At 70.9% G+C, this 57671-nt stretch carries 42 protein-coding genes, 1 tRNA gene and 2 pseudogenes (2 of these 45 cut by a window edge); 27 read left to right on the top strand and 18 right to left on the bottom strand.

Annotation, left to right across the window (positions count from 1 at the left end; translation table 11 throughout):
* Positions 1 to 735, top strand: partial view of a helix-turn-helix domain-containing protein gene (locus tag ACIGJO_RS19510; RefSeq protein WP_399959548.1) — the 3' portion only. 507 nt of this gene lie to the left of the window's left edge; only the last 735 of its 1242 coding nucleotides appear in the window; its start codon lies beyond the left edge, outside the window; its stop codon occupies positions 733 to 735.
* Between the two features lie 32 nt (positions 736 to 767).
* Here ACIGJO_RS19510 and ACIGJO_RS19505 read toward each other — a convergent pair whose 3' ends face one another.
* The gene (locus ACIGJO_RS19505; RefSeq protein WP_399959546.1) at positions 768 to 965 is read right to left on the bottom strand and encodes a DUF397 domain-containing protein; all 198 of its coding nucleotides are present in this window, start codon (positions 963 to 965) and stop codon (positions 768 to 770) included.
* Positions 965 to 1810: a helix-turn-helix domain-containing protein gene (locus ACIGJO_RS19500; protein ID WP_399959544.1), complete on the bottom strand. Its 846-nt coding sequence runs from the start codon at positions 1808 to 1810 to the stop codon at positions 965 to 967. The genes ACIGJO_RS19505 and ACIGJO_RS19500 overlap by 1 nt, the downstream gene beginning before the upstream one ends.
* Before the next feature lie 203 nt (positions 1811 to 2013).
* Between ACIGJO_RS19500 and ACIGJO_RS19495 the strand changes: the two genes are divergently transcribed.
* Complete coding sequence (locus ACIGJO_RS19495; protein WP_399959542.1) at positions 2014 to 2670, top strand: ATP-binding protein; 657 nt, start codon at positions 2014 to 2016, stop codon at positions 2668 to 2670.
* An 8-nt stretch (positions 2671 to 2678) separates the two neighbouring features.
* Here the strand turns inward: ACIGJO_RS19495 and drmB are convergent, their stop codons facing one another.
* The 5 genes from drmB to ACIGJO_RS19470 all read right to left on the bottom strand — a co-directional run bounded on the left by drmB (position 2679) and on the right by ACIGJO_RS19470 (position 14887).
* A complete protein-coding gene (drmB, locus tag ACIGJO_RS19490; RefSeq protein WP_399959540.1) occupies positions 2679 to 4523 on the bottom strand; it encodes a DrmB family protein in 1845 nt (614 codons plus the stop codon).
* The gene (locus ACIGJO_RS19485) at positions 4520 to 7744 is read right to left on the bottom strand and encodes a helicase-related protein (RefSeq protein WP_399959538.1); all 3225 of its coding nucleotides are present in this window, start codon (positions 7742 to 7744) and stop codon (positions 4520 to 4522) included. The genes drmB and ACIGJO_RS19485 overlap by 4 nt, the downstream gene beginning before the upstream one ends.
* On the bottom strand, positions 7741 to 9654 hold the full coding sequence (locus tag ACIGJO_RS19480) for a UvrD-helicase domain-containing protein (RefSeq protein WP_399959536.1): 1914 nt from the start codon (positions 9652 to 9654) through the stop codon (positions 7741 to 7743). The genes ACIGJO_RS19485 and ACIGJO_RS19480 overlap by 4 nt, the downstream gene beginning before the upstream one ends.
* Positions 9651 to 14420 (bottom strand): DEAD/DEAH box helicase, encoded by a 4770-nt coding sequence (locus ACIGJO_RS19475; protein ID WP_399959534.1) that lies wholly within the window; start codon positions 14418 to 14420, stop codon positions 9651 to 9653. Before ACIGJO_RS19475 ends, ACIGJO_RS19480 begins: the two co-directional genes overlap by 4 nt.
* A gap of 122 nt (positions 14421 to 14542) precedes the next feature.
* Positions 14543 to 14887 (bottom strand): hypothetical protein, encoded by a 345-nt coding sequence (locus ACIGJO_RS19470; RefSeq protein ID WP_399959532.1) that lies wholly within the window; start codon positions 14885 to 14887, stop codon positions 14543 to 14545.
* A gap of 619 nt (positions 14888 to 15506) precedes the next feature.
* Between ACIGJO_RS19470 and ACIGJO_RS19465 the strand changes: the two genes are divergently transcribed.
* Genes ACIGJO_RS19465 through ACIGJO_RS19455 form a run of 3 tightly spaced genes read left to right on the top strand, consistent with a single transcriptional unit; the run spans position 15507 to position 19491 of the window.
* Positions 15507 to 17618: a helix-turn-helix domain-containing protein gene (locus ACIGJO_RS19465; protein ID WP_399959752.1), complete on the top strand. Its 2112-nt coding sequence runs from the start codon at positions 15507 to 15509 to the stop codon at positions 17616 to 17618.
* Positions 17615 to 18607 carry a hypothetical protein gene (locus tag ACIGJO_RS19460; RefSeq protein ID WP_351868988.1) on the top strand — a complete coding sequence of 331 codons (993 nt, stop codon included), beginning with the start codon at positions 17615 to 17617 and terminating at the stop codon, positions 18605 to 18607. The genes ACIGJO_RS19465 and ACIGJO_RS19460 overlap by 4 nt, the downstream gene beginning before the upstream one ends.
* Positions 18604 to 19491, top strand: a complete 888-nt coding sequence (locus ACIGJO_RS19455; RefSeq protein WP_399959529.1) for a DUF6339 family protein — start codon at positions 18604 to 18606, stop codon at positions 19489 to 19491. The genes ACIGJO_RS19460 and ACIGJO_RS19455 overlap by 4 nt, the downstream gene beginning before the upstream one ends.
* 15 nt (positions 19492 to 19506) lie before the next feature.
* On the opposite strand, the gene ACIGJO_RS19450 is transcribed toward ACIGJO_RS19455, so the two are convergent.
* From ACIGJO_RS19450 to ACIGJO_RS19430, 5 genes are all read right to left on the bottom strand, one after another.
* Positions 19507 to 20748, bottom strand: coding sequence for a DNA cytosine methyltransferase (locus ACIGJO_RS19450; protein ID WP_399959527.1), 1242 nt, complete (start codon positions 20746 to 20748; stop codon positions 19507 to 19509).
* Positions 20749 to 20818: 70 nt separating this feature from the next.
* On the bottom strand, positions 20819 to 21772 hold the full coding sequence (locus ACIGJO_RS19445; protein WP_399959525.1) for a DNA cytosine methyltransferase: 954 nt from the start codon (positions 21770 to 21772) through the stop codon (positions 20819 to 20821).
* A complete protein-coding gene (locus tag ACIGJO_RS19440; protein ID WP_399959523.1) occupies positions 21769 to 22221 on the bottom strand; it encodes a very short patch repair endonuclease in 453 nt (150 codons plus the stop codon). The genes ACIGJO_RS19445 and ACIGJO_RS19440 overlap by 4 nt, the downstream gene beginning before the upstream one ends.
* 13 nt (positions 22222 to 22234) lie before the next feature.
* A complete protein-coding gene (locus ACIGJO_RS19435) occupies positions 22235 to 25177 on the bottom strand; it encodes a Z1 domain-containing protein (RefSeq protein ID WP_399959521.1) in 2943 nt (980 codons plus the stop codon).
* Between the two features lie 45 nt (positions 25178 to 25222).
* Complete coding sequence (locus ACIGJO_RS19430; protein WP_399959519.1) at positions 25223 to 26752, bottom strand: ATP-binding protein; 1530 nt, start codon at positions 26750 to 26752, stop codon at positions 25223 to 25225.
* Positions 26753 to 27035: 283 nt separating this feature from the next.
* Here ACIGJO_RS19430 and ACIGJO_RS19425 point away from each other — a divergent pair, with 283 nt between their 5' ends.
* The 3 genes from ACIGJO_RS19425 to ACIGJO_RS19415 are packed head-to-tail and all read left to right on the top strand — an operon-like array spanning position 27036 to position 31845.
* On the top strand, positions 27036 to 27542 hold the full coding sequence (locus tag ACIGJO_RS19425) for a hypothetical protein (RefSeq protein WP_399959516.1): 507 nt from the start codon (positions 27036 to 27038) through the stop codon (positions 27540 to 27542).
* Between the two features lie 5 nt (positions 27543 to 27547).
* The gene (locus ACIGJO_RS19420) at positions 27548 to 30385 is read left to right on the top strand and encodes a substrate-binding domain-containing protein (protein ID WP_399959514.1); all 2838 of its coding nucleotides are present in this window, start codon (positions 27548 to 27550) and stop codon (positions 30383 to 30385) included.
* Positions 30382 to 31845 carry an extracellular solute-binding protein gene (locus ACIGJO_RS19415; RefSeq protein WP_399959512.1) on the top strand — a complete coding sequence of 488 codons (1464 nt, stop codon included), beginning with the start codon at positions 30382 to 30384 and terminating at the stop codon, positions 31843 to 31845. The genes ACIGJO_RS19420 and ACIGJO_RS19415 overlap by 4 nt, the downstream gene beginning before the upstream one ends.
* Positions 31846 to 31948: 103 nt before the next feature.
* On the opposite strand, the gene ACIGJO_RS19410 is transcribed toward ACIGJO_RS19415, so the two are convergent.
* Positions 31949 to 32956 (bottom strand): SEC-C metal-binding domain-containing protein, encoded by a 1008-nt coding sequence (locus ACIGJO_RS19410; RefSeq protein ID WP_399959509.1) that lies wholly within the window; start codon positions 32954 to 32956, stop codon positions 31949 to 31951.
* Between the two features lie 288 nt (positions 32957 to 33244).
* On the opposite strand from ACIGJO_RS19410, the gene ACIGJO_RS19405 reads away from it, so the two are divergent.
* The 6 genes from ACIGJO_RS19405 (at position 33245) to ACIGJO_RS19380 (ending at position 38138) form a co-directional block, all read left to right on the top strand.
* Positions 33245 to 34006: a class E sortase gene (locus tag ACIGJO_RS19405; RefSeq protein WP_399959507.1), complete on the top strand. Its 762-nt coding sequence runs from the start codon at positions 33245 to 33247 to the stop codon at positions 34004 to 34006.
* 48 nt (positions 34007 to 34054) lie between these two features.
* On the top strand, positions 34055 to 34213 hold the full coding sequence (locus ACIGJO_RS19400) for a DUF3311 domain-containing protein (protein ID WP_399959750.1): 159 nt from the start codon (positions 34055 to 34057) through the stop codon (positions 34211 to 34213).
* Entirely contained in the window at positions 34210 to 35712 is a 1503-nt protein-coding gene (locus ACIGJO_RS19395) for a sodium:solute symporter (RefSeq protein WP_399959748.1), read from the top strand. Before ACIGJO_RS19400 ends, ACIGJO_RS19395 begins: the two co-directional genes overlap by 4 nt.
* A gap of 202 nt (positions 35713 to 35914) precedes the next feature.
* Positions 35915 to 36247, top strand: a complete 333-nt coding sequence (locus ACIGJO_RS19390) for a DUF6412 domain-containing protein (protein WP_399959505.1) — start codon at positions 35915 to 35917, stop codon at positions 36245 to 36247.
* 99 nt (positions 36248 to 36346) lie between these two features.
* Positions 36347 to 37117, top strand: a complete 771-nt coding sequence (locus ACIGJO_RS19385; RefSeq protein WP_399959503.1) for a YidC/Oxa1 family membrane protein insertase — start codon at positions 36347 to 36349, stop codon at positions 37115 to 37117.
* A gap of 160 nt (positions 37118 to 37277) precedes the next feature.
* The gene (locus ACIGJO_RS19380; protein ID WP_399959501.1) at positions 37278 to 38138 is read left to right on the top strand and encodes a fumarylacetoacetate hydrolase family protein; all 861 of its coding nucleotides are present in this window, start codon (positions 37278 to 37280) and stop codon (positions 38136 to 38138) included.
* A 78-nt stretch (positions 38139 to 38216) separates the two neighbouring features.
* Here ACIGJO_RS19380 and ACIGJO_RS19375 read toward each other — a convergent pair whose 3' ends face one another.
* Complete coding sequence (locus ACIGJO_RS19375) at positions 38217 to 38696, bottom strand: heme-degrading domain-containing protein (RefSeq protein ID WP_399959499.1); 480 nt, start codon at positions 38694 to 38696, stop codon at positions 38217 to 38219.
* The gene (locus ACIGJO_RS19370) at positions 38693 to 39817 is read right to left on the bottom strand and encodes a Gfo/Idh/MocA family oxidoreductase (RefSeq protein ID WP_399959497.1); all 1125 of its coding nucleotides are present in this window, start codon (positions 39815 to 39817) and stop codon (positions 38693 to 38695) included. The genes ACIGJO_RS19375 and ACIGJO_RS19370 overlap by 4 nt, the downstream gene beginning before the upstream one ends.
* Positions 39818 to 39873: 56 nt before the next feature.
* Between ACIGJO_RS19370 and ACIGJO_RS19365 the strand changes: the two are divergent.
* The 9 genes and pseudogenes from ACIGJO_RS19365 to ACIGJO_RS19325 form a co-directional block, all read left to right on the top strand.
* A pseudogene (locus ACIGJO_RS19365) lies at positions 39874 to 40995 on the top strand (ROK family protein); the annotation flags it as partial.
* A gap of 197 nt (positions 40996 to 41192) precedes the next feature.
* A complete protein-coding gene (locus tag ACIGJO_RS19360; RefSeq protein ID WP_399959495.1) occupies positions 41193 to 41633 on the top strand; it encodes a hypothetical protein in 441 nt (146 codons plus the stop codon).
* 235 nt (positions 41634 to 41868) lie between these two features.
* Positions 41869 to 42903: a hypothetical protein gene (locus tag ACIGJO_RS19355; protein ID WP_399959493.1), complete on the top strand. Its 1035-nt coding sequence runs from the start codon at positions 41869 to 41871 to the stop codon at positions 42901 to 42903.
* Between the two features lie 44 nt (positions 42904 to 42947).
* On the top strand, positions 42948 to 43712 hold the full coding sequence (locus ACIGJO_RS19350; protein WP_399959491.1) for a GntR family transcriptional regulator: 765 nt from the start codon (positions 42948 to 42950) through the stop codon (positions 43710 to 43712).
* Between the two features lie 156 nt (positions 43713 to 43868).
* Positions 43869 to 44213, top strand: a pseudogene (locus ACIGJO_RS19345) (FAD-dependent oxidoreductase); the annotation flags it as partial.
* A gap of 291 nt (positions 44214 to 44504) precedes the next feature.
* A complete protein-coding gene (locus tag ACIGJO_RS19340; RefSeq protein WP_399959489.1) occupies positions 44505 to 45293 on the top strand; it encodes an HAD-IIA family hydrolase in 789 nt (262 codons plus the stop codon).
* A gap of 82 nt (positions 45294 to 45375) precedes the next feature.
* A complete protein-coding gene (locus ACIGJO_RS19335; protein WP_399959487.1) occupies positions 45376 to 45927 on the top strand; it encodes a hypothetical protein in 552 nt (183 codons plus the stop codon).
* A gap of 1 nt (position 45928) precedes the next feature.
* Positions 45929 to 46648, top strand: a complete 720-nt coding sequence (locus tag ACIGJO_RS19330) for a class F sortase (RefSeq protein WP_399959485.1) — start codon at positions 45929 to 45931, stop codon at positions 46646 to 46648.
* A gap of 126 nt (positions 46649 to 46774) precedes the next feature.
* Positions 46775 to 47824: a glycoside hydrolase family 6 protein gene (locus ACIGJO_RS19325; protein WP_399959483.1), complete on the top strand. Its 1050-nt coding sequence runs from the start codon at positions 46775 to 46777 to the stop codon at positions 47822 to 47824.
* Between the two features lie 36 nt (positions 47825 to 47860).
* Here ACIGJO_RS19325 and ACIGJO_RS19320 read toward each other — a convergent pair whose 3' ends face one another.
* The 3 genes from ACIGJO_RS19320 to ACIGJO_RS19310 all read right to left on the bottom strand — a co-directional run bounded on the left by ACIGJO_RS19320 (position 47861) and on the right by ACIGJO_RS19310 (position 52367).
* A complete protein-coding gene (locus ACIGJO_RS19320; RefSeq protein WP_399959481.1) occupies positions 47861 to 49795 on the bottom strand; it encodes a galactose oxidase-like domain-containing protein in 1935 nt (644 codons plus the stop codon).
* Complete coding sequence (locus ACIGJO_RS19315) at positions 49792 to 51735, bottom strand: glycosyltransferase (protein ID WP_399959478.1); 1944 nt, start codon at positions 51733 to 51735, stop codon at positions 49792 to 49794. Before ACIGJO_RS19315 ends, ACIGJO_RS19320 begins: the two co-directional genes overlap by 4 nt.
* A gap of 558 nt (positions 51736 to 52293) precedes the next feature.
* Positions 52294 to 52367, bottom strand: a tRNA-Lys gene (locus ACIGJO_RS19310).
* Between the two features lie 185 nt (positions 52368 to 52552).
* Between ACIGJO_RS19310 and ACIGJO_RS19305 the strand changes: the two genes are divergently transcribed.
* The 4 genes from ACIGJO_RS19305 to ACIGJO_RS19290 form a co-directional block, all read left to right on the top strand.
* Positions 52553 to 53845 (top strand): peptidoglycan-binding protein, encoded by a 1293-nt coding sequence (locus ACIGJO_RS19305; RefSeq protein ID WP_399959476.1) that lies wholly within the window; start codon positions 52553 to 52555, stop codon positions 53843 to 53845.
* 25 nt (positions 53846 to 53870) lie between these two features.
* Entirely contained in the window at positions 53871 to 55643 is a 1773-nt protein-coding gene (locus ACIGJO_RS19300) for an SPFH domain-containing protein (RefSeq protein WP_399959474.1), read from the top strand.
* A 167-nt stretch (positions 55644 to 55810) separates the two neighbouring features.
* The gene (locus tag ACIGJO_RS19295) at positions 55811 to 56401 is read left to right on the top strand and encodes a lytic polysaccharide monooxygenase (RefSeq protein WP_399959472.1); all 591 of its coding nucleotides are present in this window, start codon (positions 55811 to 55813) and stop codon (positions 56399 to 56401) included.
* A 26-nt stretch (positions 56402 to 56427) separates the two neighbouring features.
* Positions 56428 to 57671: the 5' portion of an AMP-binding protein gene (locus ACIGJO_RS19290; protein WP_399959470.1), read on the top strand. It continues 418 nt past the right edge of the window; only the first 1244 of its 1662 coding nucleotides appear in the window; the start codon lies at positions 56428 to 56430; its stop codon lies beyond the right edge, outside the window.

Genomic DNA, 57671 nt, shown 5'->3' with positions numbered 1-57671 from the left:
CGCTACCTGACGCAGATCCGCCGGTACGACCTTGCGCACGCTGCCATTCGGGAGGCCATCTCGGACGCGCGGAGGGCCGAGGCGCCGTTGACGGCCGCGTCGGGCGTCGGCGGTATGTGCTGGATGCTCATGCGTACCGAGCGTTACGACGAGGCCGAGGAGATCGCTGTCACGACGATGGATGTTGTCGAGCCGAAGATCAAAGGTGCCTCACCCGACGAGTACGCGACGTGGGGAGGCCTGGCGATGGAAGGCGCGGCCGCTGCGGCTCGTAACAACCGTCCCGAAGAGGCGAAGGCGCTGCGCCGTGCTGCCGGTACCGCTGCCAGGGCTGTGGGCGCGACGCACCGGAACCTTCTTCGCCACTGGTCGATGTTCGGTCCCGTGACCGCGTCCATGAAAGAGCTTGAGGACTTCATGATCGTCGGCGACGCGCGATCGGTGGTCCGTAAATCGGGCGAGGAGGAGAGCCTTCAGCCCAAGAGCTGGAAGCGGCTCGGGAAACCGAGCAGCAATGACGGGAACCGGTACTACCTCGACCTCGCGCGGGCCCAGGTGCGCACGGGTGACCCCACGGGCGCCATGGAGGAGTTGACCCGGCTCGACCATCTGGCACCCGAATGGTTCCGCCACCAGTCGTCGGCCGCGATCACCTTCGAGGAGATCACCAGGAAGCGCCGCACGCTCACGACGGAGATGCGGGAGGTGGGCTCCCACCTGGGTGTCCACGCGTAGCCACACCGTTGCCGGACGCAGGGCCGGCCTGCTCAGGCGGTGAGTCTCCGGAGTCCCAGGGCGGCGACGAAGCAGGACCAGGTGTGGTGCCGCACTGTCAGGTGTGGTCCCCGCGTCTGCTTCGAGTCGCGTACGCCCACGGCGTTGCGCAGGTCGGCGACCTCGACGCACTCGGTGCCGCTTCCGCCGCTGTACGAGGACTTGAACCAGTGCGCGTGCTCTTGATCCATCAAAGCTCCCTGCGGGCCCGATCCAGGAGCGCGGCAGACATGTCGATGTCCAGTGCCTGTGCGCGCAGATACTCGAACGCCATTTTATAGCGCGCCAGTTCTTGCGGCTTCTCCATGAACAGGCCACCACCGATGATGTCGACGTACACGACGTCGAGTTCGGGCGCCGGCCCGCCAAGGACGACGAAGCTGCCGACCGCGGCTGCGTGGGCACCGGCCTCGAACGGAAGTATCTGGACGGTGATGTGGGGTCGTTCGGTCAGTTCGAGCAGGTGCTTCAACTGCTCGCGCATGACGGAGCGGCCGCCCACGACACGACGGATGACCGCTTCGTCGATCACTGCCCAGATGTGTGGGGGCTCGTCCCGCGCCAGAAGTTCCTGACGTCTCATGCGGATGTCCACCATGTGGTGGATCTCCTGTTCGGTGCTCCGCATCTCCGAGGCCCGGTGCACAGCCTCCGCGTACGCGCGTGTCTGGAGGAGGCCGGGCACGTACATGCAGGCGTAGTGGTCCTCGCTGACCACCTCGTCCTCAAGTGTCAGCATGAGATTCATGGACTCGGGGATCGGATCGGCGAGCGAACGCCACCAACCTTGAATCCGGGCGCCCTTGGCCAGCGCGACGAGCGACGCCCGCTCATCGTCCGATGTGTCGTACTCGCGGCAGAGAGCGTCGACCGCCGGCCACTTGACCGTGCCTTCCTTTCTCTCGTAGCGACTCAAGGTCGCCTTGGAGATGCCGACCAGGGCCCCTGCTTCCTCCAGGGTGAGGCCCTTGCGTTCACGAAGACGGCGCAGGTCCGCGCCGAGTTGACGTCTGCGGGTGGTGGGCCCGACTGGCATGGCTGTCGCCCTTCACATAGATCCCTCAGAGGGTGCACGGTGCGGTGTTCGGTGGGCAAGGCAGCGTGCGCCGGGGGCGTGCACCGCTCCGAGTGCTCCCGTTGATGCAGCTTGAGAGTTCCAAAATGAGAGTTCCACTGTCACTCTTCTTGTGTGGGCAGACACGTTGGGTGACTGTCGATGTCGCGGGAGTGGTGATCTGAATGGATGGCTGTCGCTTCGGTGTGATTCGGAAAGCGTGGGATCTCCCCTTCCTGGCGGAGCCCGTGGAGTTGGCGGGCTTGCGCCGCGCGATCGGTCTGCACCTGGCTCTCTGGGGCCTCGGTGGCGTGGTGCATGACGCGCAGCTCTGCGTCTCCGAGTTGGCGGCGAACGTGATCAAGCACGTGGGGCCGGGTACCCCGGCCCGCCTGGCCGTTTCGATGAGCGGGAGTCGCCTTCGTATCGAAGTGAGCGACCCGGACACGCGCACGCTTCCCGTCCTCCGTTCGGCCGCGGACGGATCGGAGGACGGGCGGGGGCTTGCCCTGGTGGACGGAGTCGCCGAGCGCTGGGGTGTGGACGTGCGCGGCGATTCCAAGGTCACCTGGTGCGAACTGCTCACCGGCCTGCGCTCGTCGGTCGACCATGCCGATGGGCCGCAGGTCGCCAAGGCCGAAGCGTTACTGGGCCTGATGGGGTCGGTGGTCGAGCAGGAGAACGCCTCGTACGGGCGGCTCGGGGTGGCGAGGGCGGAGGAGTCCGCGATCAACCTCATCGCGGACCTCCTCCACTGGCTACGGGCCCACGGCTGCGACCCGGACGGGGCGCTGGACCGTGCGCAGACGCACTTCGAGGCCGAGCTGGGCGAAGTCGTGTGAGCGGGCGATCAGGACCGCAGCGCCTCGCTGAAGAACCCGATGGAAGGATCCTCCGGGGTGCCGATCAGCAGCGCCCGGTCGAGCAGACCGTTGTTGTACTCGCAGCTGGTCTCGGGCAGGAGGACGCAGGCGTGGCAGGCCGCCAGATTGATGCCTCCCACGCCGCTCGCCTCGGACTCCACGCAGAGCGGGTCGGCCGAACACCACTGGGCCCGGACGAGTGCCGACCGCAGGGAAAGGGCCAGGTGGTCCGGTTCGCCCTGGGCGACCAGGCCGCCGAGGCTCCCCGCGGAGTCGCTCGTCGCCGTGGCGACGAGGATTCCCGCCATGGCGTCGTCCGCGTACAGACGCTCGCGCAGGGACGCGGCGGGGTAACCACCGTCCAGACTCCACTCGTTGATCAGCGCGTGCGCCAACGTGTGCAGGAGGACCATGCGCGGGGTGGCCGGCGAGTCGGGGACATCCGCCGGGGCCTGGGCGCGTTCCCGCATCATGCGCCGGTGGTTGGCGCGCAAGCGGTCCACTCTGGCCGCGATCGCGACGCTCCGTGCCCAGGAGTCCAGCCGCTGCTCGTCGAGCCGCAGGAAGACGCCTTCGCCCTGGACCTCCATGGCGGGCAGCCAGTCCATGTCGACGAGGGACAGCGCGGCCTCCTGGACGTCCGTGCGTGTCTCGGGTGTGTCGACCCGCGAGAACGCCTTGAGCGCACGGACCTCCCGCAGACGCTTCACCAGCATCGGACCTTCCAGCCCGTAGGGGACCAGGACGGCCGCGGACGACCGGGGAGGCTCGCAGACGAACTGGTCCTCGTGGTCGGTCTCGCTCTCGGCGCGGCCCGCGATCAGCCGTTCGTACTCCTGCTTCCGAAGCGCCGTGCAGGCGTCGTCCGTGACCTGCTCCTGGCCGGGCGCCACATCCTCGTGGTTCTCCCCTTCGAGAAGGGCGATGACCCTGTCGGCCGAGAAGTCGTACTTCTTGGTGAGGGCGACGGCCTTGAGGAAGACCTTGATCCCATGGGTGTCCCCGTCCGCGTACATCGTGCGGAGCTCGTCCATGTGCGGGGCGAGCCGGGTGAAGTGTCCGTCGCTCCACGGCGGGATCGACAGCGCCGTCCGCACGATGGGCTGCCAGGCCACGGACGAACCGCGCTGGAGCGTGCGCGGACGCTCCGAGCAGGGCTCGGCGGGAGCGTCCTTCAACCAGGGGCGCTTGCCACCGCAGAACACCTTCAGGTCGGACATCGCGGTGCCGCGGAAGGCGCCCTCCATGGATACCTCGGGGATTCCGCAGGTGCAGGAGATCAGGATCGAGCGGAGCGAAGCGGTCCTGCCGCTGGTCCGCAGTCGCATCCGACCGCCGCAGAGACCGGATTCGCCCTCCTGACGATTCCTGCGGTGCGCCCACTTCCAGTACGGGAAGTCGTCGATGTGTCCCTTGGCGCAGGCCATGACGAAGCGCGAGGGAACGAGATCCTCCCCGCAGTCGCCGCACTCGTTCTTCCCGGGCGGGGAATTGAAGAGCCGAACGTGCTGGAGGGACTGGCAGGTCGGGCACGAGTGCCACAGCGGGAACCGGCGGACGTGCACACCGTCCTTGCTCGTGTCGTCCGAAGCGGGCGGCAGACGGAACGACTTCACGCCGAGCACCCGGGCCAGGCGGTGCTCATGGATCGTCGGTGCCTCACTGATGTTCCACGAGTCGATGCCGGTCACTATGAAGGACTCGTTGTCGACGGCGACGAGCGAACCGACACCGTACGTCGTGATCATCTGCGCCCGGCGTACGGAGCCCCGACGGGGATAGCTGCGCTCGGGCGCACCGGCCCGGCGGCGCCGGGAGGGGGGAGGGGTCATCGGGTTGCCTCCATGAAGAGAGCGGACTCGGCGTCGACATCGCGCAGGCTCCACAGGGTGGGCCACGCACTCTCGTTGTCGTCGTCGAACGCGCACAGCAGGGACGGTGTCCGCCGGCCCCGCTTGGGTTCGTAGGTGAGCCCGCCGTGGAGCTCGGCCTCCTCGGACCACCACTCGACGAACTCGTCGAACGCGTCGGCCGTCGCCGCGTACTCGTCCGGATCGACCGCCTGGACCCGTGCCAGGAGCGCCGTCCTGACGATCCGGTCCAGTTCGTCGCGGAACTCGTCGATCCGTCCGGCACCGTCGTCGGGTCGGGCCGCGGGGATCAGGATCCGGGCGAGCGCGACCACCACCGCGTGCAGCCCGCGTTCGCGGGAGCGGGAGGAGAAGGGCGTCACGCTGGTCGACTCGACCTCGCGGTACAGCGCCGAGTGGAAGTGCTGGAAGCTCTCGTAGTGCGAACGGTCGCGCGAGCGGTTCGAGTTGAGCATGACGGCCACCAGTCCCGGGTGGCGACGGCCGACCCGGCTGGTCGCCTGGATGTACTCGGCCGTGGTCTGGGGCTGGCCCATGACCGCCATCAGACCGAGGCGGTCCACGTCGACACCGACCGAGATCATGTTGGTGGCCAGGAGGACATCCACGACATCGGGATGGGGCAACCGTTGCTCGACCTGCTTGAGCCGCTTGGGCACCTCGCTGGAGTTCGCCCGACTGGTCAACTCGGTCTGCTCCACGATCCTTCGCCGCTCGCAGCCCTCACGTTCGGCCAGGTGGCCGAGGTAGGCGTCGACGTCGTCGTGGACCTGCAGCTCGGCGGCGGCCAACAGCCGAAGGCTGTTGAAGTAGCCGACGAGCGTCCAGTAGGCGTCGCGCACCTCATCGGTGGCACCGGCCCGTGCCGCCCGGTGGAGGAGGTTGGCGTAGGTGCGGATGAGAAGCGTGGACTGGCTCGTGCTCGGAGTGAGCAGACCGACGTACTGGCGGCTCGCCTTGCGGTCCTTGGGCGTCTCCACGGCGAACCAGGAGTCGCGGGCGTCGATGCCCGCCGGCGGGAACTGGGCGACCTCGCGGGCGAACAGCTTCCTGCCCTGGTCCGAGGCCCGGCGGATCGTCGCGGTCGAGGCGATCACCTTCGGCTCGTCGGCCAGCAGGTCCACGGCCGTCTCGTACAGACCGGTGAGCGTGCCGAGGGGACCCGAGATGAGGTGCAGTTCGTCCTGGACGATCAGCTCCGGAGGCGGGGTTCCGTCGGAGCGGTCGCGGTTGAACAGCGCGGCCGTCTGCTCCCGCCACGGCATGGCGGCGAACTTGTCGACGGTGGCGATCACCAGCGTGGGGCGCGCGTCGTAGACCGCCTCGTCGATCAGATGGACCGGGAGCCCGTGGTGGAAGTCGCACCAGGTGTCCGGGCACCGGACGTGCATGCGCTTCGCCGGCTCGTCGACCTCGTACTGATGCGCGTCCATGCGGGTGCCGCACCACGGGCACGCGTGCAGCTGGACCGGATTCCTCTCCTGGAGCTCCTTCTCCTTCCGCAGCTGGGTCAGGCTCTCCTCGGCCACCGAGAGCTTGTTGGGAGTGGCCGACTGGCCGACCCACATGCCGATGGAGATGGGCTCCGTGCCCAACGTCCGTTCGTCGCCCAGACGGATCCGTTCCATCGCACAGATCAGCGCCGCGGCCCGTTCGAACTGTTGCAGGGTGAGCAGCCGCAGTGTGTACCGCATGAGGACCGTGACACCCCCACCGCGCTCCTTGAGCCGCATGCGCCGCAGGAAGGTGGTGAAGGCGATCAGGCCGAGGTACGCCTCGGTCTTGCCACCACCGGTGGGGAACCAGAGCAGGTCGGCGATCGAACGGTCCTCGTGACCGGGGTCCACGATCCCTTCGAGGCACAGGAGCATGAAGGAGACCTGGAACGGACGCCACCGCCCGACGGATTCGTCCGGAGACCCTTCCCGCCCCTTCTTCACCCACTCGCTGCGGGAGCGCTGCTGGGCCATCGCCCGATTGGCCAGCCGGAACGCCCGCATCGCGTCGCTGTCGGTGCCGAGGACCCGGATGCCGCGACGCATCCGGGCGAGCGCCGCGCGACAGTGCTCGATCTGTGTGCGGGCCGGCGCTTCGTGTGGGGTGCCGCGAAACGCGCTCGACTCCGCCTCCTTGCGATCGATCCACTCGGCGTACGCGGCCATCAGATCGTTGAGCGCGGCCAGGATCTCGTTCTCGGGCCGGGTCGCCAGGCCCTGCATGGTGAGGGCCGAATCGTCGATGTCGGGGTTGGAATCGGTCAGCAGCACATCGTGTGCCGGGACGAACTCGGTCCGTACGGTGTCGATGGCGGCGCGTTCCGTGATGGGCACGCCGATGGGCGGGGGCGTCCAGTCCCATGCGGCCGAGCAACCGTGTCCCACGGCGAAGGTCGGGGCGTGCCGGTGCAGCAGTCTGCTCGTCGCCACCTCCGCGTCGATCACCCGCCGCTCGGAGGGGCGCTCGACGAAGCCCGGGGCGCCGGACTCCGTCGTGACGGTGAGGCGTGGCTGGTACAGACAGAAGGCGTCCTGCAGCGCCCGCTTTCCCACCAGGTGCGAGTTGATCAACGTCACCGTCACCGTGACGGTCCCGCCGGCGGGAGCCACCGGACGGACCACGACGTCGATGGCGACACCGGGGTGCAGATCGTCGACCCGATAGCGCCGGGGCACGGACACGTCGATGGTCTCCGGGCGCAGGGTCAGCGGGCGCCTGCGCCAGTGCTCCTTCTGCTCGGCGACGGTGCGGGCCCGGGCGCGCTCGGCGGCGACAGGACGTCCGTCGGCATCGACCGGATCGTAGACGGCGGCCTCCGTGCGCACGACGAGGCGTCGCGAGACGGTGGGGTCGACAGCGAACGTCAGACCCATGGACGAGGGGCGCCGGTCGCCGACGTGGGCGACTCCGAGGTCCGGGGCGGACTCCTCGATGTCCCTGCCCCTCCTCGCGAGCGGCACGTCGTCCAGGCCCTCGTTCTCGGCCGCGTCCTCGCCGAGGGCCCGCTCGGCGTCGTCGTCCGAGGCGCGCGGGAACAGCACCCCGATCGGATAGGTGGTGATCGGCGGGTCCTGTGTGAGGACCTCGTCGGGTGATCCGGGACCGAGCAGGTCCCTGCGGAGCTGTTCGACCAGGCCGTCCCGCAGCTCGTAGTGCGCGGAGTGCGGGTTCGTTTCGTCGGTCATGCGTCGTTGCCTTCCTGCGCGGTCTTCCCGGCTCGCCTGTACCGACCGAGTCCTGTCATACGGGGCACCGTCCAGATGCCGTGATCCCCCAGTCCGGCGCGGGCGCCGGAGGCGACGCTTCCGGCGACACTCTCCAGACAGTCCACCCGGAATCCCCTGATCTCCACCGGCCAGCTGACGTCCCAGGTCCTGCTGATCTTCAGAGAGGCGTGGAGGTCCCTGCGGAACCGCTCCGAGACGACCGCGATCGGTCGGTCCCGGTGAAGGACGGTGTACGGGGGACTCTGGTCGGCGGCCACGGGCAGCTCGTGCTGGGCCCGCAGAACCAGCGAGTCACCGGGGGACACCGACGACGCCATGTAGTCCTGCACGCCCGCCGCGTCGTCGGAGAATCCGTCCGTGCCGGGCGGGTGCTCCCGGCACACGTCTCGTCCCGAGGCGGCGATGCCGTCACGGACGTACGACTTCCAACCGACCAGGTACCAACGGTCGGTCGACCTGTCACGACGGATCAGCGCCGTGTCCGGCGCCGCGATACGGAACAGGTCGTCCCGCGGGCGGGTCATCGCGACGTAGAGCGAACGCGCCTCGGCCGCCGGGTCGACATGGGTGTGCTGTTTGCGCAACTCCGCCATCGGGGCCGGGTCGAGCACGATCACCCGATCGAATTCCAGACCCTTGGAACGGTGCACGGTCGACACGATCAGACCGGCGGGTTCGACGGCCGCCAAGTCGTCGGGGAACCGCCCCTCGGCGACCAGCCGTCGTACGGCCGACACATCCATCAACCCCCTGGGGGCACGGGCGGTGCCCCGCAGGGAACGCCAGATCCTCGTACGGTCCCCGACCGGCGCCACCGGGCTCGCGGAGAGCAGCGCCAGGAAGCGTTCCTCGGACAACGTGGTGGTGCCCGTTCCGCGCAGAACGGAGGCGACCCAGGCAGGAACTGGCCGATCCTGCAGGGCACGCTGCACCCGGTGGTGGACCCCGAGCGAGTACAGCTTGTCGGACAGCACGAGCGCCTGCCGATTGTCCCTGCACAGGATCGCGCAGGTTCCCGGGTACGACCGCAGCGACTCGATGGTGAACGGGTCCTCCGGATCACCGAAATCGGGGCACGAACGGAGCAGATCGGTCAGCTTCCGGTGATAGTCCTCTCCGGCGGCATCGGACTCCGCCGACTCCGAGGGCAGCCGCCGGAGCGCGCCGCCGAGGGGCAGCGCGGTGCGGGCCTCGTCCGTACGGGCACGGAAGTTGGTGGAGAGATGCAGCTCCACCAGGTCGTCCGGATAGGAGGCGCGCAACCAGTCGAAGAAGTAGTTCGTCTCGGCCGCACGGGCATCCTCGTCCGACACCTGGAAGCCGAAGATCGCCTGCGCCCCGTCGCCCACCACGGTGAAGCCGCAGCTCTCCTGGAAGCGGTCCAGCAGGGTCTCCACCATGTCCCGCCGATCACCGACGAGGTCCTGGACCTCGTCGATCACCACATGGGCGGGTGCGCCCTGTTCGCCCGCCTCGACCGCTCCTCGGAGAATGGCCTCGGTGGTCTCCCTGATCCGTTCGTCGAAACGGAGACCGCCCCAGTCACGGTCCGGCTGCTCGCTCCGCAGCACGCCGTACGCCCATGAGTCGAAGGTCTGGACCCTGACCCGACGGGCCTCGTGGGCGTGTGCGGAGATCCGCTCGCGCAACTCCCGGACCGCCGCTCGGGAGAAGCTGAGGACCAGGATCTCACCGGCCTCCAGAGCCTCGTCCTCGTCGCTCATCAGGGCGTCGAGACGGCGGACCAGGGTGTGTGTCTTGCCGGCGCCGGCACCCGCCGTCACCAACAACCTGGTGTCCCAGGGGTGGTCGACCACCGCCTGTTGCTCCTCGGTGAGGGGCGGGCTGTCGAGGTAGGCATCGGTCACTTGGCCCTCCACAGGTGCTCGAACTGCGTGAAGGCGAGCGCCTTGTCATAGTTCGTGATGTTGTCCCGGACGTTCAGGATGAGGCAGGTCTCCTTGCCTCCGTTGCCGGGACCTCGCAGACCACGACCGATCATCTGCTGGTACACGTTCGGGCTGTAGGTGGGGCGGGTGATGACGACGGCACGCGTGGCCGGCGCGTCGAACCCCTGCGTCAGAACACCGTAGTTGGTGAGCACGCGCACGCGGCCCCGGCGGAAGTCGTCGATACTCTTCCTGCGTTCGCCCGTCGGCGTGGCGGAGTCCACCGAGGCGGCGGTGATGCCCCGGTCCTTGAGCTTCGCGGCCAGGAACTTGGCGTGCGCGACGGACGTGGCGAAGACCAGTACCGGCCAGTCGGCGGGCATGGCCTCGATCTCTTCGAGAATGCGCCTGTTGCGGTCGTGGTCGTCGGCGAGACGCTGCTCGGCGGCCTTCGACAGCAGGCTCATCTGCTCGGCCCGCTCCTTCTCGTCGTTGGTCAACACGATGGTCCCGCCGGCGAGTTCGCGGTGATCCACCTTCGCCAGCATGCGGAGCTTCTGAAGCTCCGCGTACGGGTCGTCCGAGTCGAAGACCCCGTCGTCGAGCCGCTGCGCGCCGAATCGATGGACCAGTCGCCGGGTCTCCTCGTCGTTGGTGTTGCGGAACGGGGTGGCGGTGAGCCCGAGCAGGTGACGACGTGTCTCGCGCGAGGTGAGGCCGAGATGCGCGAGGATCTCCGTGTACTGCGGAGAGATCGCCACATGTGCCTCGTCGACGATCACGAGGCACGCCTGCCGGAGCCAGGCGTACGCGTCCTCGCCCAGACAGACGCGGAGCTTCGCGTCCGTCGCGACCACGAGATGGGGCCGGTCGACGATCGGGCCGGCCTCGTTGGTCGTCCACAGCCTGCTGATCGTCAGCGGGGACTCGGCCCCCACCTTCGACCAGACGAAACTCCAGCTCTGGACGGCCTGTTCGCAGAGTTCCTCGGTCTGGGCGATCCAAAGAATGGGGCCTTCCAGCTCGCCCATCTGCTTGACCCAGCGAATGACCGCTTCCGCCGCCACTCGGGTCTTGCCCGCACCGGTGGGCAGCGACAGCATCCCGCGCTGCGGGGTGAACCGGTCCAGCATCGCGAAGACCTTCGTGGCCAGGCGTTCCTGGTAGTCGTGCAGACGGGGGAACTCCGTGGGACCCGGAACCTCGACCCTCGGGGGCAACGAGGGAGTTCTGGTGCCGGCGAAGGAATCGGGGAAGCCGAACTCCGAGACGAACCTCACCGCGGACGAGGAGCCGGTGAAACCCGACGGGGCATGACTCGGATAGGCGGACAGGAGATCGCGGGTGTGCATGTGTAGGACGCTGTCGCCGTGCGCGTTGTACGCCATCCGCGCGATGCGACGGGCCGACGGCTCGACGTCGCCGAGTTCGGCGCGCTCGCTCTCCATCAGGCCCGGCGGCAGACCCGCGCGCAACGCCTCCGCCCCGATGAGCAGTTCCAGCTTCTCCTCGACGCTCTCCGCCTCCCGGACCCGACGGAGGGAGGCCTGGAGCTGCTGGTCGGCCTCCTGTCGTTCCTGCGCGTCGAGAACCGCCCGGCACCCCACTTCCTTCAGCCCCCAGCGCAGTTCACGGTCCACCGCCACCAGTGCGGCCAGTCGGTTCTCGGGTTCGAGGACGAGCACGGTGGTGCCCTGGAGCGCGCTGCTCAGGGGGGTGGCCCGGGTGCCTTGCGGCGTACGGATCAGCTCCTCCAACTCGGAGCACGGCAGCAGCCGGTAGTTGTTCACCGAGTTGCCCATGCGCTGCCGGAGCGTGGGGAACTCGTCGTGCAGGAGGGTGGGCTCGCCGATACCCACATGACGGGTCTCCTTGCTGATCACGTCGGCGTAGCGCAGCATGCCCCACGTCTTGACCAGGAGCGCGGCGTCCTCCGGGCTTCCGGCGAAGAGGGCGGGCAGCTGCTCCGCGCGCAGCGCGCGGTACTCCGTGTCGGTGGCCGCGACCGCGATCTCGTGGTCCTCGCGTGCGGACCACTCCGTTCCGACTCGGCAACGAGTGAGTTCCCCCTCGGGAAAGTCGACTTCGAGGCGGGTCAGCATCACGTACGTGCGGCCGACGAAGGTGTCGTCGTCGCTGGTGCCGAGCTGTTCGCGCAGACGGGTCCACTGCTTCGCGGGGACGTCCTCCACCACGGTCGGAAGGTGCAGCTTCCGGGCCTTCTCCGCACTGATGTCCGCGACGGGAAGGACATCCGCGTACGCGCGGAGCTGCGGGCCCACCGCGCCGGCGAGCGGCACGACACCCTGTGAGGTGGGGACTCGACCGTGTCGGGCGAGCATCCATCGCAGGGGGGAGTAGACGGTCTTGCGTGTGGAGACCTGGACGCCGAACTGCATGTTCCAGGTATCGATGACACCCGTGTCGGGCAGCGCCTTGACGAAAGCACCCCTGCCTTCCTCCGACAGCCGCTCCAGGAGATGCAGCGGCCCCCCGATGGGGGAGCCCTCCAACTTGAGCCTGCTGAAGGACGGGCGGCCGGCGCTGCTGCTCAACGTCCGGCAGTAGCTCTCGTACATGGCTGTGCGGTACTCCTCGTACCACTGCTCGTCCGCCGGACGGTGTCCGGTCGTCGGCAGCGCGCGCAGGCCGAACTCGTGGAAGACACTCCTGTCGTCGGAATGGAACTCCAGGTCCACGGCGACCGAGCCGTCCCGGCTGCCGTCCCCGGGTACTACGTCCCCGGGGAGCAGGCAGTCCCGCATGGGATGGAAGCGCCCGTCGACGGTCCGTACGTACAGGGTCGCCAGCGGGTCGGCGACGCGGGCGGTGACCTCTCCGCTGACCTGACTGCCACCGGCGCTGTGGAACAGCTCCCAGAATCGTGACCAGTCCTGCGGACCGTAATGGGCGAAGCCCTGTTCGAGGACGCCGATGAAGCGACCTCGGGAGTCCGCCTCGCGGATGCCGATCTCGTTGAGATCACTGATCAGGGACTGGTCCTCGGACAGCTTCTGATCGACGTACGTCGTTCCGTCCCGAAGCCCGTCCTGAACGGCCCTCCGGAATACCTTGCCCACGACGGCGGGAACCATCCCGCTCTCCTCGGTGAGCACGATGCGCGCGGCGCGGGCCTCGGCCGCGAACGGGGACGCCTCACGGATCATCGCGGCCAGGATGCGGATCGCGACGGCGGAGGCCTCGGCCGTGCCGTCGGCGACCAGAGCCTCCAGCCACTCCCGGACGGTCGCCCGGCCCTGGCGGGTCTCGTCGAGGACGTGCCCCACCTTTCCGGCGCGGAACTCGGCGGCCTCCACCGAGGGGTGGATCCAGTGCGTGGGGCGCCCGGGATAGGCGTTCCACATGCGGAGCCAGTCGAGCTTGAGCGCGACCTTCCCCACCGGGGCCGGGTGGATGCGCAGATCCCGGGGGACCCGCAGGACGCCGTCCTGATCGGGGAGCGAGGGCAGCTGGGCCGTCAACTTCCAGATCTGTTCGGTCAGATACTTGTCCGCCCAGTTCAGGGTCTCCGAATCCCGGGACCGGCCGGGCAGGAAGGGCAGATAGGCTCCCGGATCCTCGGCGGGGGCCAACCGCGGAAGCGATTCGACCACCAGCCGCGCCGCGACCTGGATGATCTCCTGGTTGAAGGGGCTGGAGTCCAGAAGGTTCTGTCTGTCCTCATTTGTCTTCCAGGCGCCGTTGAGAATTCCGCCCAGGGTCATGGGGTACTTGGTCGGGAAGAACGACCAGAACTCGCCACGCCCCTTGGGGGCGGTCAGCACGGTGTCACCGGTGTACTCGGGAACGGCCCAGGCGATGTCGATCGTCCCCCGGTCGTGCATCTCGCCCGCGCTGGCCCTGGCCACCTCGGTGGGACGGTGGGCGTGCGAGAAGACCTTCCAGGTGGACCGCGCATCCGGCTTGCCGGTCCGTGCCTCGTGGACGGTGTGGACGAAGCCCTCGTGCTCGACCGTGATCTCACGGCGGACCTGCGGCATCGACCGACGGTCCTCCAGCACCACGGTCCCCACGTGGTGGGAGAAGAGCTGGAACCGCGCGGGGAACTCCCGCTGGATGTCGGACTTGCCGGCGGACGTGTGGATGTCGTGGCCGAGCCGTTCTGCGGCGCCCGGCAGCAGGGGAAGTCGCACCACGGTGGTGGCCCAGTCCAACAGGTCGGCCAGCACGGGATCCGCCGCGCGCTCCTTCGAGGCGTCCAGCGGACGGGCCATCCGCAGGACCGGTGCCTCGAACTCCTCGTCGGCCGCGCCCCCGCGCGCCTTCCTGATCTCCTCGTACGACCATCCCCGGTCGAATCCGAACGAGCCGGACGTGCTGAAGAATTGAGGAGTGTCGGTGACGGCCAGGATCGACTTCACACCGACCCCGAATCGGCCGATCTGGCCCCCGCGCTTCTTCGACACACCCATCCTGAGAATGGTCTCCGCGCCCTGAGCCGTGACCGCTGTTCCCTCGTTCGCGCAGTAGAGGTGTGTGTTCGTGAGAACGACATGCACCTTCCCGCCGGGGGAGTCGGCGATCTCGTCGGCCGCATTCTGGACGAGCTCGAACAACTGCCGGTCCCCGTAGCCGCCCTGGGTGATCCGCCGCTCACCGTTGGCGTGTTCCAGGATCAGGCCCGGATCGACCTTGTAGGTCTCCAGGACACGCGTCGACTGCTCGATGATCGTCTGGATGACGGACGGGTCGCCCGAACCGCCCGTCACGTTGGGGTAATTCACAGTGAATCCATTTCATGGCCGTGAGCTGGATGAAACGTGGGAGGAGCCGGCGGACGGCCGCTGCGGGGGTGCGGCCGTCCGCCGGATGAACGATAGACGCGGGTATTGGGCCGGGGGGCCGGTCAGTCCAGTTCGATGACAATCACGAGGACGACGCGCCGCCGACAACGCGGGGGCATGCGCCGGGTGCCGCCCCGGTTCGGCGGGTGGTTGACGGTCACCCGGGAGCGGCGGGGTGCGCGGCGACAGCGAGGACGGGGCTCCCGCCGGTGCTTGTACGTCGAAGACTCGTTCGACTCCGACTCCTCGGCGGCCTTCGCCGCATTGCGGGCGGCCTGGGCGTCGCGGAGGCGCCGAAGATACTCGATATGGGCACGCGTCGTGCCGATGGTATCGAGAAACTCGGACTTGAGGTGCGGGTCCTCGAATGCGTCGTACTGGTCGAGGATGCGGAATTCGTTGGGCATGGCTGTTGTACCTCTGCTCTCGTGTTCTGTGTACGTGATCGAATCGGGCGGTATCGAAGATGGCGCACGTGCAGAGAGGCTGAATACACACGAGAGGAGAGAGGCGTGAATTCTGCGGAACGATGGAATCGGGGTCGTGGAACTGGCCGGATGTTTGAAGGGTGTTGCCGCCGGAGCGGCGACCGTTGCGTGGATCAAACTCCGTTCCACCGAATTGAGCAAGGGGTTCTGAAGAATCGGCCGAAATTGCGTATCGGGCATGATTTTGGTGTCCGGGTACGCAAAGGAAGGCCCCCGAATTCGGGTGCCGATCGGGGCCGACAAGGCCTCGCCCGCTTCGACTTTACAGGGCTATTCCCGTACTCAGCAAGGGTGTTCGTCGCACGGTTGTCGCAGACCGGGTTCAGTGCATTTCGGGCAATAGATGCAAAACGGCATGCGGGGGCATTCCTCGCATTATTCGATCCCGTGACGCATTGGGGCATTTGAACGATGTGACGGTGAGAACCTTCCTCGGGCCCGCAGGGGATGTCAATCAGGATTGTCGCCCGCGTGTCGCTGTCAAATATGCGTGTACGGTGGACTCCACGGGCAGTGCAGGAGCTGAGGAGTGGTGACGATGGACACCGGCATGGACTTCGGTCCCTGGCTCGCACGACAGCTGAAGCAGTCGAAGATGAGCCAGGCCGATCTCGCTCAGGAGATCGGCCTGACCCGGGCGGCCGTCTCGGCCTGGATCACCGGGCGGGCGACTCCCCGCGAGGAGACGATCGCCAAGATCGCCGAGGCGCTGGGGACAGATCTGGGGACCATCCACACCCGGACCACCGACACCCTGGCCGGCCTGCCGGTCTCCTGGTACCACCGCCCCGGATACGCGGACGGGGGACGCGAGTTCGGCAACGCGGCGGCCTTCGCGTTCCGGGCCGATGTCGGAGTGCTGGCCCGCGAGGCCACCCAGAACAGTCTGGACGAACGCCTGGACCCAGCCCAGCCCGTCCGGGTGCGCTACACGCTGCACGAACTGACCGGAGAGTCCTTGGCCCGGTTCAAGGAGGAGATTCGCTGGGACGACCTCCTTCCGCACTACGAGGCGGCTTCCGCGCAGGACCAGAAGGTCGGCCGGACGATCGCCGCCGGGCTGCGCGACATGTACGAGCGCGACCGGCTGGTCCTCCTGCGCATCGACGACTACAACGCCTCCGGTCTGACCGGCGACGACTACGAGACCGGCCGCTTCGCCGCGGTCGTCCGTCGTCAGCTCGACAGCCACAAGTCCATGAGCGCCGCCGGTGGCTCGTACGGTCTGGGTAAGGCGACGCTCTGGGCGACGAGCCGACTCGGCCTGGTGCTCATGAACTCCACGCTGTCGGAACCGCACGAGGGACGGACCGAACGGCGGCTCATCGGCCGACTCGATCTGCCCTGGCGCGAGGTGGGCGGAACACCCTGGGCAGGTCCGGCCTGGTTCGGCCGGCCGGATCCCGACGCCGACGATGTGAACGTCGCCCGCTCGTGGTGGGCCGACGAGGGCGGAGCCGAGCGGCTCCATCTCTCCAGGGAGAGCTCCGAGCCTGGCACGTCGTTCCTGATCGTCGGGGCCCACGACGTGGCGAGCCTCGCCGAGGAGACGGAGAGCGGCGACGTCGAGGACAGCGACAGCGTGCATCGGATGCACCACCGTCTGCGTGAGGCACTCGGCCGGAACTTCTGGGCGGCCATGACCGGTGGAGCGACCGGGCGACCGTTGCTGGAGGCCTCCGTCCGGACGCTCCGCAACGGCGAGGAGATCATCGCGGAGACGCGGGTCGATCCTCAGGACACCCAACCTTCCCGCACCCGCGCACTGCAGGCGTTCCTTGACGGCACGACCGTGGAGCGGTTGACGGAGTCCGGACAGGTGGCCATGACCACCGTGCCCCTGGTGGTGCCGGGGCGGGCGGGACGGAGCGACGGGGAGCACCGGGCCGTCGTCCTGGTGACCGCGGCCGAGGACGGCGACGACGGGAAGTCGAACCGGGTGACGACCATGCGGGGCAACCGCATGACGGTCAGGATCGGGTGGGTGCCCAACCTGCCGGTAGGGACGAATCCCTTCCAGGCCGTGCTGCTCGCGGGCAGGGCGGCGGGTGAGGACGCGCCCTTCGCGGACGAGGCGGAGGCGTTCCTCCGAGCCGCGGAACCGCCCGAGCATGACAAGTGGGGACAGACGGAAGAGCTGCGGATGCTCTACTCGCCGTCCGCGTACCGGCGCATCGCCACGCTCACCACCGAGACGAACAGAGCGGTGCGCGATCTGGTCGCGCTTCCAGCCAAGAAGCGCAAGGGCGGCTCGGAGCGGCTGCGCAAACGGCTCGCCGTGGGAGGCCGTAAGGTCGCCCGGCCCGTGTCGGCGGCCGGTCCGCCGACCCTGGAGGAGCTCGACGCCCGGATCGACGACGACGGCGCGTGGTGCGTCACGGGGGAGATCAAGGTTCCTCTCGGAGGAGACTCCTGGCGTCCCGTCCCGGTCGCGAAGCTGGAAGTGCGCTCCGGGCCGCGACCGGTTCTGGGCTGGTCCGAACTCGTCGCCGTGCACAACTGCGAGGTGGTGGACGGGGCGATCCACATCGCGCCCGGCGCGCGCGGTGCGACCTTCCGGGGAACCACCGACGTATCCACCCATCCGGTACGGGCCGTGTTCAGCGGACTCGTCGTGGAGCTGCGCACCGACAAGGGGGTCCGGGCATGAAGGTCTATCCGTACAAGCGACTTCCCGGTGTCGTGTCGCTCCGGGTCGAGGCCGTCGAACTGCGGGGGCCGGGCGAGATCCGGGAACCGCTGGACACCAACGCGTTCTCGACCGTCGACCAGGTGGTCGCGCCGGGAGCGGCCGGGCGGGACGACTGGGAGAGCGCCCGGCTGAAGCTCTCCGCCACCGTGCCCGGCAGGGCGACCGAGCCCGACGGCCCCTGGTCGGACGTGGCGGTCGTCGTCGTGCTGAGCGAGGGCGCGACCAACACGAGGATCACGGCGTCCCTGAGGCCCGGGGCCGAAGGGGGCCGCCAATGGGCGGGCCATCTGGATCTGTGGCGTGAGGACCATCTGGACCGGGCCACGATGTCTGTCCATGTGGTCGCCACTGTCGACGGCGTGCCGGGACGGGAGATCGCGACCTCGGACAGGGACTGGATCATCGACCTGAAGGCCGATGCGCCCCTTCGCGAGCGGGAACTCGAAGTCCATGAGGTCGGATTCCGCGAAGGGCCGGAATGGCTGCGCGGCTTCCGTGAGGTGCCGTGGATCGTCGACACGTCCGGCGACCTCCCGGCCGTCCACGTGAACACCGATTTCGAAGGCATCACCGAACTTGTCGGTGGCAACGGCACCTCGGTCGACAACCTTGTCCGCGATCTTCTGATCGCCCAGATGTGCACGGATGTGTGGACAGCCGTCTTCCACACCGCCATCGGCGACCTGGAGATCGAGGAGGACGGAACGCCGCTCTTCCCGCGCGATTGGCGCGGTGAGGTGCTCCGCGAGATGCTGCCCGACGTCGTGCCCGACCGCTCCCTGGAGGAATCCCTGCGGGAGGTCCACCGGCGACGCACCGGAACGGCCGGCTGGACCGACCTCCAACCCCGCATCCACTACGCGGCGACGCGCAGGGCGGAAGTGCCCAAGGCCCTGACCGCCACCATTCGTGGCCTCGAAAGCATCCACCGGGGGACCGACGCATGACCGAGAAGCCGAACCACCTGCCCGAACGTCTGGCCCTGCTCGCGGACCTCAACGCCGCGCGGTACATCGGTGAAGGACTGCTCACCGGTAAGGAGGACGTCCCCTCCATCGGGCTCAACAAGGTCACCGAACCTCTGCCGTACGCGGAGGCGAGCCGTGCCGAGCTGGGGCCGGTCCGTGGTCTGGTCGACGACGCCATGCACGCCTTCGGTGACGGGAAGCCGACGGCGGCCGACGCCTGGCTGGCCCCTCGGTTGCACGCGACGCTGAGACTCAGCCGACGCGAGGCCGCCGACCGGCGGTTCTGGAACTACCTGGCGCTGGGTGTGGCCCCCGACTACGTCGTCTGGCGCCACACTTCCGAGCCGAAGAAGGACGAGCTGCCGAGGGCCACCGCCGCACGGTTCAGCGGACCGGCGTACACACAGGCGTTCGCCCGGCTGTGGTGGGCGGCCGAACTGTTCCGCGACGGCCCCGACTACGCCCCGGTCGAGACCGTGTGCGCGCACCAGGACATGCTCAACACCGTCCTGAGGCTCGACGTGATCGACCACCGACCCACGGCGCAGGCGACGGCGCGCCTGATCGATCGCGGCACGGTGAGGACCGGCCGGGAGATCAACGCGTTGGCGGCGGTGATCAACGCTTCGGCGGCCACGCTCATGTACGACATCATCGCTCCGGACATCGAGCGGGACGGCCGGCCTCTGCGGGGCTGGATCGAGGCGGCGGAGTGGTCGGCCGCCGTGCCGCGCCGGACGCTTCCGGAGGGTCCCCCCGAGGAGAAGACGCCCGAGGCGTCCGTGGTCGCGCTGGCCGACCTGTTCGCGAGCCTCTTCGCCGAGGCCCCCGTACGCGGAAGGGCCACTGCCGACGCGGCGTGAGGGCGGGCCGGGGCCTCAGGCGTCCTCGGCCTCGTCCTCGACCGGGGACGGGCGCTGCGGCTTCCAGTCCTTGAGCTCGTCGTACCACTCCTTCTTCGGCTTCTCGCGCAGGAGAGCCATGCTCAGGATGTGGAGGGAGAGGCGGGGTGGGATGGCGTTGCCGATCTGCTGGGCCACATCGGTGGACCGCCATGGGTACGCGGCGGGGAAGGACTGGAGAAGCCCGGCCTCTTCGAACGACAGCCGTTCCAGTTCCTCACCGACCTCCTTCGCACCCGCCTCGCCCTTGAGCAGGTAGAGACGGTTGCGTCGCACCTTGCCGGTGATCGTCGGCGCGGGTTCGTCGGAGGTGCGGCGTCCCCGGTTCTTGGGGTCGCCGCCGGAGCCGTAGTTGGAGACCATGACGAAGTCGTCGGGACGGGTCGCTTCGAGCGCGTCCCCCATGGACACCCAGGGCTCGATGGGCGCGTCCTCCTCCTCACCGTCGGGCAGGGTCGAGAAGAGGGAATCGTCCTCCCGGTCGCCCGTCGTCAGCCTTTCGGCGCCCTTCACATACCTCTGATGCGTCGCCTTCGGGAAGCGCACCTCGCGACGCTCGTTCCCGGGGTCGTACTGTGCGATCAGCACGGCCCGTCGACGGGCCTGGGGGACACCGAAATCCTCGGAGTGCAGGACGTGGGCATCGGCCGCGTATCCGGTCCGCTTGAGGACCTCGACGTAGTGAACCCACACCGGCATGACCGTGGGTACCTGCTCCAGGACGACCACGTCGTACGGTCGGCCACGCCTGAGCTTGGCCTCCATGATCCAGCGCAGGGGCTGGAGCACGAACCCGGTGCGCTCGTCCGACATGAGGTCGGTCTCGGCCTTGACCGCTTCCCACGCCTTGTCGAACGAATCGATGTCCTCGTGGTCGGCCAACCGCGTGGCCAGACGCTTCACATCGTCCAGCGCCTGGTGACCCTTCCGGCTGCCCGCCACGGAGAAGGACTGGCAGGGCGGCCCGCCGGTGAGCACCGTCGCCTCGACGACCGACGGGTCGCACGGGCCCAGCGCGGCGACGTCCTTGACCTCGGTGGTCAGCAGACCGGCCGCGTCACGTGTCCGGCGCGTGGCGTCGTCCCACTCGACGCCGATGCTCGCCACACCCTCGCCCTCCATGATCGTGGCGGCGATGTCGAGACCGCCGGGCCCGGCGAAGAGATCGACGATCCCGAATTTCGCAGGCGGAAGTGAGGGGTGTGCTGGGCGGGTCATGGTGTGAAAGTGTAGCCGGCCTTCAACCTCACTCCGTCCAGCACTTCGGGGTCGGCCGACCCGCTCGGGATCATGCGGCCAGGGCGGCCGCGACGGCCCGTCCCAGGGCTGTCCCGACGGGCGGCGGAGAGGCGTGGCCGATCTGGCGATAGCGTGCGGTCTTCTTCCCGGCGAATTCCCATTCCGGTGGAAATGCCTGCAGAAGGGCCGCCTGTGCGACGGTGAGCTTGATCATTCCCGTGGAGTCGTCGTCCGGTCCGGGAACGTCGTCGGCCAGCGCCCCACCGTTGACCCCCATGCGTTCCCAGGCCTTCTTGGTCCCCGTGAGCCCCAGGTCCGCGCCTCCCCGCTTGTCCGAGCCACCCACCAGGGTGGGAGCGACACTCAGCGCCTGTGCCGCCCACGCGTCCGCACCCGGCCAACCACGAGCTGCCATGGAGCGGTGCAGCGCGCTGCCGACCGGGACATGACTGTCGACCGTGGGCGCCGGCGGGCGGAACGCGTCGAAGTACCGCTCCTTCAGCGCGACGAGCACGCCCTGCTTGCGGTCCTGCGGCACGCCGAAGTCGGCCGCGTTCAGGACGAACCAGCGGAACCGGTACCCGAGGTGTTCCAGCTCCTTGCGGATGAATTCCCGGACGGCCTCGAAAGACGGGGAGTCGACCAGGCCGGGCACGTTCTCGATGAGCAGCGCCCGCGGTTGGACGGAGTGGGCGAGCAGCACCGCCGCCTCCAGCAGGCGCAGCTCCTCCTCCGTCTCCGTCCTCGCCGCGGTCGCGCTGGATTTCACGCGCGGCAGCCCGGCCGACAACAGGTCGACGTCGTAGGTCTGCGGATGCTCGTCCGGAACGAAGTCCAGCAGATCCATCTCCAGGACGTTCCATGCGGGCCGGTTCCGGCGAAGCGTCTCGCAGGCCACCGGCTTCCGGTCCAGGAGCAGGACGGGGTCGAAGCCCGCCTCCTCCAGCCCCAGCGCCAATCCGCCCGCGCCCGCGCACACATCGACGAACCGCAGTCTGCTCATAGGTCCCCACCCTTGTGTCGTGTCTGCCGTGCCTGTCGCTCCCGCTCGACGGCCGCCGCCACCTTCTCGGCGGCACCGGCCGGAGGTTCGTGCTCCCAGAACCGCAGTACGGTCCAGCCCGCCGAAGCCAGGTGCTCGGTCGTCTCCAGGTCCCGAGCCATGTTCCGGTCGAGCTTGTCCCGCCACCACTGGGCGTTCGACTTCGGTTGCGTCGCGTGCACGGGGCAGCCGTGCCAGAAGCAACCGTCGATCATCACGGCCACCTTGGCCCGGGTAAACGCGATGTCGATGGTCCGCCGGGGCATGTCCGGCACGCGCACGTTGACCCGGAAGCGGTACCCCTCCGCGTGCAGCAGCTTCCGCACCGCCACCTCGGGCGCGGTGTCGCGGCTCGCCTGGCGGCTCATCCGGGCGGAGACGTCGGGGGACGAAGGTTTGGCCGTGCTCATCACCACCAGTCTCCTACGTTCCGTCCGTCCCGCGTTCGATGATCGCCGAATCTCTCCTGGTGGAGTCGATGGTCCGGAAGCGCACCAGGCTCTGCTGCGGGCCTGTCGACGACCCCGGCGGAATCAGGGAGAAGGCCATGACGAGGTGCTCGGGGTCGATCGCTCCGGAGGCGGAGATGCGGGGTGCCCTGTCCTCCACCACGGGATACAGGACGAGTACGCCGCGTCGCTCGCGTACGAGCGATTCCACGACCTCGTTCCCCGCCCCTTTCTCCGTGTCCTTCGCGCGGGCGATCCGCAGCGCGGCCCCGCGGTGCTTCGGTTCACTGATGGCACCGAAGAGGTCGCCCCGACGCCTCACGCGGTGGGCGAGGGAGAGCGGGCGGGAGCCGAGGACAGTGGCGGCGACGCGGCGGGAGGACGTCTGCTGCGGAGCGATCACCAGCCAGTCGTCGATTCCCGAGCCGTGCTCGCCCGCGGTGAGCAGGGATTCCAGGTGCGGCGAGAACTGTGCGGGGGCGGACCACCGCAGATCGCACAGGACCTTGATCAGGGACTCGTGGTCGAGCGTGCCGAGCAGCGCCTCGTAGCTGTCACGGCCGCGGTGGGCCAGGGTGACGGGGGTGGGGTCGAGCGTGTCCAGGACCGGCCGCCACACCTCCGCGTTGTGCCGCAGGTCGGCGGCGCCCGTCGGGTAGGCCGTCGGCTCGACCCACTCGCCGGGGGAGCGGATCTCCACCAGCTCCGCGTTGAACATCTTGTTGCGGGCGGACGGCTTGATCCAGGAGAGGTGCTGGGAGACCAGGGGCGGGATCTGGGCCGGGGTGACCTGGGGTTTGCCGTCGATCAGGGTGGCGTAGCGGGTGAGCTGGGCGCGGAACGTTTCCTCGTCGCGGCAGATCGCCTCGAACGCCTCGTACAGGTCGACCGTCTTCGTCCTGCCCATCGGTTCCTCGCGGCCGATGTAGAGGCGGACCAGGTCGCGGTATCCGGGGCGGAAGCCGAACCAGCGGCCCATCTGCATCAGGGTGTCGGCCTGCTGGGTCTTGCGGCGGTAGTACGTCACCGTCAGGCCCTCGACCGTGAAGCCCCGGGAGAGCTTCGTGCCGCCGACCAGGATCTTCCACACGTTCGGGGTGCGGTCGAAGTCCAGGTCGGGCTGGGCGTAGTCGCGTTCGGAGTCGCCGTTGACGACGAGCACCGGGGTGCCGCCGGAGTTGATCAGCTGGCGGGCGCGGAAGACGTGCGGCTTCAGGTCCTCGTACGACGTGGGCGTGGGCAGCCCTTCGTCGGCGAAGCGCCGGAAGTCGGAGGCGAGAAGGGCGTCGAGGCGGTCGTGGCCCTCCTGGCCGGTGTAGGACGCCTTCTCCCACAGGGTCCTGATGCGATCGGCGAGGATCTTGTGCTCGGCCATGCGGACGGACTCGTGGACCAGCATCGTGTGGTGCCGGAACGGGCCGTCCGGGACTCCGCGGGCCGCGCGGTACAGCTTCAGGGCCCCGGTGAGGAGGAAGGCGTCCAGGGCCTCCTGGAGGCGGTCGCCCCGGGCGTCGTCGTGGATGCCCCGGATATGGGACTCCTCGGCGCCGCCGGCGGTGGACTCGTCGGTCCGGTCCAGGTCGTGGAAGTCCTGCACGCCCATGTAGCCGGTCGGGCGCGGCAGCGAGATCAGGAAGTCGCGCGGGAAGATGTCCTCGCCGTCGCCGGGGTCGACGAAGACGTTGGCGAACGGAGTGGCCGTGTAGCCGACGTACTGGGCGCGGGGCAGGAGGCCGAGCAGCTGGGAGATCTGGCCGTTGATGGCCGTACGGTCGACCTTGCCCGCCTCCCACTTCTTCGGGTCCGTCGTGTTCACCGAGGCCTGGTCGGACTCGTCGTCGATGATCAGCGCCGGGATCTCGGAGAGGACCATCGGGCCGATCTTCTTGAGGTCCGTGATGAGCTTGCCCAGTACGGACTTGTTCTTCTTGACGACCATCACGCGGGCGGCCGCCCGGTGCAGGTTGTCCGGTGCGTACAGCGGCTGTGTGCGGTCCTGCTTGTCGATCTCCAGGGCCCGGATCCCGGTGGCCAGGCTCTGGTAGTCGTCGTCGCGCGTGGTGAGGCGTTCGATGTCGAACGAGCCCCGCGTGGACGGGCGTCCGCCGTGGCTGACGAACTTCGCCGGCCAGTCCTCGTCGTCCTGGTAGTCGACACCGATCAGCGCGTCCAGGTCCGTGGGGTCGGCGCCGCGCAGGATGTTCTCCTGGCCGATCAGCTCCATGTCGAGCCGGCGCTGGGTCTGGCCGCGGAGGAGGTTCAGGGTGCCGCCGAGGACGATGACCAGGCGGTAGCCCGCGTCGATGGCCTTCGCCGTGACGCCGGTGAAGTTGGCGGTCTTGCCCGACTGGACGTAGCCGACGACCAGGCCGCGGGCCCCGTAGGCCTCGGTGCGCGTGGGGTCTGCGAGGCGCTCGACCACGGCGTGGCTCGCCTCGTCCAGACCGGAGACCGCCGCGTCCGACCAGCCCTTGCGGCGCAGCAGCCGCTCGTACGCGTCCCAGTAGAAGGCGCGGGCGGCCGCCGTGTCGCGGGAGTACCAGGCGGTCGGCGTCGTGCTGATGACGGTCGGGCCGGGCTCCTTGAAGACCGGGACCGCCCCGTCGAGCGCCTTGCGCAGGCCGGCGCCGAAGCCCAGGCGGGTGTAGGTGTCGGCGCGGCGCTCGTCGGTACGGGGAGGGGCGCACGACCACTCGGCCCGCTCCGCCAGGTCCCAGCCGGTCAGGGTGCGGTGCCACAGGGCGGTGAGTTCGTCGCCGGGGCCCGCGCCGAGGACGCGGTCCGCGAAGTGGCTCAGTTCGGTGTCGGCGGGTTCGTCGGCCTCCGCCAGGGCGAACGCCAGTTTGGCGAAGTGCTTGGGGCCCCGGCGCATCGCGCCCAGGACATCGCCGTGGAGGTTGAACAGGTGGTCGGTCATGGTGTGCTCACGCTTCCTCGGGTGGGTACGTCCGGATGGGGAAGGTCAGCGCGCGAGTTCGCAGCGCGCGGCCGTCACCAGGACGCTGTTCCACAGGGCGACGTTGTCGGTGTGGACGGCCCGGACCCGTTCCTTCTGGAAGATCTCGTTGACCATCAGGTAGAGCATGCTCTTCACCACCGGGGCGTCGTTCAGGCCGCCGCGCCGCCCTCCGTTGAAGACCTGCCGGTACTCCTTGTTGAGCCTGATCTCCCGTTCCTCGCGGTCGAGTTCGAAGAACAGGTCCGAGGGCAGCGTGTCCCAGCGGAACGTGATCGGGTCCTCGCCCTCCAGCTCGGGCAGCTCGTCGCGCAGGGTGCGCTTCAGCCGGGGGTCCAGGCCCCTGCCGGGCGGGATGACCGCCTTGCGCTGCGGCTCGGTGGCCCGCCGGGCCGCCTCCCGGTACGTCGTCTCCGCCTCCTGGAGGTACGTGGCGAAGCTGTGCCCCGTGCCGTCCACGGCCTTTTCGAGACCACGTGCGAAGGCGGGGGTGACCGTCACCCCGTCCTTCTTGACGGTGAGGCTGAAGACGTCGTTCGGCCCGGACGGCAGGTCGACGGCGATACGGGCCAGGGCGAGGTGTCCCTCGGCACTGCGGGTGCTGTTCCAGCCGCCCGCCTGGACGAGCCGGTCGTTGCGGTAGATGTAGAAGCCCTGGCGTTCGGCGAGCGGGCCGATGCCCCGGTAGCTGACCAGCGGGGACTTCGGCGGCCAGATGTGGGCGGTCAGCTCCACGTCGCCGACGCCCTCGACCGGGGCGGTGTACGTACGCGGGTAGCCGGGCCGGCCGGGGAGGCGGTAGCCGAACGGGTCGATCGGCTCGACCCCGCGGTGGTCCAGCTCCTCCTTCGTCGTCACGTCCTCGACGACGATGTCGACGTCGAAGTCCTCGCGGGCGAGGAAGCGGTGGAGATGGAGCCCGAGGTGGGTCTCCAGCTTCTCGATCGCGTCGTTGAGGAAGCGGTCGGCCTGGCCCGCGGTGACGGTCTCGAACGCGCGGACCCGGTCCCAGCGGACGATCGTGCCGTGCCACTCGATCAGTCCGTCGTACCGGTCGACGAGGTCCTGGCAGTAGCCGGGGTCGACGATGTCGCACGTGAAGTCGGCCTGGGCGCGGGCGGTCAGCCAGCGGCGTCCGGCCGACGGGCTGCGCTTGGTGCGGCTGATCACGGTGAGCGAGTCGGCGTGCGAGAGGGACGCGGCCTTGAGACCGGCGCCGAAGTGGCCGAGCGCGCTCTTCCCGTACTCCTGCCGGCCGCCGACCGTCATCGCGGTGTCGAGCGCCTCGTCGTTCATGCCGGAGCCGTCGTCCACCACGAGCAGGCTGACGAGCCGGTCCTCGTCGCGGAGGAAGCTGATCACGACACTGCGGGCGCCCGCGTCTATGGAGTTGTCGACCAGGTCGGCGATGGCCGCCTCGAAGCCGTATCCCTGGTGGGTCAGCGACTCGACGTAACGGGCGGCGGGCGGGAGCCGCTTGCTGCCGGTCGTCGGGATCTCGTACTGCCAGTCCGCGGACGGCTGATAGGGCGGCATGAAGACTTCCTCGCGCACACGGAACGGGGCCTGAGCGGGGAGACACGGCCCTGGGACGATTGCTGAATTGTGATCGTATGGCAAAGGTCGGACATCCGTGAATCCTCACCACTCGTGCCACGGCGCGTGGCCGGAAGTGGACCTTGAGCGAGAGGGGTGCCCGTGCCGCTCCCTCGCCGTTGTGCGGAACAAAGCAGTGCCTTGTGTCAACTCCCGTGAAATAATGGCTTGTTCGGTGGAGTCCGGCAGGGCGGGCGGCAACGGTGCCGATGGGGGCGGGCGGATGACTGACAGCGGGAACGCCGGTGGGCGGGCAGACGGGCAGGTCACGGGGGGCGGGAAGCGGGACGGGACCGTCGCGTTACGGATCACGGTGAGCGGTACGCACCGGCGCAGGGAGGATCTGGCCGCGCTCTGCGCCTGGCTGGAGAACGCGCCCGCGCTGACGGAGGCGCGGGGGTGGGCCGGGCTGGAGGTGGAACGGGGGGACTCGCTCGCCCAGAGCGAGTCCATGAGCGGCGAGCTGGTCCAGGACATCCTGCTCATCGTGGCCGCCGAGGCCGCCCGGCCGCTGGCCGACATCGCGTGGAACTCGGTGACGACCTGGCACCGCAACCGGCGCCGGCTCGCCAACAGCGAGGAGGATCCCCGCGTCAGCCTCGTGGCGGACGGCTTCGAGGACGACCCCGCGCTCAACCGGGACACGGACGAGCCACCGGCTCCCGACGACGATCCGGACCCCGGCGCGGGGGAGCACGGGCACGGTGGTGAACGGCCCGAGGGGGTATAGCCGTCGTGTCGCCGTACAACACACGCGGCGCGGGGAACCGCGGCAAGCGGCACCGCGCGGTGCTCATCGGCGTCGAGTCGTACGAGCACGAGATCGACCTGCCCGCGGTGTCGGAGAGCCTGCGGCTCATGGCCGAGGCGCTCACCCATGTGACATCCGGCGTGCTCGACGGGGCGGATCTCGTCGTCCTCCCCGACCCCGCCGAGAGGGAGGGGCGTCCGGGGGCGGCGCGGCCGGTGGATCCCTTCCAGGCGCACGCCGCGCTGCGGGCCGCCCGTGACGAGGTGGACGGGCTGCTCGTCGTCTACTTCGCCGGGCACGGGATCGTCCGCAGCGACGGCAGCGATCTGCATCTGCTGTTCAGCTCCTCGCGCGTCACCCAGGACCCGCTGCACCCCTTCGTGGACGCCCTGTCCTGGCGGAACGACGTGATGGCCGAGCTGCGGAAGGCGAAGGCCGACTGGGTCGTCGCCATCCTCGACTGCTGCTTCGCGGGCAACGCGCTGCACGAGTTCACGCCGGAGGTCCGGCAGAACTTCGCCGTGCTCATGGCGGCGGAGCCGGGCGTGGAGATCCCGCCCGGCGCCGAGGGCATCGGCACCGACTTCACCGTCGCCCTTCACGGGCTGCTGACCGGGCGGACCGCGGCCGACGAACCGGTCAGCTTCACCCGGATCGTCCCCGAGATACGGGAGGCGATGGCGCCCTTCAAAGCCGTCGACGGTCACCGGTGGGTTCCCGAGGAGCGACGGCACGGCGATGACGTCCTGCTCGCCCTGACACCGGCGAGCCGGCGGGTGAACTGCGTCCTCCCGCCTCCACCCCATCTACCACCGCCCGTGCCGCCCGAGGGCCCGGGTGAGCCGGGTGAAAAGGGAGAGCCGGGTGAGCCCAAGCCGGAGGCCGTCGAGCCGGGCGTGCCCGAGACCGCGTACGTCGAGACGGACGCGCCCAGGACCGCGCCCGTTCGCGCTGAGCAGGGCGGTGCCGTCGACCGGGTACGTCAGCGTCTGCGGGCCCTCCGCCGGAAACGGGCCATCGCGCTCACCCTCGCCCTCGCGGTCGGTGCCGGAGCGGTCCTCTGGGCGGCCCCGGACTGGCCGCCGGGCGGCGGACGCGGCGGCTGCACCCCGCCCATGGAGCTGCGGGTCCTCGTCGACCCCGATGTCCTGCCCACCGTGCAGAAGGCCGCCGACGCCTATACGAACCGGGACGCGGAGGGCTGCCGCACCGTCGGGATCGGTGTCTACGCGGGCAAGTCCACCGACGCGGTGGACGCGTTCCGGTCCGCCGCCCTGTGGCAGTCGCCGCTCCCCACGTGCCCCGTGTCCGGGGACTGCCTGCGGCCCCAGCGGGACCTCGGCGCGCAGCCGGACATCTGGATCCCGGCGGCCGGGAGCACCCTCGCGCGGGTGCGGGAAGGGCAGAGCGGGTCCGCGCGGGAGACGGTGAGGCTCGCCGGGCTGGGGCCGCTGGCCTTCACCCCGATGGTGCTCGCCGTTCCCGACCTCGGGCCCTCGGCGGTCGGTGCGCGGACCCGTGCCCCGCTCGGCTCGCTCATCGCCGGGCTGAGGACCGGCCGGCCCGCCGGTGAGGAACCGTTGGAGGTGCTGCGGCCCGATCCCGAGGGCACGGACGGGGCGCTGCTGTCCACGGCCGCGCTGTACGACTCGTTCTCCGCCGGGGAGCCCTCCGCCGGGGAGCCTTCGGCCATCGAGGCTGGGATGGCCGACCGGCTCCGGCCGATGCCCGGCACGGCGCGCGACCTGATGTGCGCGCTGTCCGACGGGTCCCGCAACACCCTGGAGAACCGGGCCGCCGTGCTGGTCCCCGAACAGACCATGGCGCTGTTCAACCTGCCGTCCAAGGTCTCCGTGCAGGGCACCCGCCCCTCCTGCGCCAGCGACACCCTCCAGCACCGTACGGCCCGCTACCCCACCGACGTACCGGTGCTGGGGCTGCCGTTCGTCCGGGTCACCTGGACCGACGCCGACCGGGACACGAAGGCGCGCGAGCGGGCGGTGAAGGACTTCTACGACTGGCTGGTGGGGGACCCCGACGCACGGGCGCTCTTCGTGCGGGACGGGTTCCGGGATGTCGAGGACGGCAAGCCGGCGCCACCGGGACCCACCTCGCCGCTGCGTGCTCCCGCCAACGACGGGGCGGTGAGCCTCGACATCCCGGATTCGGACTCCCTCATGTCGGTGGCCTCGATCGCCGGTGCGCTGAGCAACTACCGGAAGGCCCTCGGACCCGGCCGGGTCCTCTATCTGCTCGACAACTCGACGTCCATGGAGGACAAACGGGTCTGGTCCGGGCCCGGCCGCGCCAAGGAGCTGGTGACCCGGTCGTTGCGTTCGCTCGGTACGTCGGACCAGTACGGGGTGTGGACGCTGGCCCCCGAGAAGAAGGCGAAGAAGAAGACGGATCACCCGGACGTCGTCCGGTACGGGAAGAACCCGCTGACCGGTGCGCAGAAAGCGGTCGGGGAGGCGAAGGCGGTGAACGCCGACGCGGACATCGTCACCGGGCTGACCGACGCGCTGGGGACGCTCCGGAGCGGCTCGTCGGGCGCCGATCCCCGGCTGATCGTTCTGATCACCGACGACGAGGACTCCTCGGAGCTGAAGCGGAAGGACATCGAGGCGGTGGTGAAGGCAGCGGGTCAGGGGGCGCGCGTCCGTGTGGTCGCGGTCTCCCTGCGCCCCGACGGCTGTGCGCCGGGACGGCTCAACCAGCGGCTCGCCGAGGTCACTGGGGGGCGCTGCCTGGATCCGTCGGACAGCATCGCGACGGAGCTGACGGCCGAGGTCGCGAAGACCGGTACGGGGGACGCGGAATGAGTACGACGGGAAGAGACATCCGAGGGAGCCGGTGGCACCGGACGCGTCGCCTGCGCCTCGTCGCGCTCGGCGCGCTGTTCGCCCTCGCCGCGCCGGCGTGCTCCGGCGGCTCCGGCGGTGAAGGGCCCGGCCCGGACGCGAGCGGGAAGGGTCCCGGTACGACAGCCGCCGGGCCCATCGTCGTGGCCAGCGGTCTCGATGTGACCGGCTCCGGCGGCGTACGGCAGCAGCTCATCGAGGAGTGGAACCGGCAGCACCAGGATGATCCCGCCCTCCGGGCCAAGCTCGTCGAACTCCCCGGCGGTGCCGACCAGCAGCGCAGCCAGCTGCTCGGCGCACTCCAGTCGGGCAGCGCCGCGTACGACGTGGTCAACCTCGACATCACCTGGATACCCGAGTTCGCCGAGGCGGGTCTCATCCAGGCACTGCCCGCCGACGAAGCGGATGATCCGGACTTCATCCCCCGGGTGCAGAGCACCACGCTCTGGGAGGGCCGCAGTTACGCCAGGCCCTTCAACAGCGATGTCGGGCTGCTGTACTACCGTCGCGACCTGCTCCAGAACGGCGGGATCACCGAGGACCGGATGCCCAACAGCAGCTGGACCTGGGAGAGCCTCTACGCCTCCATCACCACCCTCGACAACGGCACTCTCGACCGGGAGCGAGGCGAGGCGGGCTGGACCACCCAACTCCGCCAGTACGAGGGGCTGACCGTCAACACCATCGAGGCCTTCGCCGCCGTCGGCGTGGAACTCGTGCGGGACGACGGCACGTACCGGTCCGACCCGGCGGAGCTGAAGAAAGGCCTCAACGAACTGCTCCGGCACGCCGACAACGACCGGCTGCTGCCCGCCGCGCTCTCCTCGGACGAGAACGCCACCCTGGCCGACTTCGCCGCCGGACGCGTCGCGTACCTGCGCCACTGGCCGTACGCCTACGGGGCGTTGCAGAGCCTGCTGAAACCCGGGCAGTACGCGGTCACGGCCCTGCCCGGCCACGCCGTGCTCGGCGGCCAGAACCTCGCCGTCACCGCGGACTCCCCGCGAGCGGAGAACGCCCGCGGGCTGACCAAGTTCCTGACCTCGCCGGAGAGCGAACGCTGCCTGCTCGACGCGGGGTTCGCCGCCACCCGCACCTCGGCCTACGAGCCCACCGCGATGTCCCGGCCCTGCTGGCCGGCGGTCGCCGCGGCCCTGCGCCCGGCCGGCAGCGCCCCCGGCGCGCCCGTGACGGGCGAGGGCAGGGCGCAGATTCCCACGGAGTCCGCCCGCGCCGCCTTCACCCGCACGCTGAGCGAGGCGCTGAAGACCGCGGTGCAGCGGCCACGCACCCCGTACTACGGGGCGTTCACGCAGGTGCTCCAGTCGAAGGCGCACGATCTGCTGACCGAGGGTTCCCCCGACATCGACGCGGCCGAGGAACTCGACAAGGCCCTCGAAGCCGCCTTCGAGGGCCGGTAGCCGACGCTCCGGCAGGGCGCCGGGGTCCGGCAGGGCGCGGGCTCCGGCAGGGCTCCGGGGCTTCGCGGGACCCGGCGGGTCACGGGGTCACGGGGGCACGGGGTCACGCGGCCCCGTGGCACTCCCGGTAGGTGTTTCCCGAGCCGCACCAGCACGCCGCGCCGCGGGCCGGCGGCCAGGGGACGGCCCGGCCGCGGGCGGCGAGGGTGGTGGCGTACTGGGGGAGCAGGTCGGGATCGGCCGGGGACGCTGCCTCCGACGCGGCGAACGCCTCGTACGAGGGCACCGTGCCCGTGACGATGCCGAGATTCGGGGTGCCCGCCGCGTGCAGATCGCGCAGGGCGGCCTCCAGCCGGTCCAGATGGGCCTCGTGCGTGACGTACTCGGCCGCCAACCCCGGGTAGGCGGTGAGCAGTTCGCCCAGCTCCTCGGCGGTCCAGTGCAGCACGGCGACCGGGAACGGCCGGGACAGCGCCGTGCGGTAGGTGCCCAGTTCCGCGCGGAGCCGGGTGATTTCGGCCTTCAGTTCGCCGGGGTCGGAGGAGCCGAGCGCCCACACCCGCTTCGGGTCGTGCAGCTCGTCGAGCGGGACGGCGGCCGTGTGCAGGGCGTCGGCCAGCTCGTCCCAGGGGTCGTGTCCGACCCCCATCAGCCTCCGGACGCGATGGCGCCCGGTCAGCAGGGCCTGGGTGGCGTACGGGACTTCCTCGCCCGGCGCCAGCAGCAGGGTCAGCGCGGCCGAGAAGACGTCATGGGCCGACTCCAGCTCGTCGTGGGCCTCCAGCGTCTGGGCGGCGATGTCCCACGGGGCTGCTTCCGGCGGGCCCGCGGCGCGGATGCCGTCGATGATCGCGCGGGCCTCGGCCTCGTGCCCGTACTCCCAGAGGTTGGCCGCCTTGAGCGCCTTGACCAGGTGCGGGTTGTCGACGGTGGCGTCGGGGGCGGCGAGCAGTTCGTCGTAGAGGGTGCTGGCGCGGGCGCGATCACCGGCGAGTTCCAGATGGGCCGCGGCCTGGAGGACCAGCGGCTCGCGGTCCTCGGGGTACTGCGCCGCGGTACGCAGCAGGCGCTCGGCTTCGGTGGTGTGGTCGGCAGGCGTGTCGGGGCGCATGAACCACACGGTACTGCCGTACGGCAACGGGAGGGAGGACGGGGAGAACCCCGCCGGGTACCGGGAGAACCCTGGTGGGTTACGGGGATTGCCCCTATCGTGCGGCCCGTGCGGGAGCGGGAGCGGATACCGGTCGTGGTGCAGGGGAGCGCGCGAGGACGGCTGTCGGCCGTGCTGCGGCGGCTCCCGCGGCAGCCGTGGAACCCGCGGAACCCATGGGGCCCGGGGCGCTCGTCGGGCGTGCGGAGGACGCGGCACCCGCGGGACGGTGGGCCGCCCGGCTCGCGGATGCGGAGCGCCGCCGCGCGCGGACTGTGGACCGGAGCCGAGCTGGCGATCACCCTCGGCGTCGTCCTGCTCCTCCTCGTCGCCCATCAGCTGTGGTGGACCAACCGGCAGGCCCGCGAGGGCGCCGAGCACGAGGTGCGCGCCCTTCAGCGCGACTGGCGGCAGGACTTGCGGCAGGACCCGGACGGCACCGGTACCGCGACCGCGCCCGGTGCCGCGCCCGGTGCCGCCCCGGACGAGCGGCCGCGCGACGGGCGCACCGGCCCGTCCTCCGCCCCGCGCTGGGACCAGGCGTACGCCGTCCTGCGCATCCCGCGCATCGGCCTCACCGCCCCCGTCGCCCAGGGCATCAGCAGGAGCGGCGTCCTCGACAAGGGATACGTCGGGCACTACCCCCGCACCGCGCAGCCCGGCCGGCCGGGCAACTTCGCGGTCGCCGGACACCGCAACACCCACGGCGAACCGTTCCGCCGCATCGACCGGCTGCGGCGCGGCGACCGGATCACCGTCGAGACCCGGGAGGCCGTCTACACGTACACCGTCGACAAGAGCCTCGCGCGCACGACGGCGGCGGACAGCGGGGTCATCGCCACCGTGCCGCGCAGCAATGTGCGGACGTCGGCCGGGTACAGCACCCCGGGGTACTACCTGACGCTGACGACGTGCACGCCCGAGTTCACCTCCCGTTACCGGCTCATCGTGTGGGGCACGCTCACCGCGATGCGCCCGAGGCAGCCACCGGGGCCGGGGGCCGGGGAGTAGGGTCCCGGAGTGCTCAGAGTCCTCAAGACACGTCCGCAGCTGCTGTGGCTGCTGGTCCCCTATGTGCTGTACCTGGGGGCGCTGCCGTTCGTGAACCGGGTCCAGCCCGTGGTGTTCGGGCTGCCGTTCCTCTTCGTGTGGCTGCTGGGGGCGACCCTGCTGACACCCGTGGCGGTATGGCTGACCAGGCGGGGGGACCGCCGGTGAACGCCGCCGTGGCGACCTCCGTCTTCGCCGTCTTCATGGTCGCGACCGTCGCCCTCGGTCTGCTCGCGATGCGCGGGCGCGGTGGTGGCTCGGGCGGCCTCACCGAGTGGTCGGTCGGCGGCCGGAGCCTGGGCCCCGTCTTCATCTGGGTGCTGATGGCCGGTGAGGGCTACACCAGTTTCAGCTACCTGGGCGCCGCGGGCTGGGGCTACAACTACGGTGCACCCGTTCTGTACGTCGTCGCGTACATGTCCTGCGGATACGCCATCGGCTATGTCGTCGGCCCGATGCTGTGGGCGTACGCGCGCCGGCACGGTCTGGTCGGGATCACCGACATGGTGGCGCACCGCTTCGGGCGGCCGTGGCTCGGTGCGGTGGTCGCGGTGCTGGCGACCGTGTTCCTGCTGCCGTACATCCAGCTCCAGATCACCGGCATGGGCGTCGTCGTCTCGACCATCTCCTACGGCGCGATCAGCCTGAACTGGGCGTACTTCGTCGCCTTCGCCGTCACCACCGGCTTCGTCGTGGTCAGCGGACTGCGCGGCAGCGCGTGGGTGTCCGTGCTGAAGGACGTCCTCGTCATCGCCACCCTGGGCTTCCTCGCCCTCTACGTCCCCCTGCACTACTTCGACGGGTACGGGCCCTTCCTCGACCGGCTCGTCACCGAGAAGAGCGAGTGGCTGACCCTCCCCGGCCACGGTGACAGCGGACTCGGGCAGGCGTGGTTCATCAGCACGTCGTTCCTGAACTCGCTGACCGTGGTCATCTTCCCGACCACCGTCGCCGGGTACCTCGGGGCGCGGAACGCGGACGCCCTGCGCCGCAACGCGATGTATCTGCCCGCGTACAACATCCTGCTGTTCGTGCCGATGCTGCTCGGCATGGCCGCGCTGTTCGTGGTGCCGGGGCTGGTCGGCGCGGAGTCGAACCTCGCCCTGTTCAAGCTGGTCGTGGACTCGCTGCCCGCCTGGGCCGTCGGGATCATCGGGGTCGCCGCCGCGCTGTCCTCGATCGTTCCCATGGCCGTCTTCATGCTGGTCATCGGCACGATGTGGGGCCGCAGCGTGCTCTCGCTCGTGCCGCGCTGGGAGCAGCGGCAGAAGGGCGCCGCGCAGGTGGTCGTGGTGGTGGCGGGCGGCCTCGCGCTGCTGCTCACGTACACCGCGCCGAACACCCTCGTACGGCTCTCCCTCATCTCGTACGAGGGGATGGCGCAGCTGCTCCCCATGGTGCTGCTGGCGCTGGTGTGGCGGAGGCTGACCCTGGCCGGGGCGTTCAGCGGGCTGGCCGTCGGGGTGGCCGTGGTCTGTGTGCTCGTCTTCACGGGGAACGATCCGGTGTGGGGGGTGAACGCCGGGCTGGTCGCGCTCGCCGCGAACCTGGCCGTCGCGCTGGCCGTGACGTTCGCGGGACCGCGCGAGCGGGACGAGCGGCCCGATGACGAGGTGCTGGCGAAGGACGAGCTGGAGCCGCCGGCGGCCCGTACGGCCGAGGCCTGAACGTCCGCGCGGCCGTGGTGCGGACGTCCGCGCGGCCGGCGCGTGAACCGCTCGCGCGGTCCGGGTGCGCACGCCCTCGCGGTCCGGGCGTGAACGTCCGTGCGGCTCCGGTGCGGCGGGTGCCATCGTGTATAACGAACGGAGTGGCGGATGCGCGTACGCGTGTCCGCCACATCAGGGAGCGTCACGAGAGGAGGGGCCGATGCGGGACACGAACCATCTGCGCGGCGCCTTCCCGCGGCTGCTCCGGCCCATCGGCCTGCTGGTCCTCTTCCTCACCGAGGTGCTCCTCGCCGAGGGCGGCAGCCTCTCCGCCGCCGTCGCGCTCGCCGCCACCGCCGCCGCGGGCTCCGCACTCCTCGCGTGCTCGGTCATCAGTGCCCGCTGCGCCGCCCCGGTGCCCCGCACCCGGGTCCGTACCGCCATCAGGGACCGGGAGAAACGCACCGCGTTCCTGCCCCAGCGGGACCCCGACGCCAGGGGCCGCACCAGGCCCCGAGCTCCCGGCCGCGCCCTCCTGACGGCCGCCGCGTAGGGCTTCCCTTCCTCTTTTCCGCAACGGACGCACCCCGCGCGGGCCGTCATGCCGAGTTCTTTTCATCCCGGCACGACGAGACCCCCGGAGGGCTCACCCATGTCCGCTTTCATGTCCGCCTTCGCGAGCTTGGTCGGCTCGCTCGCCGACCTGCTCCAGCCGCTCTTCCAGGGCGCGTCCGCGGCTGCCGCGATCGTCCTGTTCACCGCCCTCGTACGGCTGGCCGTGCACCCGCTGTCGCGGGCCGCGGCACGCGGGCAGAAGGCCAGGACCAAGCTCCAGCCGCAGATCGCCGAACTGCGCAAGAAGCACGGCAAGAACCCCGAGCGGATGCAGAAGGCCCTCATGGAGCTGCACGCCAAGGAGAAGGTCTCGCCGCTCTCCGGCTGCCTGCCCAGCCTGCTCCAGATGCCCGCGTTCTTCCTGCTGTACCACCTGTTCTCCAGCCGGAGTATCGGCGGTGAGCCCAACGAACTGCTCGGCCACCAGCTCCTGGGGGCGCCGCTCGGCGAACGCTGGAACGACGCGCTCTCGGACGGTGGTGCCTTCGGCGCGTCCGGCCTGGTCTACCTGGGGCTCTTCGCGATCGTCGCGGCCGTCGCCACCTTCAACTACGGGCGGACCAAGCGCCAGATGGCCGCCAACCCCATGACGCCCGCCACCGGCCCCGACGGACAGCCGGTGCCCGGCATGGGGGCGATGACCAAGCTGATGCCGCTGATGTCCTTCGCGACGCTGTTCACCGTCGCGGTCGTCCCGCTCGCCGCCGCCCTGTACGTGGTCACGAGCACCACCTGGACCGCAGTCGAGAGGGCCTGGCTCTACCGCGACGTGCCGGCCGCCGGTGCCGCCATGGCCCCCACGATGTAGGGCGCGGGGCGGGGCGCCGGTCCGGTGCGGACAGGGGCGCGCCGGACCAGTATGTGAACAGGGTCTTGCGGAGTGATCCGATGTCTTGGAGGATCGGCCAAGCCTCTCGCTGGCCGCAACCCACCGACGGGCTCGATCTCGACCAAGGGGAGTTGGACCGTTGAAGCTGCTTCGAGTCGGTACGGCGGGCGCGGAACGACCCGCGCTTCTTGACCGCGACGGGACCCTGCGCGACCTTTCAGGGATCATTCCGGACATCGACGGCGATCTGTTCGCCGACGACGCGGCGCTCGCCCGGGTCCGGGAGGCCGCCGCCGCGCCCGGTGAACTGCCCGCGCTGGACGCGGAAGGGCTGCGGGTCGGCCCGCCGCTCGGCCGGATCGGCAAGATCGTGTGCATCGGGCTGAACTACCACGACCACGCCACCGAGACCGGCGCGGCGGTCCCGGACGAGCCGATCCTGTTCTTCAAGGCACCGGACACCGTCGTCGGACCCGAGGACACCGTGCTGGTGCCGCGCGGCAGCCGCAAGACGGACTGGGAGGTCGAGCTCGCCGTGGTCATCGGGCGCACCGCCCGCTACCTGGACTCCGCCGAGGAAGCGCTCGGCCATGTCGCGGGCTACGCCACGGCGCACGATGTCTCCGAGCGGGAGTTCCAGATCGAGCGCGGCGGCACCTGGGACAAGGGCAAGAACTGCGAGACGTTCAACCCGCTGGGCCCCTGGCTGGTGACGGCCGACGAGATCCCCGACCCGCAGGCGCTGCCGCTGCGGCTCTGGGTCAACGGCGAGCTGAAGCAGAACGGCACCACCGCCGACCAGATCTTCCCGGTCGGCGAGGTGGTCCGCTATCTCAGCCACTTCATGACGCTGTACCCGGGCGATGTGATCAACACCGGTACCCCGGCCGGGGTCGCCCTGGGGCAGCCCGAGCCGAAGCCGTATCTGAGGGCGGGCGATGTCGTCGAGCTGGAGATCGAGGGGCTGGGGCGGCAGCGCCAGGAGCTGAAGGACGCCTGACCGGCCCGCGGCGGACGGAAGGGGCGGGCGCGCGGACATCTCGCGGCACCCGCCCCTTCCCCGGTTCCGCCGGCCCGCTCAGGCGCCCTGCGACGAGACGAACCGCTCCAGCGCCTCGGTGACCAGCGCGTGGTCCTCGGCCTGCGGCAGGCCGGAGACCGTGACCGTGCCGATCACCCCCGCGCCCTCGACGGCGATCGGGAACGAACCGCCGTGCGCGGCGTAGACGTCCGGGTCCAGCCGCGAGGACTCCTCGAACGTCGTCCCCCTCGCCCGGAACCGGGTGCCGACCAGGTACGAGCTCTCACCGTACCGCTCCACGACCCGGCGCTTGCGGTCGATCCACGCGTCGTTGTCCGCGCTGGATCCGGGCAGCGCGGCATGGAAGAGCTGCTGGGCGCCGCGCCGGATGTCGATCGCGACCGGGGCGTGCCGCTCGCGGGCCAGCGCGACCAGGAGACCGCCGAGGGCGTACGCGTCGTCGTAGCCGAAGTGCGGCAGCCGCAGGCTCCGCTCCTGGGCGATGAGCTCGGAAATGGTCGGAGCGCTGAGGCTCATGCGGACAGCTCCTCGTCGGTGAACGCGTTCTCGTCGTGGTGCGGCAGCAGGGTGACGGAGACGCCCTCGCGGGCCGAACGGCGGGCGGCCTCCAGGACGTCCAGCGCGGCGGCGGCCTGGAGGGCGGTCACCGGATTCGGGCCCGTGCCGCGCACGGCAGCGGCCACGGCGGCGTAGTACGCGGGGTAGTCGCCCGGCAGCGTACGGACCGGGTCGCCGCCGCCCGTCAGCGGGGACTCGCCCGATCCCAGGCGGCCCCACAGCTCCTCGGGCTCCTCGCCCCAGGGCTCACCGGCGACCGGACGCAGGCCCGCGCGCAGGGCGGCCTCCTGCGGGTCCAGCCCGTACTTCACATAACCGGCCGTCGAGCCGAGCACCCGGAACCGCGGGCCGAGCTGGGCCGCCGTGGCGCTGACGTACAGATGCGAGCGGACCCCGTTGGCATGCGTGATCGCCAGGAACGTGTCGTCGTCGGCGGCGGCACCCGGACGGCGTACGTCGGACTCCGCGTACACCTGCACGGCCGGGCCGAAGAGGAAGAGCGCCTGGTCCACGACATGGCTGCCCAGGTCGTACAGCAGCCCGCCGATCTCGTCCGGGTCGCCGGACTCCCGCCAGCCGCCCTTGGGGTGCGGACGCCAGCGTTCGAAGCGGGACTCGAAGCGCAGCACCTCGCCCAGGCCGCCGTCGGCGATCAGCCGGGCGAGCGTACGGAAGTCGTTGTCCCAGCGGCGGTTCTGGAAGACCGAGAGCAGCAGCCCGCGCTCCTTCGCCAGCGCGGCCAGCTCCCGGGCCTCGGCGGCGGTGCCGGCCAGCGGCTTGTCCACGACCACCGGCAGACCCGCTTCGAGCACGGCCCCGGCGAGCGGCACATGCGTCTTGTTCGGAGTGGCGATCACGATCAGGTCCAGCTCGTCCGCACGCCGCAGGAGCTCATCGGACGACGCGGCGAACCGCACCCCGGGGAACTCGGCGCGGGCCTGCGCCTGCCGCTCCTCGTTCGACGTGACGACCGTGTCGAGGGCCAGGCCCTCCGTCGCGGCGATCAGGGGGGCGTGGAAGACGGAGCCGGCCAGACCGTAGCCGACGAGGGCGACGCGAAGGGGAGCGTTGGCAGTCATGCGATCCACTTAAGCAACGCTGTTGCCAAAGTGCAAGCAACCGGCACAATGGGGTGGTGAACAGGACCGATACGAGGAACGACGCCAGGAACGGAGCCGGGGCCAACCTTCCGACGCTGCGCCACCACAACGCCGCGCTCGTGCTGGACCTGCTGCGCGCGGCGGGCGCGGCGGGCATCAGCCGCCTCGAACTCGCCGGGCGCACCGGGCTCACCCCGCAGGCCGTCAGCAAGATCACGGCCCGGCTCCGGGCGGAGGGCCTGGCCGCCGGGGCGGGCCGCGGTGCCCCCACGGGCGGCAAGCCCCGCACCCTGCTGCGGCTCGTCCCGGAGGCGGGATACGCGGTCGGGCTGCACCTGGACCGCGACGAGCTGACCGCCGTCCTGGTCGACCTGGCCGGTACGGCCGTCGTGGCCCGGACGGCGCCGCTGGACCTCGGCGCCCCGGCCGACGAGGTGCTCGCGGGCGCGGTGGAGGCGGTACGGGGCGTGAGCGCCGCCGGCCCGGAGCGCCGGGTGCTCGGGGTGGGCGTGGCCATGCCCGGCCCCCTGGACCACCGCGCGGGAGTGCTGCACCGCGTCACCGGCTTCCCGCAGTGGGACGGGTACCCGCTGCGCGATGTCCTCGCCCGGCGCACGGGGCTGCCCGTGGTCCTCGACAAGGACACCAACGCCGCCGCCCTGGGCCTCGCGCTGGGAGCGCCGGACGCGGGTGACTTCGCCTACCTGCACCTGGGGACCGGGCTGGGCGCGGGGCTCGTCCTCGGCGGTGAGGTGTACCGGGGGGCGCGTACGGGGGCCGGGGAGTTCGGACACCAGACCCTTGTGCTCGACGGGCCCCTGTGCGGCTGCGGGGGGCGCGGCTGCGTCGAGGCGCTGTGCCTGGCCGCCGAGGCCCGGGGCGACCGGGCACAGGCCGCGCGGGTGCTGGGGACCGGCGCCGCCAATCTGATCGGGCTGCTCGACATCGGCCGGGTGGTGCTGGGCGGGCGCACGGTGGCCGCCGACGAGGACGCGTACGTACGCGGGGTGCGCGCCGTGATCGAGGAGCGCGCCCGGCGGGACGGGACCGGGCGGCCCGTACCCGTCACCGTCGCCGGGGGAGGCGACCGGCCGGTCGCGGAGGGCGCCGCCCAACTGGTGCTCGCGCCGCTGTTCGGACGGGTGGGCGGCGTGGGGGACTTCGCGGGCCGGGGCACGGGGCCGGGGCCGGAGCCGGTTCGAAGTCAGGGTCCGGGGTCGGCTCCGGTTCCGGGCCCGGAGCCGGGCCCAGGTCCGGGCTCGGGTCCGGAACGGGGTCCGCTGACGCCGGGTGGCACAGTGGCGCAGGGCGGCCGGGCCGCCGGATGCGACACGGGGCGGACGGGGGCGGGTTCGTGGGAGTGATCGAGCGGCTGTGGGCGGCGGGGGAGATGCCGTACACCGACGCGCTCTACCGGCCGGACGACACCGCCGTGGAGGTGTGTGTCGACGGCCCCGGGGCCTACCACCCGGACGCCGGGCAGCCGATTCCCTTCCGGCTCGGCGGGCCGGTCGACGTGGCCCGCGCCATCGAGGAGGACGGCACCACCGAGGCGGACACGTACTTCGACAGCCCGCTTCCGGACGGATCGGGCTGGATGTGCGGCGGCGGCAGCGGGATGGGCAACGTCGGCTGTCTCGCCCGTCTGAACGCCGACCGCTCCTTGCGGTGGGTGGCGGTGATGTGGAGCTCCAACCCCTTCCTGGGGGTGCGCTACGACGGCGCGACCGCCGTCTTCACCAACGACTGGGGAAACCTGCTGACGCTCGACCTGACGGTCCCCGCTCTGGCCTGATCGCGGATGGGGCCGTCGCGGATCGGGCCCGAGGGCCCCTTCCCTTCCGGCCCCTTGCGGCCCGTGCCCGCTCCGGCCCGATCCCGCGTGTGCCCGCGTGTGCCCGCGTGTGCCCGCCGTACGGGCGACGCCCCGGCATGTCGCCACCGTGTCACCGCGCGCGCGTGGCAGCGTCGCCGTCCACAGCCGGTGGCCCCCGCCCCGGCCGTTCGCGAGCAGCAAAGGGTGTCCCCCTATGCCCCCCAATCCCCCCGCACGACTGCGCGACGGCCGTGCCTTCACCACGTTCGGACTGGCCGCCGGTCTCGCCGTGCCCGCCGCCCTCCTCGGCGGCACTCCGGCCGCCTCCACGGACCGGGCGGTCATGCCTGTCGCCGCTTCCGCCCCGGCTTCCGCCCCCGCCCCGTCCGCCCCCGGACGGCAGTCCGCCTGCGGTGACCGGACGGCCAGGGACTTCCCCATCGACACCCGGATCCACGGCGGCCCGGACACCTACGCCTCCGGCGGTGGCTACGGCACCTGGTACCTGGACCTCACCAACACCACCTCCGAGCCGTGTCCCGCCATCCACCCGGTGCTGGTCCTCACCGACGAGGACCGGAAGCTGACCGCCGACCAGATCCAGCTGAAGTTCTCCGAGCGCGCCGCTCCCGGCACGGAGCACCGGGTGACCTGGGAGACCACGGACCGCGACGAGCAGATCGGGGTCTTCGGCGGCGACGGGCCGGACGAGGAGTTCTCCGGCTTCACCGTGCCCGCCGGACGTACCGTCACCGTCCGGGTCCGGATGGCCTTCACCTCCGACACCCGGCCCGGCAGGGTGACCGCCAACGCCGCCGTCGTCCAGCGCCGCCCCGGCAGGGCCCCCGGCAGGGCGACCGGCGAGGCCCCCGGCGCGGTGGACGGGGACTGGGTGGGGGAGTCGGAGGACTACCCCTTCGCGATCGTCGAGGGCGGCCCCGACGGCGGCCGCGAATCCGGCGACACCGACACCACCGACACCGGCACCCGCAGCGATACTGGCACGGACGCGGACGCGGATACGGGTACGCCGGACACGGCCACCGACCCCGACCCCGACCCCGGCACCGACGGCACGGCGCCCCGCCCCGACACCCCCCTCCGCGACGCCGCCGGGAACCCCCTGCCCGAGCTCGCCCGCACCGGGTGGGACGGGGCGGTCCCGGCCGGGATCGCCGCGGGCGCGCTGTTCGTCGGCGGGTCGGCCATGGTGGTCCGGGTCCGGCGGACGCGCCGCACCCACGGCTGAGCGCGCGCACCTCCCTGTTCATGTACGTCTGCCACCATCGGGCCGTGGACTACCCGAACGACCAGGCACCTGGCGCACCGATCCGCTCCGGCATCCCGGAGCACGGACGTATCCCCAAGTACTACGCCGTGAAGGCCCGTATCTCGCTCCTGGTGGACGAGCTGGGCGAGGGCGGCGCGCTGCCCACCGAGCGGGATCTCGCCCTGCGGTACGAGGTGTCGCGCGAGACGGTGCGTCAGGCGCTGCGCGAACTCCTGCTGGAGGGGCGGCTGCGCAGGCAGGGGCGGGGCACCGTGGTCGCCGGGCCCAAGCTGGAGCAGCCGCTCTCGCTGGCCAGTTACACCGAGGGCGTCCGCCGCCAGGGCCGGCGGCCCGGCCGTCATCTCATCGGCCTCGACCGCTTCCCCTGCCCCGAGGCGATCGCCACCGAGATCGGGGTCACGCGCGGCGAACCCGTCTGGCACCTGGAGCGGGTGCTGCTCGCCGACGACGAACGGGTCGGCCTGGAGAGCACCTACGTCTCCGTCGCCCGCGTTCCGGAACTGGACACGCGGTTCGACCCGGACTCCTCCTTCTACGCCTACCTCCACGACCGGCTCGGGGTCTCCTTCGGCGACGCGGACGAGCGGATCGAGACCGTGCTGGCGACCCCGCGCGAGGCGCTGCTGATCGGTACGCCGCCCGCGCTCCCGATGCTGCTGCTCCACCGGCTCTCGCGGGACACCGAGGGGCGCCCCCTGGAGCGGGTGCGGACCCTGTTCCGCGGCGACCGGTTCTCCTTCACCGCGCACCTGGGCAGCCGGGGCTGACCCGCCGCGCACCACGATCCCTACTTCGATAACGAGAACATAACGGGTCTGGTCCAAGCTTGGGTGGTCGTTCACCGTCCCGTTGCCGTACGGATTCGAACGGGTCACCGGCCCCGAGGAGCGTGGCCGTCGTGAGAGTCATCGTCGTAGGAGCCGGAGATCGCGGTCGCCGAGGCGGCCGTCGCCCGGCGACGCGGCGGCCCGCGCTACCGGCTGCTCACCGCCGACGCGGCCCGCGCGGTCAACCCCGCCCTGCGCGGCACCTTCACCGGCGCCCTGTGGTGCGGGCGGGACGCGGCCGTCGAGCCGCGCACCGCCCAACTGGCCCTGAAGGAAGCGCTGCCGGCCTCCGGCCGGTACACCTCCCTCGGTGGCCGTGAGGTCCGGGAGGTGGTCGCCGCCGCCTCCGTGCGCGACGACCACGGCGACATCCGCACCGGCGACGCCGTCATCCTGGCCGCCGGCGCCTGGCTCGGCGGCATTGGCGCCCACCTGGACGGCTACGTCGACGCGTGGAAGTCGGCCACCGGCAGCTGACCGCGCCCGATGCCCCCCGCACGGTTCGCGCGTCCGCCGGACTGTCGCGAAAGGGTAACGGGTCTGGACCCGCGTGCGGCCCCCCGCTCCCGGGCGGGGAGCCGTACGCCCCCCACCGCGCACCCGGCGCGGGCCGACCGGCACCCCTCGCGCGGCACCCCTCTAAAATCGGGGACGTCGGCGCTGCACAACGCGGTGCCGCCGGCGTCCCGGCACCTCGCGTGCACAGCGTACGTACGGCAGGAGTCCCGTCACATGGCAGAGCGCAAGCCGATCGAATCCTGGCTCACCGACATGGACGGTGTCCTCATCCACGAGGGCACCCCGATCCCCGGCGCGGATGCCTTCATCAAGCGGCTCAGGGAATCCGGGCTGCCCTTCCTGGTCCTCACCAACAACTCCATCTACACCGCGCGCGACCTGCACGCCCGGCTCAACCGCATGGGCCTGGACGTTCCGGTGGAGAACATCTGGACCTCCGCCCTGGCCACCGCGCAGTTCCTGGACGACCAGCGCCCCGGCGGCACCGCGTACGTCATCGGCGAGGCCGGGCTCACCACCGCCCTGCACGACATCGGGTACGTCCTGACCGACCACGACCCGGACTACGTGGTGCTCGGCGAGACCCGTACGTACAGCTTCGAGGCGCTGACCAAGGCGATCCGGCTGATCAACGGGGGCGCCCGCTTCATCTGCACCAACCCGGACGAGACCGGCCCCTCCGCCGAGGGCCCGCTGCCCGCCACCGGGTCCGTCGCCGCCCTCATCACCAAGGCGACCGGCAAGGCCCCGTACTTCGCGGGCAAGCCCAACCCGCTGATGATGCGGACCGGGCTGAACGCCATCGGCGCGCACTCCGAGACCAGCGCCATGATCGGCGACCGGATGGACACGGACGTCCTGGCGGGCCTGGAGGCGGGCATGCAGACCTTCCTGGTGCTCACCGGTCTCACGACGCTGGCGGACGTCGACCGGTACCCGTTCCGGCCGTCCAACGTCGTCGACTCCATCGCCGATCTGGTCGAGCTCGTCGACCCGAGCTGAGGCCGGTCCGCGGTCGCCCGACCGGGCGACTGCGGATGCGGAAAGCGGCCGCACGCGTGAACCTTCCAACAGGAGGTTCACGATGCGTTCCATATCCCTCACGTTCTGTGCCGCGGCGGCGGTCGCGGCGGCCGTACTGCCCGCGTCCGCCGCCGCGGCCGTCCCTGCCGGCGACGAAGACCACGGTTCGGTCTCCGTGACCCCGTCCACCGTCGCCCCGGGCGGGGAGGTGCAACTCTGGGTCGACATCTGCGGCAAGGGCAAGCGGGCCAAGGGAGAGTCCGAGGCCTTCGTCACCGAGGCCCACTTCTCGCCCGCCGACGGGAAGGGCCTCTTCGCCGAGGCCACGATCCGCTCCGACGCCGCCCCCCGCTCCTACGAGGTCCGGGTGACCTGCAAGGACGGCAAGGGCAGGGCCACCGGCACGCTCACCGTCATGCACCACGGCCGCCCCTCGCCCGTCGCGCCCGTCCGGGCCGGCGGCGGCGGCACCGCGACGCTCGCGGAGGACCAGGCCGCCCGGTCGGACGGACCCGGCACCCGGCACGCGGTGACCGGACTCGTGCTCGCCGCCGTCGCGGCCGTCGCCGTTGCCTTCCGCACCGTGCGCCGCCGCCGCCCGGCCGCGGACTGACGTGTCCGCCACGGACCGCCCGGCAGGCACCGGGCGGTTGCTCACCGGAGTGGCCTGGGCGGTCCTGCTGCTCGGCCTCTGGCTCTGGGGCCGCGAGGCCGGCGACGGCGGCGGCAGCTCCGCCCCCACCACCGGCGATGTCGCCGCGGTCGGACGCCCCCTGGGCGTCCCGCTGCCCCCGGCGCACGACCCCCTCGACGGGGCGCCGCCGCAGAGCGTCGAGATCCCCTCCGTGGGGATCGACGCACCTGTCGTCCCGCGCGGCCTGGACCGGGCGGGAGCGATCGACCCGCCCCCGTACACGGCACCGCGGACCGTCGGCTGGTACGGCGGCGGCACCGAGCCCGGCACCGAGGGCGCGGCCCTCTTCGTCGGCCATGTGGACACCGAGACCAAACCGGCTGTCTTCTACGGCCTCAGCGCCGCCCGCCCGGGGGAGAAGGTCCGGGTGACCAGGGCTGACGGCAGGATCGCCGAGTTCACCATCGACGACGTCCAGGTCTTCACCCGGGAACGCTTCGACGCCCGGAAGGCGTACGGGCCGCGCGAGGACGGCCGGGCGGAGCTCCGGCTGATCACCTGCGGCGGCACGTACGACCGCGGCACCCGCTCGTACACCGCGAACGTGGTGGTCTCGGCGTATCTGACCGGTGAGAAGAAGGCCGGGGAACAAGCCGGGGCGCAGGCCGGGAAGCGGGCCGGGGCCGGGAGCCGCGCCTGAGCCGCGTCACCGTGGCCGCCGGGCGGCCTCATGGGCCGGTACCGCTGTGCCAGGATGGATCCGGCCGGCGGTACATCGGCGTGAGCGGTGGAAGACGGTGCGGGCAGTGCACCCAAGGGGGAGTGGATGTACGGCAGTTACCCGGGCGGGTCCGGAAAGCCCGCGCGTGCGGGAGCCGGCCTGCGGGCCGGAACGGCGGCCGCGGTCGGCGCCGCCCTGCTGCTGTCGGCATGCTCGTCCTCCGACGACGGCGGCGGCAGCGACGGCGGCCCGGCGGCCGTCGGACAGCAGCCCGGGGACAGCGCCCCCTTCTGGGTCAACCCCGACGGGAAGGCCGCCCGGCAGGCCGCCGCGTACACCGAGGACGGCGACACCGAGAAGGCCGAGCTGATCAGGAGGATCGCGCGCCGGCCGGCCGGCGAGTGGATCGGACCGGACAACGCCGAGGCCGAGGTGGAGGGGCTCACCGAGGCGGCGGCGAAGGCCGGCCGGGAGGCGCTGCTGGTCCTCTACAACATCCCGCACCGCGACTGCGGCCAGTTCTCCAGGGGCGGCGCCGCCGACGGCAACGCGTACCGCGCCTGGCTGGACGGCGTCGCCCAGGGCATCGGCGACCGCCGGGCCACGGTGGTCCTGGAGCCCGACGCCCTGCTCCACCTGGTCGACGGCTGCACGCCCCAGCAGTTCCACGAGGAGCGGTTCGACCTGCTGAAGGGCGCGGTCCAGCGGCTGAAGCGGCAGCCCGGCACCACCGTCTACATGGACGCGGGCAACGCGGGCTGGCAGTCCCCCGACGCGCTGTTCCAGCCGCTCCGGCGGGCCGGTATCGCCGCAGCCGACGGCTTCGCGGTGAACGTCTCCAACTTCCGGACGACCGCCGACAGCACGGACTTCGGCAAGAAGCTCTCGGCGAAGGTCGGCGGCAAGCCCTTCGTCATCGACACCAGCCGCAACGGCAACGGCCCCTCCCCGGACGGTGACCCCGCCCAGAGCTGGTGCAACCCGCCGGGCCGCGCGCTGGGCGAGCCCCCGACCACCCGGACCGGCGACGACCTGGTCGACGCCTACCTCTGGATCAAGCGCCCGGGGGAGTCGGACGGTGAGTGCCGGGGCGGCCCGAAGGCGGGCGAGTGGTGGCCCGAGTACGCACTGGGCCTGGCCCGCGCCGCGGAGTAGCCCCGCGCCGCGGAGCCCCGCCCCGGCCGGTGGTGCCTACGGCACCTCCACCCATGTCCCCTCCGAGGGCGTGCCCTTGTCGTCGGTGACGAACAGCAGGTACCAGCCCGACGGCACCAGCGCCCGGTTCCCCGGCACCTTCACCGTGATCCCGTCCGCCGACTTCTCCAGCTCCAGTGCCACCGAGCGCTGATCGGTGTCCGTGACATGGGTGACCGCGCTGGGCCGCATCAGCTTCGCCGAGGTGATCGACGAGGCGTGCCGGGTCGTGAACATCCCCTTCCCGCCGCGCCGGACGGTCCTGGGGCCCGCCGTCAGCTCCGGCCGCGAGTCGCGGTACAGATACGGCGGTGTGTAGATCTCGATGCGCTGCTCGAAGGTGCCGGGACGGGTGTTGTCCCGGTCCGAGTAGAGCGGGTCGGAGCCGAAGATCATGACCCGGCCGTCCGGCAGCAGCACCGAACCGGAGTGGTAGTTGCGCCCTACCGCCGGGTCCGCGACCCGCCGGTAGGTGTCGGACTTCGCGTCGTACATCCGGGCCTGGAGCACATCGGAGCCGCCCCGCCCCCGGTAGTCGCCGGAGCCGCCGGTGACCAGCACGGAGTCGTCGGGCAGCAGCGAGGCGCTGGGGTAGCGGGTGCCCTCGGCGAGCGGGGCGCCGTCGGTGAACTCCGGCTTCCCGGCCCCGAGGTCGACCAGCCGGGACTTCTCGCTGGACTCCTCGGACTCGCCGACCCCGCCGCCGCCGATCACCATGAACTTCTCGTCCTGGGCCGGAGGCAGCCGTACGGTCGCGGAGGTCTCCATCCTGTCCGGGTCGCCGAGCCCGGGGACCTCGGTGAACGTGTCGGTCGCCAGGTCCCAGACGCCGGGCGCGCGGCCGACGTCCGCCGGGCCGTAACCGGCGTTGGAGCCGGAGTAGAAGAGCCTGCCGTCGTTGAGCAGGAAGACCGCGGGGTAGGTGGGGAACTTCCGGACGATGCCGGTGTACTCCCACTTCTTCGTCTCCGGGTCGTAGATCTCGTCCTTGCCGGGGACGATCTGCCCGATCTCGTCGAGGCCGGAGAGGGCGAGGACCCTGCCGTCCTTGAGCGTGGTCAGCGTCGGATACCAGCGGGCCTCGTTCATCGGGTCGACGCTGATGTACTTCTCCGCGACCGGGTCGAACTCGAAGGCTTCCCTGATTCCCTGGAAGTCCTTCTTGTCCAGGGCGAGTTTCTGGGCGATCCCGTAGACGTTACGGGTGTCGGAGCCGGACAGGCCCGCGACCCGGTAGTTGTCCTCGGTGCCCGTCCCGTACTTCGCACCGGACTTCTGGGCCTCGACGTAGATCCGGCCGAGCCCGGGGTCGTTGCGCAGGAAGGCGCCGGTGTTCCGGTCGAAGACCTTGGTGGCCTTCTCGACCAGCACCGGGTCCTTGGAGACGAAGGTCCTGCCGTTCTCCTTGCCGGTGAACCGGGTGCCCGCGGGCAGGGTGACCGGCTTGTCCGGGTCCTCGTTGTGGACGATCATCAGGCCGCCGGCCTTGGTGACATCGCCCTTGAGCTTCTCGTAGCGCTTGGTGCCGCCGGCTATGAGCAGCTTGCCGTCGGGCAGTTGGGTATGCCCGGCGCAGAACATGTCCTTGGGCGTGGGTATGTCGGTGAACGCGTTCGTCCTCGGGTCCCACAGCACCGAGCGGAAGCTCTTCGCGTCGAAGTTCTTCTGGTTGTTCCCGGAGCCCGCCACGAGCAGCACCTTGCCGGTGTGCAGGAGCGCCGCGTGGATCGTGTTGATCCGGAACCCGGCCGGGACGTCCAGGAAGTCCCAGTGGCCGTTGGCGGCCTTGTACTCCGGCCTGTCGATCGCGTACTCGTGGTAGCGCTCGGTGCCGAAGCGGTACAGCCACGGCCCGTTCGCTCCCGCGAGCGCCAGAACCACCGCCGTACTGATCGCCAGGCGGCGGGTACGGCGGCTCGGACGGTACTTCATTTCTTACGTCCCCCAAGGGCGATCTGCATGGTCTGGTCGTCGGGGTCGCCGGCCGCACGGCCCCGCTCCCGCGGCGAGGGGTCCTGCCGCGCGGGATTCCGCCGCGGTGCGGCGTGGCTGCCCCGGTGGGATCCGGTCCGGCGCTTCTTCCGCTCGGCGCGGACCGTGTACCGCCAGCCGAGGATCGGGGCCGCGGTGATCAGCAGCGCCAGGGACGCCCAGGTCAGCATCGCGGGATGGCTGTGGCCGAGGAAGAACGAGGCGGCGATGGACCCGCCGAAGACCAGGATGAAGAACAGGTGGATGCGGAAGGTGCCGAAGAGGGTGTCCGGGCTGGAGGAGTCGCCCTTGGGCGTCACCACGAACGAGCTCCTGCGGCGCAGCACCGCGTCCATCAGGGAGCGCGCGTAGATCGGCGCGGAGAGCGCGGACATCACCATGCCGGCCAGTCCGCCGGAGCCCTCGGGCTCGTGCGGGCTGACGTTGTGGCGGCGGTTCCAGACGTACAGCCCGATCTGGAGCGCGGAGGCGTTGCCGTACAGCATCATCCAGATCGTCGGGTCGATCTGCACACCGGAGGCGCCCATGCCCAGGAACAGCGCGCAACTGAGCGCCGCCAGGATCCAGTTGAGGGCCGACATCGGATAGAAGATGATCATCATCGTGTAGTTGAAGAGCTTGCCCGCGGGGAGCGTGCCGAAGCCCTTCCAGTACTGCTTGAGGATCGTCTCGTACGTTCCGCGCGACCAGCGGAGCTGCTGGGTGAAGAAGTCCGTCCACGCGGTCGGGCCCTCGCCCACGGCCAGCACGTCCGGGGTGTAGACCGAGCGCCACTTGCGGCCGGTCGCCGGGTTGCGGTGGCGGTGGATCTCGAAGCCGGTGGCCATGTCCTCGGTGATCGAGTCGTACAGCCCGCCGATCTGCTTCAGGGCCGAGATCCGTACGGCGTTGCTCGTGCCCACGAACATCGGGGCGCCGTAGCGGTTGCCGGCGCGCTGGATCAGGGCGTGGAAGAGGAACTGCTGGGACTCGGCGGCCTTGGTGACGAAGGTGTCGTAGTTGCCGTAGACCTGCGGACCGATGACGAAGCCGATGTCCGGGTCGCGGAAGTAACCGAGCATCCGCTCCAGGTAGTTGGGCATCGGTATGTGGTCGGTGTCGACGGAGGCGAAGAAGTCGTAGTCGCCGCCGTGCGCGTCGAGCCAGGCGTTGTAGTTGCCGTGCTTCGTCTTCGCCCGGTGCGGCCCCTCGGCCTGGTTCCAGTGCGCCACGCCCTTGCGGGAGAAGTGGTGCACACCGAGGCGGGCGCAGACCTCCTTGACGGCCGGGTCGTCGCCCTCGTCCAGCAGCCAGACGTGCATCGGCCCGCGGTGCCGGACGCGTACGGCGGCCTCCAGGGTCTTCGTCACCATCTCCAGGGGCTCCTTGCCCGGGACGAAGGAGGTGAGGAAGGCGACCCTGGTGCCGGACTCCGGCACGACCGGGACCGGGTCCCGGGCGACGAGCGTGGCGTGCGCGTTCGACAGGACGTTCATCGTGCGGAAGAGCTCGATCAGACCGATCGAGACCAGCATGACGATGTCGAGGATCAGCAGGGTGTCGTTCTTGAGGTTCGGGTCGCGGTCCGTCCAGTGGCCGGGCTGCATCAGCCAGGCGAAGAGGCCGAGCGAGACCAGCGGAGCCGCGCAGAGCAGGAGGGCCGCGCGGATCCGGTGCGGTTCCTGGGAGAGCAGGGAGCGGTACCGGACGGTGTACGGCCTGCCGGGATCGGGCTGGGTCAGTGGCCCGGCGAGCCGGCTGTAGTGCTCGTAGTCGTAACGCGGCAGCGGCACCCTCGCCCGCCGCCGCTGTCCCCCGGCCCGCGGCTGCGGCGGTATCCGTAGCTGTGTGGTCCGGGAAGGGTCGTTGTCCTGTCGGTCGCCCGGCGGCGTCGACGTCATTGGGTCATCCCCCCGCACGCGTGCTGGTGCGTGATCGGTCGGTCACTTCGTGTGCGGTGGGTCCCCCGGTCGTTCACCGCGCACGCACTTCGTGGGTGGCCACCGTTCCCCCACAGACAGGGAAGTGCGGCCTTCCGGTTGCATGACGCCCTCTCGGTATTCGTTCCTGGGCGAGGCTCCCACCCCGCGGTGCGCACAACCGGACTGTCACGCTCTGTTGCCCCAACTGGTCGGAGAAAAGGCCCCCTTGAAGCCTCCGGCGCCGCTTCCGCGAAGCCGTCGGCACCCAGACAGGTTGGCCGACCTCGGGCGTTCTCGCAAGGGTGAAACAAGATGCTTACCGGCCATATGCGCAATTTGGGTGGCCCCTGTGGAGGGGCTGTGCAGACATGGTCATGAGCACCCTGCGACCGCCCGGTTACTGCCCGGTGATGATGTGAATCCCGTGAGGGGGCCGTGTGTGCACCTCGGGTGCGACACGCTCCGTGTGCGACGGTCGGAAGCGGCGGCAAACGAACAAGGCCCCCTCACGTTGAGTGAGGAGGCCTTGACCATGCGTGCGCCGTCAGGGACTCGAACCCCGGACCCGCTGATTAAGAGTCAGCTGCTCTAACCAACTGAGCTAACGGCGCCTGCTGACCTGGAGAACTCTACCCGACCTCCGGGCGTGCTCAGAACCATTTCCCAGCCGCCACGCCCCGTCAGATCGTCGTTTTTTCTCATTGGTCCGTCAAAATGCGATATGTCAGGAGGGTTGAGACACTGACGCCCGTTGCAGATGCGCCCAAAGATCTTGACGAGTGCGGAGGGGAATCGCATGACTGTGCCGGTCTTCGAGGAGTACGAACCCACCATCGACTGCACCTGTGCGGGGTGTGCCGTGCGGCGGCGCACCGCCGCCGGGGCCCTGCCGGTACGCCACGGCGGCCACCCGGCGGCGCACGGCGCACGCCGTGCGCTGGCCCTGGTCACCGCCGCCGGGGTGTGCCTGTCCGGCGGAGCCGTCGAGGCGGCGGTCGCGGCCGGCCACGCCACCGGATCCGCCCGGACGGACGAGAGCGCCGATCCCGAACCGGCCACCCCGCAGGGCGAGACGGGACCGCTGAAGGGCGCCGGGGCGTCCGGACCACCGTCCGCCACGTCGGGCCTGCGCAGGACCACCCGGGCCGACATCATCAACCGGGCCAAGAAGTGGGTGTCCGCGAAGGTCCCGTACAGCATGGAGAAGTACTGGTCGGACGGGTACCGCCAGGACTGCTCCGGCTTCGTGTCGATGGCCTGGAACCTCGGCGGCAACGAATGGACCGGGAGCCTCGCCGCGTACGGCACACGGATCTCCCGCTCGGAGCTCCAGCCCGGCGACATGCTGCTCTTCCACAACCCGGCCGACCCGTCCAGGGGCTCCCACGTCACGATCTTCGGCGGCTGGACCGACCACACGCACAAGCAGTACATCGCCTACGAGCAGGCGCGCCCGAAGACGCGCAAGCAGGCGACCCCCATGGCGTACTGGAACAACTCCGACCGCTACGTGGCGTACCGCTACAAGGGCCTGACCGGCGGGTCGGGCGGCAGTGGATCGTCCACGGGCTTCCCGGGTGCCGGGAAGTTCGGCCCCGGCGCCGACAACAAGTACGTCACCCAGCTCGGGAAGATGCTGATCGAGCGGGGCGGGAAACGTTTCTACACGGTGGGCCCGGGACCCCGCTGGGGCGACGCGGACAAGCGCGCGACCCAGGCGTTCCAGAAGGCGCAGGGCTGGAAGGGCAAGGAGGCCGACGGCCGCCCCGGCCCGCACACCTGGCGCCTCCTGGTGAACGGCACCGGGCGCGGCATCCCCGCCTCCGGCGCGGGCGGCAGCCCGAATACGGCCGCCGTGTTCCCCGGGCGTGGCTATTTCAAGCCGGGGCAGTCCAACAGCCATGTCGAGCGGCTCGGCAAACAGTTGGTGAAGAAGGGCTACGGAAAGCAGTACGCATCGGGCCCGGGGCCGCGGTGGGGCGAGGCGGACCGCCGCAACATCGAGGCCTTCCAGCGGGCCCAGGGCTGGCGCGGCACCGCGGCGGACGGATACCCCGGCCCGGAGACCTGGCGCCGGCTCTTCGCGTGACGGAACGGACATGACGGAGGCGGGAATGCGACCTACGGCGGCGGACAGCTCCGGACCCCCGGAGGACGGAAAGGAACGGGAACCGGTGAACGCGGAAGAGAACCGACACTCCGGGCAGCCGGACCGGACGGAACGGCACCGTCCCGAGGCCGGGACCGTCCCGGCCGAGGAGTCCACGTCCGTGGAGTTCCCGGGCGGGAAGTCCCCCGACGGGGCCGGGAACGGAAAGGGGGCAGGGAACGGCGACGGGGCCGGGAACCGGACGGGGAACGGCGTCGGGAAGGGGGACGGCGCCGGGAACGCGGGCAGGGCCGGGAAGGGGGACGGGTCCGGCGGCGGCACCGGGTCCGGCGGCGGCACCGGGGACGGGAGCGTGGATCTCGTCCTGGACCTCGCCCCCGGGCAGGCCGTCGTCTCCACGCTCGGCGCCGCGTCGGCCACGGTCTCCGTACCGGTGCGGGGCGCTGACGGTCCGTCCGCGTTCGGCGACGGGGCGCCGGAGGCCGCGGTCACCTCCGTGACCCTGCCCATCACGGCCGGGGCCGGGCAGGGGGCCGCGGCCGAAACGCGCCGGCAGACCGGCCGGCGGCACTCCGTCATCGCCAACGAGACCACCGCCTCCATCCCCGTCCACCTGCTCTTCCGCGACGACCGGGAACACGCCGACGCCACCGCGTTCCCCGCGGCGGTGCCCGGAAGGCAGTCCCCCGGAGACCAGCCCCCCGGAGACCAGCCCCCCGGAGACCAGCCCCCCGGGGACCGGGCGTCCGGGGGGCGGCGGCCCCCCGTGCCGCGCTCGTCCCGTTCCCAGCCCCCGCCGCGCCACCCGGCTCCGCGGCAGGAACCCGCGCGGACCCGGGGGGTGCGGGCACCCACCCGGCCCGCCCCGGTCGGGGACCCCCGCCTCGCGGAGCGCCCCGGTCCGGTGCTGCCGGGCTGGGTGGCGCTGCTGACCGGCGCCCTCGGGCTCGGCGCGGGCCTCGTCGCCCTGTGGTGGGTGGGGGCGCTGCCCGCCGCCGCGCTCGCCCGGCTCGGCATCGGCTCCCGTCCGTACGACGGCATCGGCATCGGCGTCTGGGCCGTGTTCGCCCTGCTGGTGACCGTGGTGCTCTTCGCGCTCGGCGGCCTCGGCCGGGGCCGGGTCGGCTACGCCTGGGTGCTGACCCTCTTCGGCGACTACCGGGGGAGCGTCCGGCGCACCGGCCTGCTCTGGGTCTCCCCGCTGCTGCTGCGCCGCCGTGTCGACGTACGGCTGCGGCACTGGCGCAGCGAGCCGCTGCCCGCCGTGGACGCGGACGGTACGGCGCTGCGCGTGGTCGTCCTGGTCGTCTGGCGGATCAAGGACACCGTGCGGGCCACCCTCGGGGTCGCGAACCACGAGGAGTATCTGCGCGAGCAGGTCGAGTCCGCCATGGCCCGGGTGCTCTCGCAGCTGCCCGCCGACGCCTTCCACGAGGACGCCCCGACCCTGCGCGACGCGGAGGCCGTGGGGGACGCGCTGACCCTGATGCTCAAGGCGGACTGCGAGCCCGTGGGCGTCGAGGTGTACTCGGCGCAGCCGACCGGGATCGAGTACGCCCCCGATGTCGCGGCGGCGATGCAGCGCCGCCGGGTCGCCGCGATCGACGCCAAGCACCGCGACAGCGTGCTGACTTCGGTCGTGGACGCGGTCGACGACACCGTCAACCGGCTGACCTCGCGGGGCATCGTGGAGCTCGACGACTACGAACGGAAGGCGCTGGTCAAGGATCTGACGGTGGCTTTCTACACAGGGCGCGGAGGTGGGGACGGGTCCTGAGGAAGGCGGGACGCAGCCGGAACGGCGATTCGGAATCCGACTCCCATTGGTCTGGACATGTTCACGTCGCGTCAATAATCTAGACCTTGGTCTAGACCGCACGACACGCGCGCACCGGTCGAGCAGTGCTCATGGAACATCCCCCACGTTCTTGAGGAGCGACAGCAATGCGGAAAAGGGCAAGCGCGGCCGTGGTCGGCCTGGCGATTGCGGGTGCTTCGGTGCTCGCGACGAGCAGCGCCAGCAGCCATGGCTACACGGATTCCCCCATCAGCCGTCAGAAGCTCTGTGCCAACGGCACGGTGACCGGCTGCGGCAGCATCCAGTGGGAGCCGCAGAGTGTCGAGGGGCCGAAGGGCTTCCCGGCGGCGGGTCCGGCCGACGGCAAGATCTGCGCCAGCGGCAACAGCGGATTCGCCCAGCTGGACGACCCGCGCGGCGGCAACTGGCCCGCCACCCAGGTCACCGGCGGACAGGGTTACAGCTTCCGCTGGCAGTTCACCGCCCGTCACTCGACGAGCGACTTCCGGTACTACATCACCAAGGACGGCTGGGACTCGACGAAGCCCCTCACCCGGGCCGCCCTGGAATCACAGCCGTTCATGACCGTGCCGTACGGGAACAAGCAGCCTCCGGCGACGCTGACCCACCAGGGCACGATCCCCACCCAGAAGAACGGCAAGCACATCATCCTGGCCGTCTGGAACGTCGCGGACACCCCGAACGCGTTCTACGCCTGCTCGGACGTTAAGTTCTGACGGATTGTCAGTTACTGTGCGGGGCCATGAGGAGTACCGGCACCGTCGCGGAGCTCGTACAGCGCCAATGGGGCGACCACCGGCCGGGGCTGAAGCACGAAGCCGCCGTGCTCAGTCATCACCAGGTCGCCTCCGGCGCCGCCGCGCGGGCCGCACTCCTGGTGGATCTGCTGCCGGCGGGCAGCGAACCGCATATCGGGGTGCTGCTCGACAACACTCCTGAATTCCCCCTGTGGTTGAGCGCGGCGGCCCTGGCCGGGGCCGCCGTCGCCGGGATCAACCCCACCCGGCGCGGGCCCGAACTGGCCCGCGACATCCTGCACACCGACGCCCGCGTACTGATCACCGAGACCGCGCACCTGCCGCTGCTCGACGGTCTCGTACTGCCGGGCGTACGGGTGCTGGTCACCGACACCGACGCCTACGCGGAACTGCTCGCCCCCTACGCCGGGGCGCGTCCGGGTGAGGCGGTCCTCGCGTCCGTGCACACCGGCAGCCGGATGCTTCTGTACTTCACCTCCGGGTCGACCGGGGCGCCCAAGGCGGCGATCTGCACCCAGGGACGGCTGGCCGGGGCCGGACGGTCGCTGGCGGCCCACTTCGGCGTGCGGCCCGACGACGTGCACTACATCTGCATGCCCATGTTCCACGGCAACGCGGTGCTGGCCGACTGGGCCCCCGCGCTGGCGGGCGGCGCCGCCGTCGCCCTGCGCCGCCGCTTCTCGGCCTCCGGCTTCCTCGACGACGTGCGCGCGTACGGGGCCACCTACTTCACCTACGTCGGCCGCGCCGTGCAGTATCTGCTGGCCACCCCGGAGCGCCCCGAGGACCGGGACCACTCGCTGCGGCTCGGCTTCGGCACCGAGGCGGGAGCCACGGACACCGCCCGCTTCCGGGAGCGGTTCGGGGTGCCGCTCGTCGAGGGGTACGGCTCCTCCGAGGGTGGCGCGGCCATCCAGCGCGGTCCCGGCACCCCGGCGGGCGCGGTCGGCCGGGCGGCGCCCGGCGACGATCTCGCCGTCGTCGACCCCGCCACCGGCGAGGAGCGGGAGGCCGCGGTGTTCGACGGGCACGGGCGGCTGCTGAACGGGTCCGCAGCCATCGGGGAGCTGGTCAACCGGGGCACCACCCCCTTCGAGGGCTACTGGCGCAACCCGGAGGCGGACGCCGAGCGGGCGCGCGGCGGCTGGTACTGGACCGGGGACCTCTTCTACCGGGACGCCGGGGGCTTCCTCTACTTCGCGGGCCGCACCGACGACCGGCTCCGGGT

Source organism: Streptomyces sp. NPDC079020 (assembly GCF_044542225.1).
In the GTDB taxonomy this organism is placed as follows: Bacteria; Actinomycetota; Actinomycetes; order Streptomycetales; family Streptomycetaceae; genus Streptomyces.
Note: the sequence above shows the minus strand (reverse complement) of the source record. Positions and strands in the feature narration are given on the sequence as shown.

Excerpts from the sequence above, each read along its gene's own strand:
- ACIGJO_RS19505 (WP_399959546.1), bottom strand. The coding sequence starts at position 965 with ATGGATCAAGAGCACGCGCACTGGTTCAAGTCCTCGTACAGCGGCGGA.
- ACIGJO_RS19500 (WP_399959544.1), bottom strand. The coding sequence starts at position 1,810 with ATGCCAGTCGGGCCCACCACCCGCAGACGTCAACTCGGCGCGGACCTG.
- ACIGJO_RS19495 (WP_399959542.1), top strand. The coding sequence starts at position 2,014 with ATGGATGGCTGTCGCTTCGGTGTGATTCGGAAAGCGTGGGATCTCCCC.
- drmB (WP_399959540.1), bottom strand. The coding sequence starts at position 4,523 with ATGACCCCTCCCCCCTCCCGGCGCCGCCGGGCCGGTGCGCCCGAGCGC.
- ACIGJO_RS19485 (WP_399959538.1), bottom strand. The coding sequence starts at position 7,744 with ATGACCGACGAAACGAACCCGCACTCCGCGCACTACGAGCTGCGGGAC.
- ACIGJO_RS19470 (WP_399959532.1), bottom strand. The coding sequence starts at position 14,887 with ATGCCCAACGAATTCCGCATCCTCGACCAGTACGACGCATTCGAGGAC.
- ACIGJO_RS19465 (WP_399959752.1), top strand. The coding sequence starts at position 15,507 with ATGGACACCGGCATGGACTTCGGTCCCTGGCTCGCACGACAGCTGAAG.
- ACIGJO_RS19460 (WP_351868988.1), top strand. The coding sequence starts at position 17,615 with ATGAAGGTCTATCCGTACAAGCGACTTCCCGGTGTCGTGTCGCTCCGG.
- ACIGJO_RS19455 (WP_399959529.1), top strand. The coding sequence starts at position 18,604 with ATGACCGAGAAGCCGAACCACCTGCCCGAACGTCTGGCCCTGCTCGCG.
- ACIGJO_RS19450 (WP_399959527.1), bottom strand. The coding sequence starts at position 20,748 with ATGACCCGCCCAGCACACCCCTCACTTCCGCCTGCGAAATTCGGGATC.
- ACIGJO_RS19445 (WP_399959525.1), bottom strand. The coding sequence starts at position 21,772 with ATGAGCAGACTGCGGTTCGTCGATGTGTGCGCGGGCGCGGGCGGATTG.
- ACIGJO_RS19440 (WP_399959523.1), bottom strand. The coding sequence starts at position 22,221 with ATGAGCACGGCCAAACCTTCGTCCCCCGACGTCTCCGCCCGGATGAGC.
- ACIGJO_RS19435 (WP_399959521.1), bottom strand. The coding sequence starts at position 25,177 with ATGACCGACCACCTGTTCAACCTCCACGGCGATGTCCTGGGCGCGATG.
- ACIGJO_RS19430 (WP_399959519.1), bottom strand. The coding sequence starts at position 26,752 with ATGCCGCCCTATCAGCCGTCCGCGGACTGGCAGTACGAGATCCCGACG.
- ACIGJO_RS19425 (WP_399959516.1), top strand. The coding sequence starts at position 27,036 with ATGACTGACAGCGGGAACGCCGGTGGGCGGGCAGACGGGCAGGTCACG.
- ACIGJO_RS19415 (WP_399959512.1), top strand. The coding sequence starts at position 30,382 with ATGAGTACGACGGGAAGAGACATCCGAGGGAGCCGGTGGCACCGGACG.
- ACIGJO_RS19410 (WP_399959509.1), bottom strand. The coding sequence starts at position 32,956 with ATGCGCCCCGACACGCCTGCCGACCACACCACCGAAGCCGAGCGCCTG.
- ACIGJO_RS19405 (WP_399959507.1), top strand. The coding sequence starts at position 33,245 with ATGCGGAGCGCCGCCGCGCGCGGACTGTGGACCGGAGCCGAGCTGGCG.
- ACIGJO_RS19390 (WP_399959505.1), top strand. The coding sequence starts at position 35,915 with ATGCGGGACACGAACCATCTGCGCGGCGCCTTCCCGCGGCTGCTCCGG.
- ACIGJO_RS19385 (WP_399959503.1), top strand. The coding sequence starts at position 36,347 with ATGTCCGCTTTCATGTCCGCCTTCGCGAGCTTGGTCGGCTCGCTCGCC.
- ACIGJO_RS19375 (WP_399959499.1), bottom strand. The coding sequence starts at position 38,696 with ATGAGCCTCAGCGCTCCGACCATTTCCGAGCTCATCGCCCAGGAGCGG.
- ACIGJO_RS19370 (WP_399959497.1), bottom strand. The coding sequence starts at position 39,817 with ATGACTGCCAACGCTCCCCTTCGCGTCGCCCTCGTCGGCTACGGTCTG.
- ACIGJO_RS19355 (WP_399959493.1), top strand. The coding sequence starts at position 41,869 with ATGCCCCCCAATCCCCCCGCACGACTGCGCGACGGCCGTGCCTTCACC.
- ACIGJO_RS19340 (WP_399959489.1), top strand. The coding sequence starts at position 44,505 with ATGGCAGAGCGCAAGCCGATCGAATCCTGGCTCACCGACATGGACGGT.
- ACIGJO_RS19335 (WP_399959487.1), top strand. The coding sequence starts at position 45,376 with ATGCGTTCCATATCCCTCACGTTCTGTGCCGCGGCGGCGGTCGCGGCG.
- ACIGJO_RS19325 (WP_399959483.1), top strand. The coding sequence starts at position 46,775 with ATGTACGGCAGTTACCCGGGCGGGTCCGGAAAGCCCGCGCGTGCGGGA.
- ACIGJO_RS19320 (WP_399959481.1), bottom strand. The coding sequence starts at position 49,795 with ATGAAGTACCGTCCGAGCCGCCGTACCCGCCGCCTGGCGATCAGTACG.
- ACIGJO_RS19315 (WP_399959478.1), bottom strand. The coding sequence starts at position 51,735 with ATGACGTCGACGCCGCCGGGCGACCGACAGGACAACGACCCTTCCCGG.
- ACIGJO_RS19305 (WP_399959476.1), top strand. The coding sequence starts at position 52,553 with ATGACTGTGCCGGTCTTCGAGGAGTACGAACCCACCATCGACTGCACC.
- ACIGJO_RS19300 (WP_399959474.1), top strand. The coding sequence starts at position 53,871 with ATGCGACCTACGGCGGCGGACAGCTCCGGACCCCCGGAGGACGGAAAG.
- ACIGJO_RS19295 (WP_399959472.1), top strand. The coding sequence starts at position 55,811 with ATGCGGAAAAGGGCAAGCGCGGCCGTGGTCGGCCTGGCGATTGCGGGT.